Here is a 56231-nt window from a genome sequence, read left to right as displayed (position 1 = left end):
ACGCCTACCGTTATCTGTGCAATACCTCCAGCCGCACCGATCTTAACTATCTGCAGGGCGTTGACGGCGCCATCGGCCGCTGTTTCACGCTGATCGGCGAAAGCGGCGAGCGCACCTTCGCCATCAACCCCGGCCAGATGAACCAGCTGCGCCCGGAAAGCATCCCTGAAGAGGTGATCGCCGGCGCGTCGGCGCTGGTGCTGAGCTCTTATCTGGTGCGCTGCAAGGAAGGGGAGCCGATAAAGGAGGCTACCCTGCAGGCGATCGAATACGCCAAAAAGCACGATGTGCCGGTGGTGCTGACCCTGGGCACCAAGTACGTGATCGCCGACAACCCGCAGTGGTGGCGCGACTTCCTGAAGGAAAATGTGACCATTCTGGCGATGAACGAAGACGAAGCGCTGGAGCTGACCGGGCTGAGCGATCCGTTGACCGCCTCGGACATGGCGCTGGAGTGGGTGGATCTGGTGCTGTGCACCGCCGGGCCGAACGGCCTGTATATGGCGGGCTACACCGAAGAGGCCAACAAGCGTCAGACCCAGCACCCGCTGTTGCCGGGGCATATCGCCGAGTTCAACCGCTACGAGTTCAGCCGCGCCATGCGTCGCGAACACTGTGACCATCCGCTGCGCGTTTACTCGCACATCGCGCCGTATATGGGCGGGCCGGAGAAGATCATGAACACCAACGGCGCCGGCGACGGCGCGCTGTCGGCGTTGCTGCACGATATCGCCGCCAACGGTTATCACCGCCACAACGTGCCGAACTCGAGCAAGCACGTGCGCAGTTACCTGACATACTCTTCGTTGGCGCAGGTGTGCAAATACGCCAACCGCGTCAGCTACCAGGTGTTGAACCAGCATTCGCCGCGTCTCACTCGCGGCCTGCCGGAGCGCGAAGACAGCCTGGAAGAGTCCTATTGGGAGCGTTAATCCGCTGAAAAAGAAAAGGTCCGGCATGCCGGACCTTTTTTTGTGCGCGGTGCCTCAGATCGGGCAGCCCCCCATTTTTTCTTCTTCGCTCAGGGTATCCAACTGCAGGATGTTCAGCATGCTGTTAGCGATCTCCCGTTCGCCCATCACCACCTGATTGGCGCCGCGATCGGTGATGTAGGCCACCTCGTCGTCGTAGTGGGCGCGGGCGATGATCTCGATGTTCGGCCGCTTGGCGCGCGCCGAGGCGACGATCTCGCCGGCCTCATAGCCGTTGGGGATGGTCAGCAGCAGCCAGCGTGCGCAGTCGAGCCGCGCCAGATCCATCACTTCCGGATTGGCGGCGTTGCCCAGCACCGTCTTGATGCCCTGCTCGCGCAGCGCTTCCACCCGCGGGCGGGAGTTCTCGATCACCACCAGCGGGATGCCCGCTTCGGCCAGTTTGCCGCCCAGCAGGCTGCCGACGCGGCCATAGCCGACCACCAGCGCATGGTTGCACATGTCCACCGGGATCTGCTTCTCTTCTTCCACCGCCTCTTCGAGGATTTGCTCTTCGATGGTTTCGGTTTTGGCCAGATAGCGCTCCAGCAGGGTGAACAGCAGCGGGTTGAGCATGATGGACAGAATGGCGCCGGCCAGCACCAGATTGCGCCCGTGTTCCGACATCATGCCCAGCGCGATGCCGAGGCCCGCCAGAATAAAGGCGAACTCGCCGATCTGCGCCAGGCTGGCGGAGATGGTCAGCGCGGTGCGCTTGGAGTGGCCGAACATTTTCACCAGCAGGAACGCGGCGGCAGATTTGCCGAACACGATGATCGCCAGCGTCGCCAGCACCGCCAGCGGTTCGTTAATCACGATCATCGGATCGAACAGCATGCCAACCGAGACGAAGAACAGCACCGCGAACGCGTCGCGCAGCGGCAGGGTGTCGTGCGCCGCGCGGTGGCTCAGCTCGGACTCGTTCAGCACCATGCCGGCGAAGAAGGCGCCCAGCGCGAAGGAGACGTCGAACAGCTTCACCGCGCCGTAGGCGATGCCGAGCGCCAGCGCCAATACCGCCAGGGTGAACAGCTCGCGCGAGCCGGTGCTGGCGGTTTTCGACAGGATCCACGGCACCAGGCGGCGGCCGACCACGATCATCAACGCAATGAAGGCGATGACCTTACCGATGGTCAGCGCCAGCTCCATCAGCAGCTTGCCGCTGCTGGCGTTGTCGTTGCCCAGCATGTTGCCGAAGGCGGGCAGTAATACCAGCGTCAGCACCATCGCCAAATCTTCGACGATCAGCCAGCCGATGGCGATTTGCCCGCGCTGGCTGTCGATCAATTGCCTCTCCTCCAGCGCGCGCAACAGCACCACGGTGCTGGCGGTGGAGAGACAGAGGCCGAACACCAGGCCGGAGATCAGATCCCAGCCGAGCAGCTTGGACAGCCCCATACCGAGCAGGGTAGCGACGGCTATCTGCGCCACGGCGCCGGGTATGGCGATAGATTTTACTGCGAGGAGGTCTTTCAAAGAGAAGTGCAGGCCAACACCGAACATCAACAGGATAACGCCTATTTCCGCCAGTTCCGGCGCCAGTGAGGTGTCGGCGACGAAACCGGGGGTGAACGGGCCGGCGAGCACCCCTGCGGCCAGATATCCCACCAGGGGTGAGATGCGCAGGCGGTTCGCCAGCATGCCGAGGAGGAAGGCGAGTACTAACCCTCCGACGATGGTGGTGATGAGCGGTGTTGAATTATGCATCCATACTCCTTCTGGCTATGCATCGCGGCACGGGAGAAACGCAACAAAGTTACGAAAAGATACATTTAGTTTATTGCATTTGTTCGCGGCTTGCTTGGCTAATTTGGTCTTTTTTGTAAAAAAGCAGAGGATTTCGCTTAAGGCGCGTCAATGAGGGGATTTTGTGCCAGATAAACCAAATAACATTGATTTATCCGTAGGATAACCCGGATGAATAAATACTTTCATCCGGGCAGTTCGCGGGGTTATTGCGGTTTATGCTCCATATTGGGCAGTAGCGCGGTAATAATGCCGATCAGCGGCAGGAAAGCACAGATTTGGTAGACCAGCTCGATACTGGTCAAATCCGCGACATAGCCAAGAACTGCCGCGCCTAACCCGCCCATACCGAAAGCAAAACCGAAGAATAAACCGGAAACCATGCCGACTTTACCGGGGATCAGCTCCTGTGCGTAGACCAGGATGGCGGAGAACGCCGAGGCGAGAATAACCCCGATGATCACCGTCAAAATGCCGGTCCAGTACAGGGATGCATGGGGTAAAATAAGCGTAAATGGCGCCGCACCAAGGATTGAGCCCCAAATAACGTATTTTCTCCCTATCTTGTCGCCAAGAGGCCCGCCGATGATGGTTCCGGCGGCTACCGCGAACAGGAAGGCGAACAGGTGAATTTGCGCATTCTGCACCGAAACGCCGAACTTATGTATCAGATAAAAGGTGTAATAGCTGCTGATGCTGGCCAGATAGAAGTATTTAGAGAAAATCAGCACCAGCAGAATGCCCAGCGAGTAGGCGACGGTACGTTTTGGCAACGGTTTCAGCATTGCGGGGCTTTTCGGCTGCCCTTTCGCCGCCCGATGCTGATGTTGGTACCACTTGCTGACCTGCAGCAATACCACGATCGCCAGCAGCGCCGCCAGCGTGAACCAGGCGACGTTGCCTTTGCCGTAAGGCGCGATGATCAGCGCGGCCAGCAGCGGGCCGAGCGAGCTGCCGAAGTTGCCGCCGACCTGGAACAGCGACTGCGCCAGGCCGTGTCGTCCGCCGGAGGCCATGCGCGCCACGCGCGAGGATTCCGGGTGGAATACCGATGAGCCGGTGCCCACCAGCGCCGCTGCCAGCAGCACCAGCGGGAAGGTGTTCGCCACCGACAGCAGCAGCAGGCCGGACAGGGTAAAGCCCATGCCGATAGGCAGTGAGTAAGGCTGCGGGTGCTTATCGGTGTAATAGCCGATCAGCGGTTGCAGCAGGGAAGCCGTTAGCTGATAGGTCAGGGTGATCATACCGATCTGCACGAAGCTGAGGTGAAAATCGGCTTGCAGGATCGGGTAAATCGCCAGGATCAGCGACTGGATCATATCGTTGAGCAGGTGAGACACGCTGATGGCGCCGAGGATGGAGAAAGCGGTCCTCTTTACCGTACTGCCCTTGGCGGGCGGCATCGCGCTTTGGCTACTGTCGGTCATATTATTATTAGCCTGATAAGTTGTTGAGCACAGAGATGACATCTTAGGCAGGGCGTTCAATTTTTACCATATCTGAAATAATCAGACTCACATCGCAAAAAATTGAAATCAGCTGTCATTAATTCGCGCTACAATTTCGCCCTCATCATAAAAGCTATTTAATACACGGAGATCCGCCATGCGTTTTTCGCTGAAAACCACCGCATGCGCGTTGGCCGTATCCCTGACGCTGCTGTCGGGGGCCGCCAGTGCCTGGGAAAAGGATAAGACCTACGCCATCACCATTCTGCATACCAACGATCATCACGGTCACTTCTGGCAGAACGATCATGGCGAATACGGTCTGGGCGCGCAGAAAACCCTGGTGGACGGCATTCGCCGCGAAGTGGCGGCGCAGGGCGGCAGCGTGCTGTTGCTGTCCGGCGGCGATATCAACACCGGCGTGCCGGAATCGGATCTGCAGGACGCCGAGCCGGACTTCCGCGGCATGAACCTGGTGGGTTACGACGCGATGGCGATCGGCAACCACGAATTCGACAACCCGCTGAGCGTGCTGCGCCAGCAGGAGAAGTGGGCGACCTTCCCGCTCTTGTCCGCCAACATCTACCAGAAAAGCACAGGCCAGCGCCTGTTCAAGCCTTACGCCTTGTTCGACAAACAGGGCATCAAGATTGCCGTGATCGGCCTGACGACCGACGACACCGCCAAGATAGGCAATCCGGAGTACTTCACCGACATGGAGTTCCGCGTGCCGGCGCAGGAAGCGAAGCAGGTGGTGGAGCAACTGCGCAAGGACGAGAAGCCGGACGTGATCATCGCCGCCACCCATATGGGGCACTATGACAACGGCGAGCATGGCTCTAACGCGCCGGGCGACGTGGAGATGGCGCGCAGCCTGCCGGCGGGATATCTCGACATGATCGTCGGCGGCCACTCGCAGGATCCGGTGTGCATGGCCGGTGACAACCGCAAACAGGCGGATTATGTGCCGGGCACGCCATGCTCGCCGGATCGTCAGAACGGCACCTGGATTGTGCAGGCGCACGAGTGGGGCAAATACGTCGGGCGCGCCGATTTCGAATTCCGCAACGGCGAGCTGAAGCTGGTGCATTATCAGCTGATCCCGGTGAACCTGAAGAAGAAGGTGGAGAAAGCCGACGGCACCAGCGAGCGCGTGTACTACACCCAGCAGATTGCGGAAGATCCGACCATGATGAAGCTGCTGACGCCGTTCCAGGATAAGGGCAAGGCGCAGCTGGGCGTGAAGATCGGCAGCGTCAACGGCAAGCTTGAAGGCGATCGCAGCAAGGTGCGCTTCGTGCAGACCAACCTGGCGCGGGTGATGCTGGCGGCGCAGAGGGAGCGCGCCGACGCCGACTTCGCCGTGATGAGCGGTGGCGGAGTGCGCGATTCGATTGAAAGCGGCGATATCACCTACAAGAACGTGCTCAAGGTGCAGCCGTTCGGCAACACGTTGGTGCATGTCGATATGAAAGGCCGCGAGGTTGAACAGTATCTGGCGGTGGTGGCCAACATGAAGCCGGATTCCGGCGCCTATGCTCAGTTCGCCAACGTCAGCCTGGTGGCGGACGGCAAGGGCGTCAGCGAGGTGAAGATCAACGGCCAGCCGCTGCAGGCGGATAAAACTTACCGCATGGCGACGCTGAACTTCAACGCGCTGGGCGGCGACGGCTATCCGAAGCTGGACGGGCTGCCGAGCTACGTCAACACCGGCTTTATCGATGCTGAAGTGCTGAAGCAGTACATCGAGAAACACTCGCCGCTGGATGCGGCGGCGTACGAGCCGAAGGGCGAAATCGTCTATCGCTAGAGGCGTCGCGGAACGGCGTTCTCGCTTGTCGCGGGGGCGCCGTTCCCCCCTCGCTTTTCTCCTCTGCATCAACGCCTTTTGTCAGCGTTACCGTTTTAAACGGCGTCTTACTTTCTTCTCTCCATATACGCCCTCGGCGGGCAGCCCGCCATATTCTTGAAAAAAGTGGCGAAGGCGCTGTCGCTGGAAAACGCCAGCCGACCGGCGACGTCGGATTGGCTCAGCCCTGCGGCCAGCATCTCTATCGCTTTGATCAGGCGCCATTGCTGACGCCATTGTTGATAACCGAGCCCGGTTTCACGGCGGAAAATCCGGCTGATGGTTTTCTCGGAAGCGCCGCTATAGCGCGATAGCTCGTGCAGCGGCGGAAGCATGTCCAGATTGGCCAGATGGCGCAGGCGGCGGTCGCTGGGCAGCGGCAGCAGCGTCAGTTCGCGCGGCGCGGCGGCGATCTCGTCCAGGCAGACCGCCAGAATATTGGCGTAAGGCCCATACTGCCAGTCGGTGTCGAAGGCGGCGAACGCGATGCGTTCCAACACCTCGCGCAGCAGCGGCGAGGCTGTCAGTACGGCAAGCTGCGCAGGCAGACAGGCATAGCGATCGGCGTCGAGATAAAGCGAACGGTAACCGACGACGCCGTTGACCTGAACGCGGTGAGCCACCTGCGGCGGGATCCAGGCGACTCTGCCCGGCGGCAGCATACAGATGCTTTGGTTGAGCGTGATGCGCATGCTGCCTTGCTGACAGAACAGCAACTGCCCCCTGTCATGCCAATGCGTGCCCGAGTCGTGCTGCGCCAGTTCGGCGGCGATCCCGAGTACCCCGTTGTCGAGCGTATCCGGATTAAAACTGTCCTGCGCCTGAAGCCACGCCATAGTCTGTCCGATTTTGTAAATTTATTGTCTTTTATATTGTAATCGGCGCCGGGGAGCAGATGCTACCTTGTGCAGCCTATTCTTGGCTACAGGATCTGTTATGCAACGTAAACTGACGCTGACGTTGGCGACCTCGATGATGATGTTTCCCCAGGTGGTGGAGACCATCTACAGCCCGGCATTGACGCATATTGCGCACGGTTTCCGGGTCAGTGCGGAAATGGCGGCGCAAACGCTCTCTTGTTACTTTTTCGCCTTTGCGCTCGGCGTGGTGGTATGGGGACGGATGTGCGACGTCATCGGACGCCGTCCCACCATTTTGGCCGGGCTGACGCTCTATCTGCTGGCTTCTCTCGTTGCGCTGTTCAGCGGCAGCTTCAGCGTACTGCTGGCGGCGCGGGTGCTGGCCGCCTTTGGCGCGGCGGTCGGTTCGGTCGGGACGCAAACGGCGATTCGCGATCGCTTCGACGGTTATGAATTGGCGCGGGTGTTCTCGGTGATGGGGATCGCCATGGCGATCAGCCCGGCGGTTGGCGTGTTGAGCGGCGCAGTGCTGACTCACTATTGGGGCTATCAGGGGGTGTTCGGCGGTTTGGCGCTGTTGGCGGCGCTGTTGCTGGGCTATGCCGGTTGGCAACTGCCGGAGACGCGTCCGCAGCAGGTGGTGAAGAATTCATTTTTCGGCACGCTGGGACGGATGGTCAAGGACGGGGATATTTGGCTCAGCGCGCTGTTGGTGGCGTTGTTCAATATTTGCATGTTCAGCTATTACCAGCTGGCGCCATTCCACTTCTCGGCGTTGGCGCTGCCGGCACAGTGGTTCGGTTATACCGGTTTGGTGTTGGCGGCCGGGGTGGGCATCGGCGCGGCGATCAACAAGTTTTTGATCGGCAAGCACTGGCTGTTCCCTGCACTGTTGATGCTGGCCTGCGGATTATCGCTGACCGGCGGCCTGCTGGTACTGCTGCTGGAAGGGACCTTGTGGTTCGTTCTGCCGATGATGCTGGTGGTGATGGCGTACGGCATCGCCATTCCCAATATTCTGGCGCGCGCGCTGCGCCATTATAAAGACTGCATGGGCACCGCCGGCGCCATCCTTGGCCTGATGTATTACCTGATGCTCGGCGGTGGCTTGGTGTTGGCGGGGCTGTCGCAGCACCTGGGCGCCGTGCTGTCGCTCTGCAGCCTCTGCGTGCTGCTGTTGGCGTGGCGGGTGGTGCGCAACGAGCGTCGTTTGGCGATGCCTGAGCGTATCTGAATGATAAGCGGGCCGGACATTCTCGCCACCGCCGCCTTCCAATGATAGCCTGAGCGACAATTTGGTTTTGATAACGCAAACAGGAAGATGACATGTTGAAAACCGCAGGCTGGCTGCTGCCCGCCATCGTGGCGCTGGCGGGGTGTTCGTCATCCGGCGAACGTCATGGACAAACTCTCAGCCAGGCGCTGGCGGCCCTCGGCCAGGACAAGGCGTTGGTCGGGGCGTCGAACGGCGTGATGGTGCGCGATGCCGACAGCGGCAAGGTGCTGTATCAGGCGCACGCGGAGCAGCGTTTGGCGCCGGCTTCCAACATGAAGATCTTCACTTCTCTGGCGGCGTTCGGCGTGCTGGGGGCGGATTACCGGTTTGAAACCCGGCTGCTGACCGCCGGCGAGCAGCGCGGCGACACGTTGCGGGGAGATCTCTATCTGCAGGGCAGCGGCGATCCGACGCTGCATCCGGACGATCTCGACACCTTCGCCGCGGCGCTGGCGCAGCGCGGCATCCGTCATATACAGGGGCGGTTGTTGCTGGACGCCGGCGCCTTCGATCAAACGCCATTCGGCGCCGGCTGGAGCTGGGACGATGAACCCTTCGCCTTCGCTGCGCCGATCTCGGCGCTGAACTACGCCTTTACCCCCGGCGGCGATATCAACGTGGTGCAGGTGGATGTGCGGCCGGGCGCTCGCGCCGGCGCGCCGGGACGGGCGAGCTTCTATCCCGCCAATGACGCGGTGACGCTGGTCAATCGCACCACCACCGGCAGTGACACCGCGCTGACGTACGAGCGCCAGCCGGGCAGCAACCGGATCGTGGTCAGCGGCACCATCGCCGCGCAGGCGGAGGCCAGCTCACGATTGATTACCGTCGATCAACCGGCCCTCGTCGTCGGCGCTTTATTGCAACATGCTCTGCGCGCGCGCGGCATCACCCTGCGCGGCAACGCTGAAGAGGGCGTGACGCCGGCCGGCGCACAGCTGCTGGCGCAAAAAACCTCGCCGCCGCTCTCCCACCTGGTCGTCACCTTCCTGAAAGTGTCCAATAACGGCTACGGCGAGATATTGACCAAAGCGATGGGCCGCAAGACGCAAGGCAAAGGGGATTGGGCCGCCGGTCTTCAGGCGATAAACGGGTTTGTGCAAAGCCAGGGCATCGCGGCCGACGCGTATCGCCAGGTGGACGGTTCAGGGCTGTCGCGCATGAACCAGATCACGCCGCAACAGCTGACGACGCTGCTGCTGGCGGCCAGAAAACAGCCGTGGTTCGCCGACTGGTATCGCGCCTTGCCCGTCGCGGGCGAGCCGGGGTTGCTGGTGGGCGGCACGCTGCGTAACCGCATGGTGAAAAGCGCGGCGGCGGGGCGCACTCACGCCAAGAGCGGTTCCATGACCGGCGTATCGTCGCTCAGCGGCTATGTTGATTCGGCGACCGGGCGGCCGCTGGCGTTCGCCATCATCAGCAATAACTATCTGGTGCCCGGCGCGCAGGTGAAGGCGCTGGAGGACCGCCTGGTGGAAACGCTGGCGGCCTGTGACGCCACGGTGGTGTGCCGCTGAGTACGCGGCGTCAGTCGCGTTTGGCGATGTCGGCGAAGCTGCCGGCCAGCAGGCGGCACAGATCGGCGGCGGCCAGCTCAATATCCAGCCCGCGTTTGCCGCCGGAAACGTAAATGGTGGCGAACGCTTGCGCCGGGCTGTCGATCACCGTCGGCAGCCGTTTTTTCTGCCCCAGCGGGCTGATGCCGCCCACCAGATACCCGGTGACGCGCTGCGCCAGCTGCGGATCGGCCATCTCGGCCTTTTTGGCGCCGAGGGCGCGGGCAACCTTTTTCAGATCCAACTGGGTTGCGACCGGCGTGACCGCCACCGCCAGGTGTTTGGCGTCGCCGTTCAGCGCCACCAGCAAGGTTTTGTAAACCCGATCGGCATCCAGCCCCAGCTTTCTCACCGCCTCATCGCCGAAGTTGGTTTCGTCGCTGTCGTGGTGATAAGGATGGAGGGTGAAGGCGACCTTTTGTTTCTCAAGCAGAACGACTGCGGGCGTCATGATGTGTTGTCCAAAATGTCCCCGGCGGGGAAAGGGTGATAACCAGCCTTAAAAATACAAAAATCCAACCAGCCCGGCAACCTGAGCGGCTGTTACATAAAGCGGGTTGCCAAGATATTCACCGGGTTGCTACCCTGTTTACTGTAACCGTTAACACGGTTGCTATGCGTATAACTAGAATACAAGAAATTCCTCTTTGACTGGCCAATAGCGATATTGGCCACTTTTTTACCCCTGCGGCTGCAGCATCGCCGGCAGGTTATCCTCGCCATACAGGTGCAATGCGCCAACCGCCACCACATAGTCTCCGGCCGGCAGCGCCTCCAGCTGACGCCGCCAGTCGCGATTGCGTTGATGCATCAGCACGTCGTAAAGCCCGGCGCTGAAGGTGGCCGGCAGCGTGTCCAGCGTGCCGCGCGGTTTGGCGTCCAGCCACCAGCTCACCATGGTTTGCAGCAGCCGCGCGTTGGTATGCCAGTGCTCCAGCGTATCGCGCAGCAGCGCGATGCCGCCTTCCGGCAGCTGTTCCAGCAGCGCCAACTGCTGCTGCGCCCCCTCGAGTTCGATCACCGGTTTGTCCTGCGCTCTGGCGGCCTGCAGCAGCTGATAATCTACGCCGTACTCTGCGCGCAGCCCCAGACGCTGAGCCTGCCGCGCCTGCATCATCAGCGCCACCTGCCAGCCGGGCAGGGTGGCGAAGGCGTGCGGATCGGCGCCCAGTTCGTGGCACAGCGCCAGCAGCTGTTGATATTCTTCGGCGGACAGGCGCTGTTCCAGCTCCGGCTGTTGCTCTGCGTGGTCGAAAGGGGAGGCGGCACTGGTGATATCGGCTTCGACGATCAGCGCGTCGGCCTGTTGCAGCCGGGCGGCCAGCCGGGGCGGCAGCGGCGACATATCGACGGTGCCCATATGGATGCTGCCCACCAGATGGAGCCGACGCTCGCCCGGCAGAGTGATGTCCAGCGCCGGATAAGCGTAACTTTTGGGCGAGATCAGGCCGAGAAAGGTGGCGAGGCGGCGTAACAGTTGACCCATACGGCGTGGCTCCTGAATAACGGGTGCGCGTTTTCGCGTGCAAGGCGAGGGAAAATCGTCATTCATGCTAAACGCTATCTGCCGCGCAGGGAAGCCCGGAAAACAGCGGGGCGCCTTGACGGCGCCCCGGAGCTTACTTCCTGGGTTTAAAACGCAGCAGCCGGTTGGCGTTGCTGACTACGGTAATCGACGACAGCGCCATCGCGGCACCCGCCACCACCGGGCTGAGCAGTGTGCCGGTCAGCGGGTAGAGCACGCCGGCGGCGATTGGAATGCCCAGCGTATTATAGATAAAGGCGCCGAACAGGTTCTGCTTCATGTTGCGCAGCGTGGCCTTCGACAGCTCCACCGCATCCGCTACGCCATTCAGGCTGTGGCGCATCAGGGTGATGGCGGCGGTCTCGATGGCGATGTCGCTGCCGCCGCCCATCGCGATGCCCACGTCGGCCTGCGCCAGCGCCGGGGCGTCGTTGATGCCGTCGCCGACCATCGCCACGCGTTGGCCCTGCGCCTGCAGCTGTTTGATCGCCGCCGCTTTGCCGTCCGGCAGCACGCCGGCAATCACCCGATCGATACCGGCCTCTTTGGCGATGGCGTTGGCGGTCACCGGGTTGTCGCCGGTCAGCATCACCAGCTGATATCCCTGCTGGTGCAGGCGCTGCAGCGCCGCGACGCTGTCCTCGCGTAGCGGATCGCGAATGGCGAACAGCGCAGCCGGTTTACCGTCAACGGCCAGCAGCACCGGCGTCACGCCGCGTTCGGCCTGGGCGCGCATCGGTGCCTCCAGTTCGTCGGCCGCGACCTGATGTTGTTTCAGCAGCGCGGCGTTGCCCAGCAGCACCTGCACGCCGTCGATCTCCCCGCTGACGCCGGCGCCGCGCAGGGTGCGGAACTGCGCCACCTGCGGCAGCGTTTGCCCGGCGGCGCGTTCCATGATGGCGCGCGCCAGCGGGTGATTGGAGCCTTGTTCCAGCGCGGCGGCCCAGCCGAGCGCCTGCTGTTCGCTGACCTGATTGAAGGTCAGGATCTCCACCACCTGCGGTTTCCCTTCCGTCAGGGTGCCGGTTTTATCGAACACCAGGGTGTCCAACTGGCTGGCCTGCTGCAGGGCGTCGGCGTCGCGCACCAGCACGCCGAATTCCGCCGCGCGGCCCACGCCGGAGATGATCGACATCGGCGTCGCCAATCCTAACGCACATGGGCAGGCGATGATCAGCACCGTGGTGGCGATCACCAGCGTATAGACCAGCTGCGGCTGCGGGCCGAAGAAGTACCACATCGCCGCGCTGAACAGCGCGATCGCTACCACCGCCGGCACGAACACCGCCGAGACGCGGTCGGCCAACTGGCCAATCGCCGGCTTACTGCTCTGCGCCTGACGCACCAGTTTGATGATGCGCGCCAGCGTGGTTTGGCTGCCGATGGCGGCGGCGCGGAACAGCACGCTGCCGTCGTCGACTACCGTCCCGGCATGCACCGTGTCGCCGGGGCCTTTCTGCTGCGGCACCGCTTCGCCGGTCAGCATCGCTTCATCGAGCCAGACTTCGCCCTGCACGATTTCACCGTCGACCGGCACGCGATCGCCGGTGGTCAGCCGCAGCGTCATGCCGAGCTGCACCTCCGCCAGCGGAATATCGCGCTCGCCGTCGTCAGTCACCAGCCGCGCGGTGGGCGGCGTCAGATCGAGCAGCCGCTCCAGCGCCTGCGAAGAACGCTGGCGGGCGCGCTGTTCCAGCGCATGGCCGAGGTTGATCAAACCGATGATCATCGCGCTGGCCTCGTAATAGAGGTGACGCGCCTCCATCGGGAAGAAATCGGGCCAAATGTTGACGGCGATCGAATAGAGCCAGGCGGCGCCGGTGCCGAGCGCCACCAAGGTATCCATGGTAGCGCTGCCGTTCATCAATGCGCGCCAGGCGTTGCGGTAGAAGTGCCCGCCGGCGAACACCATCACCGCCAGGGTAATGACGCCGACCAGCAGCCAAGGGCGCTGGGTTTCCGGCGTCAGCGTCATGCTGCCGCCGAACAGCCCCCAGGCCATCAGCGGAATACCCAACGCCAGCCCCAGCGCCGCCTGCCAGCTAAAGCGCTTCATGTTGGCGCGTGCGGTCTGTTGCTGACGTTCGCGGCGTTCGGTTTCGTCCTGAATCATCTCGGCGCCGTAGCCGGCTTTTTCCACCGCCGCCACCAGCGCCTGCGCATCGGCGGCGCCGGTCACCAGCGCGCTGCGCTCCGCCAGGTTGACGCGCGCGTGCTCCACGCCGGGAACGCTTTGCAGCGCCTGCTGCACCTTATTGACGCAGCTGGCGCAGGTCATGCCGCTGAGCAGCAGCTGTACGCTGTCGTCCGCGCTGTCGGTTGCCGGAAGAGAAGGCTGCGCCGCTGGCTGAACGTCCGGCAACGAAGGTGTTGCGTCAGTCAACGGCTCAGTTTTTGGGACGACGGCGCCCGCCACGCTGGCGTGATAACCGGCATGTTCCACCGCGGCGATCAGCGCCTGCGGATCGGCATCGCCGTACACTTTCGCGTTGTCGATCTCGACGTCGGCGGCGAACACGCCTGGCACCGCTTCCAGCGCCTTGCGGGTGCTGCCGACGCAGTGCATGCAGCTCAGCCCGCTCAGCTGCAGTTCGGTGTCGGCGCGCGGCGCGACTTCTGCCTGATAGCCGGCGGCGATCACGCTGTCGATCAATGCGCTGTCCGGCGCTTCGCCGGTCACTTTGGCGTAATGGACGTTAACCTCCGCCTGTTCGACATCGCTGCGGCTTTCCAGGGCTTTTTTCACCCGCTGCGCGCAGTTCATGCAGGACAACCCCTGCAATGCCAGCATAGTGGTGTGTGACATGATTGAACTCCTTGCGTAGAGGCGGTGTTTAAAGGTTGACCGCCTGACCTGTTTTCACTAAGAATGGAGCTTAAACCTTCCAGCAAGGGTAAGGTCAAGGAGGGAAAATGAATATTAGCGACGTCGCGAAAAAAACCGGTTTAACCAGCAAGACGATTCGTTTTTACGAAGAGAAAGCGTTGATTACCGCCCCGATTCGCAGCGACAACGGTTACCGCCACTATTCCGCCAAGCATGTCGAAGAGCTGACGCTGCTGCGCCAGGCGCGGCAGGTGGGCTTCAACCTGGACGAGTGCCGCGAACTGGTAGCGTTGTTCAACGATCCGGCCCGCCACAGCGCCGACGTGAAGGCGCGCACGCTGCAGAAGGTGGCGGAGATCGAAAAGCACATCAGCGAGCTGGGGAATATGCGCCAGCGCCTGTTGACGTTGGCGGAACAATGCCCGGGCGACGAGGGGGCGGAGTGCCCCATCATCAATAACCTGGCGGGGTGTTGTCGTTCTAATTAACGGCTGATGGCGCGGATCACCAGCGTGACCCCTTCCACCGCCACCACTTCCACTTCGGTGCCGGCGGGCAGATCTTCCGCCGCCTGCGCGCGCCAGCTGCTGTCACCGATATTAATGCGCCCCATGCCGTTGTGCATCGGCTCCGTCAGCGTGGCGCGGGTGCCGATCAGCTGACGGTTGCGCTGGTTGAGCACCGGCGAACCGCCGGATGCGGCCGCCGGGCGGCGACGCAGCCAGTACCACCACAGATAGGCGACGACGACGGTCAGGACGGCGAAGATCACGCCTTGCCATTCCCAGGAAAGCGGTGGCAGCAGCCAGATCAAGGCGCCGACCAACAGCGCCGCCACGCCGCTCCACAGCAGGTAGCCGCCGGCGCCGAGCATTTCCGCCGCCAGCAACACGCCCCCGAGAGAGAGCCAGAACCACAGCGGATTCGCCGCGATCAGTTCGAGCATGATTATTTGCCTTTGCTTTCTTTCAGCAATTCGGTAATGCCGCCGATCGAGCCGAGCAGGCTGCTGGCGTCCAGCGGCATCATCACCACCTTGCTGTTGTTGGAGGAACCGATCTTCTGCAGCGCATCGGTGTATTTCTGCGCCACGAAGTAGTTCACCGCCTGAATGTTGCCGCTGGCGATGGCGTCGGACACCAGCTGGGTGGCGCGCGCCTCGGCCTCGGCGGCGCGTTCACGCGCTTCCGCCTGCAGGAACGCCGACTGACGTTCGCCCTCGGCCTTCAGGATCTGCGATTGCTTCTCCCCTTCGGCGCGCAGAATGGCCGCCTGACGCACCCCCTCCGCCTCCAGGATGTCGGCGCGCTTGGTGCGCTCGGCCTTCATCTGGGCGTTCATCGAGGCGATCAGTTCTGCCGGCGGCCGCACGTCGCGGATCTCGATACGGGTGATTTTCACCCCCCAAGGGTTGGTCGCTTCATCGACGATGTGCAACAGGCGGCTGTTGATGCTGTCGCGCTGCGACAGCATTTCGTCCAGCTCCATCGAGCCGAGCACGGTGCGGAAGTTGGTCATGGTCAGGTTGACGATCGCCTGTTCGAGGTTGCTGACCTCGTAGGCGGCGCGCGCCGGATCGACCACCTGGATAAAGCACACCGCGTCGATGGCGACGTTGGCGTTATCGCGGGAAATCACCTCTTGGGAAGGGATGTCCAGCACCTGCTCCATCATGTTGATTTTGCGGCCGATGCGGTCCATGAACGGCACCACCAGGTTCAGGCCCGGCATCAGCGTCTTGGTATAGCGGCCGAAGCGTTCTACCGTCCATTGGAACCCCTGCGGCACAATTTTGACGCCGGCGAACACCACAATCAGCGCGACGACGATCACGATGGGAATAAAAGTAAGCATGCAAACCTCCTGTCAGACATATGTAAACAGATATTACGACAGCGCCGGAAAAATGCCTACTGATACCGCGACTTAATCCAGGGCGCTGACGCAACCCGCGAGCGGTGGATCCCGCGTCTGGAACAGAGTGTTGTCACGACAAGTGTGGCACAGCTGAAAAATAAGTATGCCTAAATGGCATGATTTCAATAATTTTTATTCATTTCATGATGTTGCTCGCCTTGGCTAGAGTAAAAACACCCCCGTGTTTACCGTCAAAAATTTGTCATTTTCATTTGCGACTATGCTTTTTGAAATGACATTTCGGCCAAGGATTGTTATGGATTCGCTCAGTGTTGATGAACTCGCCCAGAAGAACGATCGCTGGTATCGCATTGTGGAGGAGATGTTGGCGGAAGCCGGCGTCGCCATCAACGGCCCGCGCGCCTGGGATATCCGGGTGCATAACCCGGCGCTGTTCAAACGCATTTTGCAGGAAGGCTCGCTCGGCTTCGGCGAAAGCTATATGGACGGCTGGTGGGAGTGCGAACGGCTGGACATGCTGTTCACCCGCATTCTGCAGGCCGGCGTCGATGAACGGCTGCCGAAAAGCCTGAGCGACATCGCGCGCATCGCCTATGCCCGGCTGTTCAATCGCCAATCGCGCAAGCGCGCCTGGCAGGTGGGCAAAGAGCACTACGACATCGGCAACGACCTGTTCCGGGCGATGCTCGATCCTTATATGCAATACTCCTGCGGCTACTGGAAAGAGGCGCAGACGCTGGAGCAGGCGCAGCAGGCCAAGCTCAGGATGATCTGCGAAAAACTGCAGTTGAAACCGGGCATGACGCTGCTGGATATCGGCTGCGGCTGGGGTGGATTGGCGCAGTTTGCGGCGCAAAACTACGGCGTCTCGGTGCACGGCGTGACCATTTCGGCCGAGCAGCAGAAGCTGGCGCAGGAACGCTGCGCCGGGCTGGACGTCGAGATCTTGCTACAGGATTACCGCGATCTGGATCGTCAGTTTGATCGCATCGTGTCGGTCGGCATGTTCGAGCACGTCGGGCCGAAAAACTACGAGACCTACTTCAGCGTCGCGGCGCGCAACCTGAAGCCCGACGGTCTGTTCCTGCTGCACACTATCGGTTCCAATCAAACCGATCTCAACGTCGACGCCTGGATAGACAAATACATCTTCCCCAACGGCTGCCTGCCTTCGGTGCGGCATATCGCCGAGGCCAGCGAAGGGCGTTTCGTGATGGAGGATTGGCACAACTTTGGCGCCGATTACGATCGCACGCTGATGGCCTGGCTGGAGAATTTCAAACGGGCGTGGCCGGATCTGATGGGCGGTTATTCCGAGCGCTTCGAACGCATGTTCACCTATTACCTGAACGCCTGCGCCGGCGCGTTCCGTTCGCGCAACATTCAGCTGTGGCAGGTGTTGTTCAGCCCGGCGGGCGTGGAGGGCGGGGTGCGGGTCTATCGCTAATCCCCGTCATATTTCAAGCTGGCTGCACGTTCGAGCCCTGGTCACTTAGTTATCTAAGCGCCCAGGGCTTTTCACATTTGCCGCCTGGATGCAGCTTCAGGTATGACGGATATCAGTACAGCAGGGAGTACAGCTGGCGGCGATATTTAGCGGCCAGCGCGTCGCCGGTGCCGAGCGCGGCCAGAATGTCCATCAGGGTTTTGCGCGCGCTGCCGTTGGCGGCGGCCAGATCTTTCTTCAGATGCCCCATCAGCAGTTCCAGCGCTTCTTCGTTACGCCCGACCTGATGCAGTTGCAGCGCCAGCTGCACCGCCAGTTCGACGTTGTCCGGCTGCTGCTGCACCTGCTGTTGCAGCTGTTGGATTTCCGGCGTGTCCGCCGCCTGCTTCAACAATTCAATCTGCGCCACCAGACCTTGATAGCGGGTATCGCGATCCTGCAGCGGGATGGTCGCCAGCACCGCTTCAGCGTCTTCGCTGCGGCTGAGCGCGATCTGAGTTTCGGCCAGCGTCAGGCCGATGTCGCTGCGCTGTTGGCTGCTCTGCCAGGCGTCTTTCAGCAGCGGCAGTGCTTCGGCGGCGTTGCCGGCGGCCAGCAGCTCCTGCGCCTGCGCCAGTTTCAGATCTTCTTCCTTCGGCAGGAAACGCTGCAGCAAATCGCGGATCGCTTCTTCCGGCTGCGGGCCCTGGAAGCCGTCGACCGGCTGACCGTCTTTGAACAGGTAGACCGTCGGAATGGAACGCAGCCCGAATTGCGAGGCGATCATCTGTTCGGCGTCGCAGTCCACCTTGGCCAGAATGAACTGACCGGCGTATTCCGCCGCCAGCTTGTCCAGCACCGGCGTGAGCTGCAGGCAGTGTTGGCTGCGCTCGGACCAGAAGTAGAACAGCACCGGTGTGGACATCGATTGTTCCAGCGTCTGGTGCAGGTTAGTTTCGTTAATATCAACAACAGCTTGAGCTAGCATCTTTTTTCTCTCTGATCGTGCGGAGCCATGGGGTGTAGATGGGGGCGCGCCGCCATTCTTCAACCCCGTCGGGCGAATTAAGCGTTGCTGCGCAGCAGCCAATCCAGACAGCGGCCCGGCAAAATGCGGCGCAGCACGCTCATCGCGTGCGCCAGCAGGGTGACCGGATAGCGCAGTTTGGCGCGCGGGCTTTCCAGCGCGTGGCGCAGTTTGGGCAGAATGGCCTCCGGCGGCAGCGTCAGGCGCTTGGCGATGCCGGGATTGTGCACCGGTTTGTCGCTCTGCGCCTGGTTGACGTTCTGGCTAAAGTGGGTGGAGATCGGCCCCGGTTCGATCAGGCTGACCTGAATGCCGCTGCCGTGCAGCTCCATGCGCAGCGCGTCCGACCAGGCTTCCAGCGCGAACTTGCTGGCGGCGTAGGCGCCGCGCCCGGCGCTGGAGACCAGGCCCATCACCGAACTGGTCTGAATGATCCGCCCTTCGCCGTGCGGCAACATCGCCGGCAACAGCAGTTGGGTCAGTTGGTGGGTGCCGAACAGGTTGGTGGCGAACTGCCGTTCCAGCTGGCTGCGCGAAATGCGGCTGAGCGGGCCGTAAACGCCGAAACCGCCGTTATTGAACAGACCGTACAGTCGGCCGTCGGTCAGCGCGATCACCTCGGCGGCGGCGCGCTCGACGCTGGCGCTGTCGTCCAGATCCAGCTCGATGCCTTCCAGCCCGAGCTGGCGCATGTTTTCCACGTCCTGCGGCTTGCGGCAGGCGGCCAGCACCCGGTAGCCGCGGTTGCGCAGATCCTGCGCCGCAATCAAGCCAATCCCGCTGGAACAGCCGGTTATCAATACCGCTTTTTGCATAACTTTACCTAGTGTACGACCCTAATTTAGTGAGACTCATGCTTTACTAGAGGCTCCAGGCGCTCCGCCATCCAGGTGGCGATAAACGGCTGGGCGTCCCCATTGGGGTGCAATCCGTCATCCTGCATCCATTCCGGCTTCACCACCACCTGTTCCATATAGAACGGCAGCAGCGGAATGTTGAACTGCTTGGCCAGCGCCGGGTAGACGGCGCCGAACGCTTCAGTATAGCGGCGGCCGTAGTTCGGCGGGATGCGGATCTGCATCAGCAGCGGCTGCGCGCCGGCCTGCTGCACCAACGTGATGATTTGGCCGAGATCGCGCTGTACGTCCTGCGCCGGGAAGCCGCGCAGGCCGTCGTTGGCGCCCAGCTCGATCAGCACCCAGCGCGGCTGATGCTGTTTCAGCAGCGCGGGCAGACGCGCCAGCCCCTGCGCGGCGGTGTCGCCGCTGATGCTGGCGTTGACCAGCTGCGGCGCGCCCGGTTTTTTCTGCCACTGTTCGGCCAACAGCGTCGGCCAGGCCCGATCGATCGGCAGGCGGTAGCCGGCGCTTAAACTGTCGCCCAAAATCAACAAGGTATCGGCGGCGGCAGCGCGTAAACTGAATAATCCCAACAGCAAAAGGAAGGGAAGATGCCAGCGGAAAACGTTCTTGAAGTTCATCATCTTAGTAAACACGTTGGTCTGGGTGAGCATCAGCTCACCATCCTTACCGGAGTCGAGCTGCTTGTCAAACCCGCGCAGACGATCGCCCTGATCGGCGAATCCGGATCGGGGAAATCGACCTTGCTGGGCATTTTGGCCGGGCTGGATGACGGCAGCGAAGGCGAGGTGCGCTTGCTCGGCGAGTCGCTGACCGCGCTGGACGAAGAGGGGCGCGCCGCGCTGCGCGCCAGGAATGTCGGCTTCGTGTTTCAGTCGTTCATGCTGGTGCCGACGCTGAACGCGCTGGAGAACGTGCAGCTGCCGGCACTGTTGCGCGGCGAGAGCGACAGACAGAGCCGCGAGCAGGCAGTGCAGCTGCTCGAGCAGTTGGGGCTGGGGAAACGGCTCGATCACCTGCCGGCGCAGCTGTCCGGCGGCGAGCAGCAGCGCGTGGCGCTGGCGCGCGCCTTCAGCGGCCGACCGCGGGTGCTGTTCGCCGATGAACCGACCGGCAACCTCGATCGTCAGACCGGCGATCGCATCGCCGATTTGCTGTTTTCCCTCAACCGCGATTTTGACACCACCCTGATCCTGGTGACCCATGACGAAACCCTGGCGGCGCGCTGCCAGCGGCGGCTGCGGCTGCGCGAAGGCAAGCTGTGGGAGGAAGCATGATCTGGCGCTGGTTCTGGCGCGAATGGCGCTCGCCGTCGCTGCTGATCGTGTGGCTGGCGCTGACGCTCTCCGTCGCCTGCGTGCTGGCGCTGGGCAGCATCAGCGATCGCATGGACAAAGGGCTCAGCCAGCAGAGCCGCGATTTTATCGCCGGCGATCGGGTGCTGCGCAGCGCGCATCCGGTGCCGGAAGGCTGGCTGCTGGACGCGCAGCAACAGGGGCTGAAGGTGAGCCGTCAGCTGTCGTTCACCACCATGACCTATGCCGGCGATCGGCCGCAGCTGGCGGACGTGAAAGCCACCGATTTGGCCTATCCGCTGTACGGCAAGCTGGAAACGCGCCCGGCCAACATCCAGCCCGAACCGGGCAGCGTGCTGGTGGCGCCGCGTTTGCTGGCGCTGCTGAACGTGAAAGTGGGCGATTCGCTGGAGGTGGGCGACACCACGCTGCGCATCGCCGGTGAAATCATTCAGGAGCCGGACGCCGGTTTCAATCCATTCCAGACCGCGCCGCGCATCATGATCAACCTGGCGGACGTCGATAAGACCGGCGCGGTGCAGCCGGGCAGCCGCCTGACCTACCGCTACATGTTCGCCGGCGCCGAGCCGGATATTCAGCGTTACGAAGAACGGCTGACGCCGCAGTTGACGCCGGATCAGCGCTGGTTCGGGCTGCAGGAGTCCGGCAGCGCGCTCGGCAAGTCGCTGCAGCGCTCCCAACAGTTCCTGCTGTTGTCGGCCCTGCTGACGCTGCTGTTGTCGATCGCCGCCGTGGCGGTGGCGATGAGCCACTATTGCCGCAGCCGCTACGATCTGATCGCGGTGCTGAAAACCCTTGGTGCCGGGCGCGGTGCGCTGCGCAAATTGATCGTCGGCCAGTGGCTGGCGGTGATGGCGCTGGCGGCGGTGTGCGGCGGGGCGATCGGGCTGGCGTTCGAGGCGCTGTTGATTCGCCTGCTGAAGCCGGTGTTGCCGGCCGCGTTGCCCGCCGCCGGCGTCTGGCCGTGGCTGTGGGCGCTCGGCGCGCTGGTGCTGATTTCGCTGCTGGTCGGGTTGCGGCCGTATCGCCAGTTGCTGGCCACCCAGCCGCTGCGGGTGCTGCGCCGCGATGTGGCGGCCAACGTCTGGCCGCTGCGCTACTTCCTGCCGGTGACGGCGGCGATCGTGGTCGCGTTGTTGGTGTTGCTGATGGGAGTCAGCACGTTGCTGTGGGCGATCCTGGCGGGCATGGCGGTGCTGGCGCTGCTGCTGGGCGGTATAGGGTGGGGCAGCCTGCTGCTGCTGCGCCGCATCACGCTCAAGAGCCTGGCGCTGCGGCTGGCGGTCAACCGCCTGCTGCATCAGCCGTGGGTGACCATCAGCCAGTTGGCGGCGTTCTCGCTGTCGTTCATGCTGCTGGCGCTGCTGTTGGTGCTGCGCGGCGATCTGCTCGAACGTTGGCAGCAACAGCTGCCGCCGGACAGCCCGAACTATTTCCTGCTCAACATGACCGAGGCGCAGGTGCCGCAGGTGAAAACCTTCCTGCAGCAACACCAGATCAAACCGGAAACCTATTACCCGATCGTCCGGGTGCGCCTGACCGAGATAAACCAGCAGGTGGCGACCGAACGGGTGCATGAAGACGATCCGGGCGGCGAGGCGGTGAACCGTGAGCTGAACCTGACCTGGCTGGCCGAACTGCCGGATCACAATCCGTTGGTGGCGGGCAATTGGCCGCCGAAAAGCGGCGAGGTTTCAATGGATGAAGGCATCGCCGGGCGGCTGAAGATCAAGCTGGGCGACACGTTGACCTTCAGCGGCGATACCCAGGCGTTCAGCGCCAAAGTCACCAGCCTGCGTCAGGTGGATTGGGAAAGCCTGAAGCCGAACTTTTACTTTATCTTCCCGCCGGGCGCGCTGGACGGCCAGCCGCAGACCTGGCTCACCAGCTTCCGCTACGACGGCGACGGCCGGATGTTGACCCAGCTCAACCGCCAGTTCCCAACGCTCAGCCTGCTGGACATCGGCGCGATCCTGAAACAGGTCGGCGGCGTGCTGCAACAGGTCAGCCGCGCGCTGGAGGTGATGGTGGTGCTGGTGGTGCTGTGCGGCGGCCTGCTGCTGCTGGCGCAGGTGCAGGTCGGCATGCGTCAGCGGCGGCAGGAGCTGGTGGTCTATCGCACGCTGGGCGCCGGTAAACGGCTGCTGCGCCGCACGCTGTGGTGCGAGTTTGCCCTGCTGGGGCTGGTGGCGGGCATCGCGGCGGCGGTGGGGGCCGAAGCGGCGCTGTGGCTGCTGCAAAGCCGGGTGTTCGACTTCCCGTGGACGCCGACGCCGGTGCTGTGGTGGGCGCTGCCGCTGGCCAGCGCGCTGCTGCTGTCGCTGTGCGGCGGCTGGCTGGGCGTGCGCTTGCTGCGCGGCCGGGCGCTGTTCCGCAGTTATGATGGCTGATCTGGCGATCGCAGGCCCGTTGCCGCCAAGCGTGGCCGGGCCTGCCGATTTTCTTTCGCGCGTCACTGGCGCAATTCCTCTTCATGCCCATTCATTGTGAAATCGATTACATTTATGTCATATCGATACGTTTGCCATTGGTCATCGGTGTAGCGGATAGTTGGCCGACTTCGCCTATTTTACGCATTGATTTAGAGGGTTACGCATGGATTAAGTGAATTCATCCGCCATAAAAAGCGACCTAAAAAGATTTAATGGAATGTAACCGTTTTCACTAATGTGATCGCACTCACTTATCTCCGACGCATTGCCTCCTATCATGTCGCACACTGATGACCGTTTTCTCCTGGAGGCTGTATGAGCGATACCGTCAAAGTGACACCGGCGGAGAAAAGCCCGACTCATGTCGGCATGACTTTTTTCGTCTGTTTTTTAGCCGCCTTGGCCGGCCTGCTGTTCGGTCTTGATATCGGCGTGATCGCCGGCGCCCTGCCGTTTATTACCGACACTTTTCAGATCACCAGCTCTCAGCAGGAGTGGGTGGTCAGCTCAATGATGTTTGGCGCCGCCGTCGGCGCCATCGGCAGCGGCTGGATGAACTTCCGGCTGGGGCGCAAATACAGTTTGATGATCGGCGCAATCCTCTTCGTGGCGGGATCGCTGTGTTCTGCGTTCGCTCCCAACGTGGAGGTGTTGATCGTTTCACGTATTCTGCTGGGATTGGCGGTGGGGATCGCTTCTTATACCGCGCCGATTTATCTTTCTGAAATCGCGCCGGAGAAAATCCGCGGCAGTATGATCTCGATGTATCAATTGATGATCACCATCGGCATTCTGGCCGCTTACCTGTCTGATACGGCATTCAGCTATACCGGCGCCTGGCGCTGGATGTTGGGTGTCATCACCATCCCGGCCGGGCTGTTGTTGGTCGGCGTGTTCTTTTTGCCTGACAGCCCGCGGTGGTTGGCCTCGCGTAATCGCCATGAGCAAGCGCGTCAGGTGTTGGAGAAGCTGCGCGACAGCAGTGCCCAGGCGCAGTATGAGCTGAATGAAATTCGTGAAAGCCTCAAACTGAAGCAAAGCGGTTGGACGTTGTTCAAAGGCAATAAAAATTTCCGCCGCGCGGTTTTCCTTGGCATTCTTCTCCAGGTGATGCAGCAGTTCACCGGGATGAACGTCACCATGTATTACGCGCCGAAGATTTTCGGTCTGGCGGGCTTCGCCAGTACGGAACAGCAGATGTGGGGCACGGTGATCGTCGGTCTGGTCAACGTGCTGGCCACCTTTATCGCTATTGGGCTGGTTGACCGCTGGGGCCGCAAGCCCACTTTGATCCTTGGGTTTATCGTGATGGCCGTTGGCATGGGGGCGCTGGGCACCATGATGAATATCGGCATGAACTCGGCGGCGGAGCAATATTTCGCCATCGTCATGCTGCTGATGTTTATCGTCGGTTTTGCCATGAGCGCCGGCCCGCTGATTTGGGTGCTGTGCTCAGAGATCCAGCCATTGAAAGGCCGCGATTTCGGCATCACCTGTTCCACCGCCACTAACTGGATAGCCAATATGATCGTGGGGGCGACGTTCCTGACCATGCTGAATTCGTTGGGCAGCGCTCACACCTTTTGGGTTTACGCGGGGCTTAACGTGCTGTTTGTTTTCATCACGCTGGCGCTGATCCCGGAAACCAAAAATATTTCACTGGAACATATTGAGCGCAATCTGATGGCCGGCAAACCGTTGCGTAATATCGGCTCGCGTTGATCTTTGCGGCAATAAAAAGGTTCAGCCTGGGCTGAACCTTCTTCTTTTCGGCGGTGTAAACCGTTAAGCCAGCTTCTGCTGTGCCCAGGCCAGCCCGCTTTGGTATTCGCCCGGCAGCAGCGGCGCCAGCGCCTGCAGCGCTTGACGCAGATCGGCGGCGCTCGGGTCGTTCAGATTGAGGTGGCCGACCTTGCGGCCCGGGCGCACCTCTTTCTCATACCAGTGCAGATGCACCAGCGGCAGCGACAGCCACTGTTCGTTGACGGCGGTGCCGATCAGGTTGACCATCACCGACGGCGTGCTCACCACCGGCTGCGGCAGCGGCAGGCCGAGGATGGCGCGCAGGTGCAGCTCGAACTGGCTGATGGATGCGCCGTTTTGCGTCCAGTGGCCGCTGTTGTGCACGCGCGGCGCCAGTTCGTTGATCAACAGTCGATCGCCGACGATAAAGCATTCCATCGCCATCACGCCGACGTAGTTCAGCTCGTTCAGGATCGCCGCCAGCATCTGCTCGGCCTGTTGCTGCAGCGCCGGATTGGGCTGCGGCAGCGCCACGCTGGCGCGCAGGATGCCGTCTTCATGCAGGTTGTGGGTCAGCGGGTAGAAGACCGAACGGCCGTCGTGGCCGCGCGCGCCCACCAGCGACACTTCGCCGGAGAAATTGATGCCTTGCTCGACGATGCACTCGCCATAGGCATCGGCCGGCAGTTCGGCTTCCTGCCCCGGACGCAGGCGCCACTGGCCGCGGCCGTCATAGCCGCCGACCCGGCGTTTGACGATCGCCAACTCGCCCAGCGCAGCGAACACCTGCGGCCATTCGGCGGCGCTCGCCAGCAGCTGCCACGGCGCGGTCGCCAGGCCGAGCTGATCGAGCAGCTGCTTTTGCGTCAGGCGATCCGCCAAACGCGGGAAGATGTCGCGGTTGACGAAGGCGCTGTGAGTCGCCAGTTCGCGCGTCAGCGCGGTTTCCGGCCAGCGTTCAATCTCGGCGGTAATGACGCTGTTCTGATACGGCACCGCCTCAGGTTCGGCATCGATGCCGACAGGGTAGACGGCGATGCCCAGCGGTTCGCCGGCCTGGCGCAGCATGCGCCCCAGCTGACCGTTGCCCAATACGCAAACCGGCTTCATGCGTCCTCCCGTGGATCGGGGTGGTTCAAAACGTCTTCAGTCTGCGCCTGACGCCAGTCCGCCAAACGCTGCGCCAGGGCGGCGTCGTGCAGTGCCAGGATCTGCATCGCCAGCAGCCCGGCGTTGGCGGCGCCGGCTTTGCCGATCGCCAGCGTCCCCACCGGAATGCCGCGCGGCATCTGCACGATGGAGTAGAGGCTGTCCACGCCGCTCAGCGCGGCGCTTTGCACCGGAACACCCAGCACCGGCACCAGCGTTTTCGCCGCCAGCATGCCCGGCAGATGCGCGGCACCGCCGGCGCCGGCGATGATCACGTCAAAGCCGTTGGCGGCAGCCTGCTCGGCGAAGCTGAATAGCTTGTCCGGCGTGCGGTGAGCGGAAACGACTTCGACATGGAAGGGGACATCGAGCTGGGTCAGGACTTCGGCGGCGAACTGCATGGTGGCCCAGTCACTTTTCGATCCCATTACAATTGCGATTTTAGCCCCGGCATTGGCGGCTGAAGCGGCGTTGGCTCCCATGGGTGTAAGGCTCCTGTGATTTGTCTGGCGTCGGCTGAGGGCCGAATGAGGGCGTAGAGCATACCATGAGCGCACGGCGAGGAAAACGGTTGCGTCGCCGGTTTTCACCGGCGAAAGCGCGAATTTTCACCCGCGCGCCAGTGCGGAACTCAGAATGGGAATTGGATCAGCTCGACGGCGTCGGCGCTGACTTTGATCATCGATCCTTCGACGTGCCAGGCACCCAGCACCGCGCGATGGGCTTCGCCGTTGCTCAACGCCAGCCGATGCACCGCCGGGCGATGGGTATGGCCGTGGATCATCCAGTGCACGTCGTGGCGCAGCATCGTTTGCTCGACCGCCTGCGGGTTGACGTCCATGATGGCTTCCGACTTGTACTGGTTGGATTGCTGGCTGCGGGCGCGCATCTTGGCGGCGATCTTCAGTCGCCAGCGCAGCGGCAGCGCGAGGAACAGTTTTTGAATCAGCGGGTTGTGCACTTTACGGCGGAATTGCTGATAGGCTTGATCGTCGGTGCACAGGGTGTCGCCGTGCAGGATCAGGATCCTGCGGCCGTACAGCTCCAGCACTTTTTCTTCCGGCAGCAGCTGCATGCCGCTGGCGCGGGCGAAGCGCTTGCCGAGCAGAAAATCGCGGTTGCCGTGGATGAAATAGCAGGGCACGCCGGCCTGTTGCAGCGCTTTCAGCGCCGCGGCGATCTCCGCGTGCAGCGGCTCGGGATCGTCGTCGCCGATCCAGGCTTCAAACAGGTCGCCGAGGATGTACAGCGCGTCGGCGTGCACCGCTTCGCGCCGTAAAAAACGCAGAAAACCGGCAGTGATTGCCGGTTCCTGTGCGCACAAGTGCAGATCTGCGATGAACAGCGTACTCATGCAGCCGCGATTACTCGCTGACGGTCACGCTGTTGATCACCACGTCTTCTACCGGTACGTCCTGGTGCATGCCGCTGCGGCCGGTTTTCACGCCTTTGATCTTGTTGACCACGTCCATGCCTTCAACCACTTCAGCAAACACGCAGTAACCCCAGCCCTGCACGTTTTCGCCGCGGAAGTTCAGGAAGTCGTTGTCAGCCACGTTGATGAAGAACTGTGCGGTGGCGGAGTGCGGATCGTTGGTGCGCGCCATTGCCAGGGTGCCGATGGTGTTTTTCAAACCGTTGTTGGCTTCGTTCTTGATGGCTGCGTTGGTCGCTTTCTGGTTCATGCCCGGCTCGAAACCGCCGCCCTGGATCATGAAGCCGTTGATCACACGGTGGAAGATGGTGTTGTCGTAGAAACCGGCGCGGCAGTAGTTCAGGAAGTTTTCAACGGTAACCGGCGCTTTGTCAGCAAAGGTCTTGATAACGATATCGCCGTGATTGGTGTGGAAAGTAACCATAGTTTTAATCCTAACAAGGTGAAGTGAGACGTCACGTAAAGCGAGTGAACATTCAGACCGCCCTTATAACATATCCGCCCCAGCGAGTCAGCAGCGGCTCAACCGCGCACTGTCTGTGGTAATTGTATTTGTGTTATATTATAACAATTGCGCCGGCCGGCGAATTTTGCGCTTTTTCTTCGCGTGAAGTCAGCAAAGCATGGCCTTAACCTTGCAATAGATCAGGCTTCAGGTTTCAATACGCTACCGGGCGTTAAACCTGAAGCCCGGTTATCTTTTTTGTTATCACGCACACCACGGAATCTCCCGATGCTAAAGATTTTTAATACCCTGAGTCGTCAAAAAGAGGAATTCAAACCCATTCATGCCGGGAAAGTGGGCATGTACGTGTGCGGGGTAACCATCTATGACCTGTGTCACATCGGCCACGGTCGTACCTTTGTCGCTTTCGACGTGGTGGCGCGTTACCTGCGCTATCTCGGCTATTCGCTGAACTACGTGCGCAACGTCACCGACGTGGACGACAAAATCATCCGCCGCGCGGCGGAAAATCATGAGACCTGCGACCAACTGACCGAACGCATGCTGGCGGAAATGCATGCCGACTTCGACGCGTTGCTGATCGATCGCCCGGACAGCGAACCGCGCGCGACCCAACACATCGCCGAGATCATCGAGATCACCCAGCGCCTGATCGATCGCGATCACGCCTATGTGGCCAGCAACGGCGACGTGATGTTCTCCATCGACAGCGATCCGCAGTACGGGCTGCTGTCGCGCCAGGATCTGGAGCAGCTGCAGGCCGGCGCGCGCGTAGAGATCGACGACGTTAAGCGCAACCCGATGGACTTCGTGCTGTGGAAAATGTCCAAGCCGGGCGAGCCGAGCTGGCAGTCGCCGTGGGGGCCGGGCCGTCCGGGCTGGCACATCGAATGCTCCGCCATGAACTGCAAACAGCTGGGTACCCACTTCGACATCCACGGCGGCGGTTCCGATCTGATGTTCCCGCACCACGAGAACGAGATCGCGCAGTCGAGCTGCGCCCACGACGGCCCGTACGTCAATTATTGGATGCACTCCGGCATGGTGATGATCGACAAAGAGAAGATGTCCAAATCGCTGGATAACTTCTTCACCATTCGCGACGTGCTCGGCCATTACGATGCGGAGACGGTGCGTTACTTCCTGATGTCCGGCCACTATCGCAGCCAGCTGAACTACAGTGAAGAGAATCTCAAGCAGGCGCGCACCGCGCTGGAGCGCCTCTATACCGCGCTGCGCGGCACCGACGCCAATGCCGCGCCGGCCGGCGGCGAAGCGTTCGAAGCCCGCTTCCGCGAAGCGATGGACGACGACTTCAACACCCCGGAAGCCTACTCGGCGCTGTTCGATCTGGCGCGCGAGGTTAACCGCCTGAAGGGGGAAGACATGGCGGCGGCCAGCGGCATGGCGGCGGAACTGCGCAAGCTGGCGAACGTGCTTGGCCTGCTGCAGCAGGAGCCGGAGCAGTTCCTGCAAGGGGGCGCACAGGTTGACGACGGTGAAGTGGCGGAGATCGAAGCGCTGATCAAACAGCGTAACGAAGCGCGCGCCGCCAAGGACTGGGCGCTGGCGGATGCCGCGCGTGATCGCTTGAACGAGATGAACATCGTGCTGGAAGACGGCCCGCAGGGCACCACCTGGCGCCGTAAGTAATCCGGCAGAAGGAAACAAAAAAGGCGCTGAATTCAGCGCCTTTTCTATGGCTGCGGGTTAGGGTTTACCATGACCTTGCCGCCGCCGAACTCCACCACCTGATCGGCGACGATCTTGCAGCGCTTGCGGGTTTCGACCTTACCGTCGACTTTCACCTGCCCTTCGGCGATGACTTCTTTGGCGGCGCCGCCGCTTTCACACCAGCCCTGGAACTTCAGCAGATCGCACAGTTCGACATGGGGATGATTGTCCAGATTGAAAATTTCCATACTGCCTTACTTATTTAGGTTGAACGTCGTGATATTCCTCGCAGGCTTGCAAGGTATTTTGGATCAGTGTAGCCACGGTCATCGGGCCAACGCCACCCGGCACCGGGGTGATGTAGGCGGCGCGCTCGCTGGCGGCGTCGAAATCGACATCGCCCACCACTTTACCGCTTTCCAGGCGGTTGATGCCGACGTCAACCACGATGGCGCCCGGTTTGATCCAGTCGCCCGGGATGAAGCCCGGTTTGCCGACCGCCACCACCAGCAGATCGGCGTTCTCGACGTGGTGGCGCAGGTTTTTGGTGAAGCGGTGGGTGACGGTGGTGGTGCAGCCGGCCAGCAGTAGCTCCATGCTCATCGGGCGGCCGACGATGTTGGACGCGCCGACCACCACGGCGTTCAGACCGTAGGTATCGATGTTATAACGCTCCAGCAGGGTGACGATGCCGCGCGGCGTGCATGGGCGCAGCTTGGGCGCGCGCTGGCACAGGCGGCCGACGTTGTACGGGTGGAAGCCGTCGACGTCTTTGTCCGGATGGATGCGTTCCAGCACCTTGACGTTATCGATGCCGGCCGGCAACGGCAGCTGCACCAGAATGCCGTCGATTTCCTCATCGGCGTTCAGCTGGTCGATCAACGCCAGCAGCTCGGCTTCACTGGTGGCAGCGGGCAGGTCGTAGGAGCGGGAGAGGAAGCCGACTTCATCGCAGGCGCGGCGCTTGCTGGCGACGTAAATTTGCGAAGCCGGATTCTCGCCGACCAGCACAACCGCCAGCCCTGGCGCGCGCTTGCCGGCCGCCAGACGTTGTTTCACTTGCTCAGCCACTTCGTTTCTAACCTGCTGCGCAATCGTTTTACCATCAATAATCTTTGCTGACATCAGTGTGGAAATCCATCAATTAAGAAAAGCGGGGATGCCGCTATTCTGTCAGAAGCTGAGCGCGCTGTCAGGCGCAGAATCACCCTCGCCGCCGTCGGCGAGGCCGATTTACGCTTTTTTTATGCCGGCTTCAGGAACCTCTACGCCATTTTTACCGGCATTTGCATACGCTGGGGCCATACACAGGGCGAAAGAGGGCAGGATCATGAGAGCGATAACCCGGCTTTATCCGTTGCATCATCAGCCTGATCGGCAACCGGCGCAGCCTAAGCACGTTGGCGAGACGGTGTTCGATTCTTCGCTGCATCCGGCGGACAGTGAGCAACTCACCGCGCTGCATCAGCTTTGTCAGCACCAGGCGACGCCGTCGTGGCGGGCGCGCCTGAGCGCCCTGTGGCGGAAGCTGTGCGCATGAACGGCAGCGCATGGGTAGGGTGCGCGCTATTGCTGGCTTGGGCGCCGTGGAGCCAGGCTTCTTTAAACAGCGCACGCCCTGACTCCGCTCTGGGGAAAAGAGGGGAGGCGACCTGCAACATGCAGGTGGTTGAGCATGCCGATTGGGGCGACATTACGGCGGTCGTTAAGTCCGTGCGCCTTTGCCTGCGGCGGGGTGATGGGCGGCAAGGGGCCGAACGCACGCCAGGCGATACCGCTGTCGGCCTGGCGCAACGCAGCATAGCGCGGGCCGCCGCACGGGCGCTGGCGGAAAAAACGCCATAAAGCACCGTCGTCGCCGTAACGTCATGAAAAGGCATTGACTCGCTAACCTCTGACCGTATAATCGCAACCCGCAACCACAGGTTGCCGCATCTCAATGCGCCCTTAGCTCAGTTGGATAGAGCAACGGCCTTCTAAGCCGTAGGTCATAGGTTCGAATCCTATAGGGCGTGCCATTAAGTATCAATGAGTTACGCCTTTCATCCCGTCTTTCCAATTTCATCATGGGACAGATTTGGGACTAAACCTCCGAAAATCGCATCAATTTGCCTCGCATGCTCAGTGAGATGGTTCGGTGTAAGGTGAGCGTATCGCTGTACCATTTCTATGCTCACCCAGCCGGTCTATTCTCCAAAGCTCAGCTTTTCGACGGTCGTGCAATTTCTGCGCTTGGCGAGTGATTAGGTATCCGGCCGCGGCGCCGCTGTTCCACCGGTGAAAACTCCTATTTCTCCCTCCCACGTTTATTCGCTAACGATGGTTCACTTCCCGCACCGGGCTCTCCGGTCGGGGAGTGAGTTCAGCACGCGCCGCACGGTGCAGCAATAAAAGACATGAATAACCTCAATAGGTTAGGAATTTTCTCGGTAACCCTGCAATCTGTAAAGGATTGATCGTTTTCAACGATCGGTAAGATCTTATTGATCTGCACAACCAATTATCTTTGCTGCACGGTCGCCGTTAAGATCGGGCAGGATATTATTCGGCGGTAACTCTTTATTCATCCGGTGAATACCACGTAGCGCTCGACAATTTATCAGGATAAAACCCCCGTACTCAGCCATGACGAGAACGTCTGCTAATTGCCCGCTTTCCCGCGATAACGAGATTGACGGTTCAGGGAGCACGGCAGAGAGAACGGCGTTTTCTCCCTGCAGCCTTCTCGGGTTATCGAACCGTGGCGCAGCGCTATTTTTATCCTCACGGACTCTTTCGGCCCTGCAGCGGCCTTTTGTATTTTTCTGAGGCGACGAACCATGAATGCCCATCGCACCACCGGCAAACGCCCCGTATCCCCGCTGGCCACACTTCCCGATCGCCGGGTGCCCAATGCGCTTTTGCACCGGGATAGCGTGCAACGCATTCTCGTCATCAAGCTGCGCCACTTTGGCGACGTCCTGCTGATGACGCCGGTGCTCAGCACATTGCGCGTCAACTACCCCAATGCGTTGATCGATGTGCTGGTCTATGACGGCACCGAGGCGATGCTGGCCGGCAATCAGGATGTTTATCTGGCCTTTACCGTGGATCGAGAGCTCAAGCGCCAAGGGCTGAAAGCGCAATACCGCGGCGAATATGCGTTATGGAACAGCCTGCGGACCGGCCATTATGATCTGGTGATCAACCTCTCCGATCAGTGGCGGGCGGCGTTGTATTGCCGTTTTCTCAAACCGACCTTCAGTCTGGGGTTTCGCTACCCCAAACGCGACAATCGACTCTGGCGGGCCTGCCATTCGCTACTGGTCGACGTTGCCGGCCCGGCGCAGCACACCGTGCTGAATAATCTCAGCATTCTGGCGCCACTGGCCTTGCCCACGACAATCACGCAGGTGACGCAGGCCTGGCGGCAATCTGATGTGGATGACGTTGACCGGCTCAGTCGACGCCATCACCTGACCGATTTTGTGCTGATACAGCCGACCGCACGCTGGGCTTTCAAGACCTGGACGGTGGACGGATTCAGCGCCGTGATTAACCACCTGACCGCCCAGGGCAGAACGGTGGTGCTCACCGGCGGACGCACGCAAGATGAAGCCACCATGATAAGCGCCATCATGGCCCGCTGCCTGTTACCGCGGCGGGTGATTAATCTGGCCGGGCGTCTGGAGCTGCCGGAGCTCGCGGTGTTGATTGACCGGGCGCGGCTGTTTATCGGGGTCGATTCGGTGCCGATGCACATGGCCGCCGCGCTGAATACGCCCTCGGTGGTGCTGTTCGGGCCCAGCGACCTCGCGCGATGGTCCCCGTGGCAGGCGCCCCACACGTTGCTGTGGGCCGGAGACTATCGTCCGCTGCCCGCCCCGGACGCCGTTGACACCAACACCCGCGAGCGTTACCTCGCGGCCATCCCGGCCGGCGATGTGATACAGGCGGTTAACAGGCAACTGGCATCCCTCGTCGGGTCTGCGCAGCGTTAACCCTGCGCGGCCTTCCACCGTGTTTTTCTCTTATCAATGAGTACGCCACGATGCTATTCAACTCAGCAGTTTCCTCGTCGATACAGACGCCCCTTCAGCAACGGTTGTTTGCGTTTACCGCCTTTTTGCTGGGAGCCTCCCTCCCGACCTCCAATCCCCTGATGAATATCTCACTGGGGCTGGTTGTCGTCTGTCTGCTCTGGCTGCGCGATATCCGGCAGTGGGCTGCACTGGCTTGTCATCCCCTGGTCTGGTTGCCGGCCCTGATGTTTGCGCTGCTGGCGTTGTCATTGCTGACGCATGCTCACGCCTACGGCCCCAAAATGGTCGGCAAATACCAAAAATTGCTGTATGTCCTGCCGCTGGCGCTGTTCTTTCTGGCCGACTCGCGGCTGATGACGCAATTTGTCCGCGGCTTTTTGTGGGCCAATGCCGCGATATTGGCCATCAGCTTCATGAGCGGGCTTGGCCATGTCATATTGGGCGGGCTGAACCCCGACAACCCTACGGTGTTTAAGCTGCAAATCACCCAAAACGTGTTTATGGCGCTGGCGGCGCTGGTCTGGTTGTCGCGTGCTTTTGCCTGTAGCGGAAAACGGCGCTGGGGGTATGCGGGACTGGTGTTGTTGGCGACGGTTAATGTTCTGCTGATGGTGCAGGGGCGTACCGGGTATGTGGCATTGGCCGTTGGCATGGGTATCTGGTTATTGCTTACCCTCCGGCGCAAGCAGCAAGTGGCCGTGCTCGCCTGCGGCATACTGGCTGTCGTGATGCTGGTCATGACCCCTAATCGCGCCATGGAGCGCCTGACGCTGGGCGTCCAGCAAATTCAGGGGTGCGTTTTCGCCCCGGCCCAAACGGCTTATGCGGCCTGCGACAACTCCATGGGGCAACGCACCGCCTTTGCCCGCGAAGCCCTGCGACTGATAAAGCAATCCCCGCTGCTGGGCAACGGCGCCGGCAGCTTTTGGTACGGCAATCCATCCACCGGCTATGGCGTGCATAATCCGCACAATGAATACCTGTTGGAAACGGTGCAGAGCGGTTTGCTGGGATTGATGGTGTTCCTCACCTGGATGTGGAGTTGCTACCGCGTCGCCTGGCGCTTGCCGCCGGCGCGCCGAAATCTGTTCGTTGCGGTGCTCAGCAGCTACATGGCCTGCCATCTGTTCAATTCATTCCTGCTGGACTCGTCCGAAGGGCACCTGTTTGTCATTATCGCCGCCTTGCTGGCCGGGCTTTCCCTCACCACTCCGCCGTCTCTTCATGCAGACTTGCCTCAACCCCAGATGCGATAGGGGGTTGAAGTGCTTCGAAAATACGCGCTTGAACGCGGCGCTCAGCGCTCCTCCGCGCATCGGTGAAAAGCCAGCGGCCGACTGGTTCGCTCACAACGGCCGCCCCGGCGTTAACGCCGAGGCGGCACGGTTGCGGATGGCTTTTTTCCCTTCCGACGCAGTTTGCTGTGGGCGGAATTACTCTTTTTGCGCCATCACCTTCGCCCGGAACGCCGGACCTGCCACGGCGGTGCGCTCATCGCGGGCCAGCCAGCGGTAGGCGGTCGCGCCGAGGAAGACGCCGATAAACCAGCTGAAGTTGGCCACTTGGTGCAGAGCCGGAATAAAGCTGATGATCAGGCCAATGGCCACCGACGGCAGCAGCGCGGCAATGGCTTTCGGGTTAAAACCGTTGCGGTACCAGTATTTGCCTTTCGGGGTGTCATCAAACAGATCGTCCACGGATACCTGGCCGCGTTTGATCAGATAAAAATCGGCGATCAGGATGCCGAACAATGGGCCAATAAAGGCGCCCAGCACGTCGAGGGTGTAGTGGATAAGCTCCGGCGAATTAAACAAATTCCACGGCGTCAGCAGAATCGACCCAACGGCGGCAATCATCCCGCCGGTGCGGAAGCTGATTTTCTGCGGCGAACAGTTCGAAAAGTCAAAGGCCGGCGAGACGAAGTTGGCTACGATATTGATGCCAATGGTGGCGGTGATCATCGTCAGCAGGCCAATGGCGACCGCCAGATCGTTTCCAATGCGGCTGACGGTTTCAATCGGGTCGGTGATCATGTGGCCAAACAGCGATTGTGTGCCGGAAACAATCACTACGGTGACGATGGAGAACAGCAGGAAGTTGAACGGCAGGCCCCAGCGGTTGCCGCGGCGGATCTCGCCCATGTTTTTGCCGTAGCGGGAGAAATCGCCGAAGTTGAGCAGCGGCCCGGAGAAGTAGGAGACCACCAGCGCGGTGGCGGTGATCATTTGCCAGGTCTGCTCCCCGGCGGTCAGCGATTTGCTGGCCAGGGTAAAGGAAATCCCGTCAAAACCGGTCTTGTATACAATCCAGCCCGCCAGCGCCAGCATCACCACATAGACTGCCGGCCCGGCGATATCGATGAAGCGCTTAATGGCGTTCATGCCGTGCCAAAAGACCATCGCCTGCAGCAGCCACATGGTGGCGAAGCATAGCCAGCCCAGGAGCGACAGGCCGAGGAAGCCGCTTCCGGTGAGCGTGGACAGCGACGGCCAGAACTTGAGCAGCACCAGCATCAGGGCGTTGGCCGCAAGGTAGGTCTGGATCCCATACCAGGCGAAAGCGATAAGCCCGCGGATCACCGCCGGGATATTGGCGCCAAAGACGCCAAACGCCTGGCGGCAGATGACCGCATAGGGCACGCCGGCCATTTGGCTTGGCTTCGCCACCAGGTTGGCGCACAGCTGTACGATGCAAATGCCGATCAGCAGGCAGAGCAGCACTTGCCAACTGGCCAACCCGAGCGTGAAAAAGCTCGCCGCGACCACATAGCCCCCCATGCTGTGCACGTCCGACATCCAGAATGAAAAAATGTTGTACCAGCTCCAGTTTTGGTCGCGCGTCGGCGCGAGATCTTCATTACACAGTCGCGGGCTGTAGCCGGCGGTCGCGTCTTTGGCCGAAACCTGATGCATGTGTGTTGAATGTGGCATGAAACCTGCTCCTCTTGTTATGTGGATTGCTGAGGCTATTGCAGGATCCAGGCCACAATGGCTGATTTTGCATACAGAAACCGAGCGTTATGTATACGATTTTGCTATCGATAGGTGAAACCGGAGTGGGTGAATGAATACTGAACATTGTCTCCAGGCCGCGCCAGCGCTGCAGGACAAAGATGAAACCATTTATCAGGCGTTGATGACGGCGATTGTCGAGCATCAGCTGCCGCCGGGCAGCAAATTGCCGGAGGAGGCGTTGTCCGACGTGTTTGCCGTGAGCCGCACCGGCATCCGTAAGGTGCTGCAACGACTCGCCGCTGTGCAAATGGTTAGCCTGAAGCCCAAACGTGGTGCATATGTCGCCAGCCCGACGGTGGAAGAGGCGCAGGCTATCTTCCGCACGCGCGCGCTGCTGGAGGTCGCCAACCTTCCCGATATTATCGCCCGCTGTCGAGCGCCCCATCTGGCGGCACTGGAGCGCATTATTCAGCTGGAACAGCAGGTGCATGAGGCTTACGACGGCCCGGCGGCGATTCGCTATTCCGCCGATTTTCATATTCAGCTACAGGCGATCTCGGGCAATTCGGTTATCACCGACATGGTGACGCGTCTTTGCCAGCGTTCTTCCCTGGTCATCGCCACCTGGGACGCGCCGTGGCGGCAGGGGTGCCGTTGCGACGATCATCAGCAGTTGGTCGGTTTGTTGCGGGATAAAGCGCTGCAGCCTCTGAGCGACGCCCTGATGCGCCATTTTGATCATATTGTCGCCAGCCTGCGCTTTGAGCGCGATGGCGTCAGCCTGCCCGATTTTTCCCGGCTGTTCGCCGGTTACAAGGAGCCGTGATGTCTTCTGTTTGCATACAGGTTATCAACCCCAACACCAGTCAGGCGATGACCGACACCATCGCCGCCGCCGCGCGCACCGCCGCCGCGCCGGGCACCGAGATCCTGGCTGTGTGCCCGCGCGACGGGGTGCCGTCCATTGAAGGGCACTTTGACGAAGCCATCGCGGCGATCGGAGTGCTGGAACAGGTGAGGGCGGGGCGACGGCAGGGCGTTGACGGTCATGTGATCGCCTGTTTCGGCGATCCGGGATTGCTGGCCGCGCGCGAGCTGGCGCAGGGGCCGGTGATCGGCATTGCGGAAGCGGCGATGCATATGGCGTCGATGGTGGCGACCCGTTTTTCGATCGTCACCACGTTACCGCGCACGCTGATTATCGCCCGCCACCTGCTGCATCAGTACGGTTTTCATCAGCATTGCGCGGCGCTGCACGCCATTGACTTGCCGGTGCTGGCGCTGGAAGACGGCAGCGGGCTGGCGCAGGAGAAAGTGCGCGAGCGCTGCATCCGCGCTCTGAAAGAGGATGGCTGCGGGGCGATTGTGCTCGGCTGCGGCGGAATGGCGACGCTGGCGCAGGAACTGACCCGCGAGCTGCGGGCGCCGGTGATTGATGGCGTCAGCGCGGCGGTAAAAATGGTGGAGTCGCTGGTGGCGTTGGGGTTATCGACCAGCAAACAAGGGGACTTGGCCTATCCCGAAACCAAAGCGTTAAGCGGTCAATTTCAGTCGTTAAATCTATTTTAAAGGGATGAAGAATGGTCATTGTCGATGAGAATTACCCCCGTGACCTGCGAGGCTACGCCGGAGATCCGCCGCATGCGCGTTGGCCGGGCAACGCGCGAATTGCCGTGCAGTTTGTGCTCAATTACGAGGAGGGTGCGGAGAATCATGTGCTGCATGGCGATGCGGGATCGGAACAGTTTCTCTCCGATATTATCGGCGCCGCCAGCTATCCGGCGCGCCATATGTCGATGGATTCGCTGTACGAATACGGTAGCCGGGCGGGCTTTTGGCGGATCCACCGCGAGTTCAGCCGGCGTGGCCTGCCGTTGACGGTCTTCGGCGTGGCGATGGCGCTGGCGCGCCAGCCGGAGATTGTCGCGGCGATCAAAGCGGCGAAATACGATGTGGTCAGCCATGGTTGGCGCTGGATCCATTATCAACATATGGATATCGCTGAGGAGCGTGAGCATATGCAAAAAGCGGTGCAAGTGCTGGCCGACCTGTTCGGCAAAGCGCCTACCGGCTGGTATACCGGGCGCGATAGCCCCAACACTCGGCAACTGGTCGTGGAGCAGGGCGGTTTTGATTATGACAGCGATTATTACGGCGATGATTTGCCGTTCTGGAGCGAAGTGGCGTGCGGCGACGGCAGCCGTCGGCCGCACCTGATCGTTCCTTACACGCTGGACGCCAACGACATGCGTTTTGCCACCGCTCAGGGGTTTAATACCGCCGAGCAATTTTACACCTATCTGAAAGACAGCTTCGACGTGCTGTACGCTGAGGGCGAGGAGGCGCCGAAGATGATGTCGGTGGGGATGCACTGTCGTCTGCTGGGCAGGCCGGGGCGTTTTCGCGCGCTGCAGCGTTTTCTCGACTATATCCAGCAACACGAACGGGTGTGGGTCTGTACGCGGCAGCAGGTAGCGGACCACTGGCGCGAGACCCATCCGTACCCGGGAACATGACGCATGCCGGGTGGCGTTGTGTCGGCTCCACTGCGAAAACTCCGCCTGCACGTCACGTTTTCCAATACATGATACGTATGAAAGGCCGCCCTCTCTGCGCCGCTGATGTGACGGGCACGGCGTGATACCGCGCGCCTGTCGGGAGTGCTCGCGGCCATTTGAAACTGTAGGGGAGGATTTCAACAGGGGGCAGGGGATTAAAAAACCTCGCCGAAGCGAGGGTTTTGTGTACTATGTAACGCTAAGCCATTAAATTAAAAAAAGATAAGTAAGATAGACGATAACAGCAAAAGCCAATGCACTGTATCGCAGGACATCGTATCGCAAGCGGCGCTTGTTTATTCTCACGCCTCCTCCATTCAGTCAGTCTGCCAAGGGTTCGATGAACCACTATGAAATATAGATGTGAAACTCATGACGGATTTTATTTTTTTTGTATTTTGACACCCGTCGCAATGTGACGGACCTGGCATTGATGTCCAGAATGTGAAGAGGTGAGAAACACGGTTAACTAGATATGATGCTCATGGTTAGCATGAGAGTGATAACAGAGGGGCGTTGTCGGCATGGGGAGATGTCATCGCCGTTAGAACGGCGCTTATATGAGCCGGGGTTAATATCGGCTCATATAAGCGATGGGATGTTATTTAGATATAGGTGCGTTCACCCAGGTGTTAAGAGATTCGCCTGGGGATTTTCTTTTGGCGTAATATTTTTCGGTCAGAATGTAATAATAAATAGCGATAACAAAACCATCTATTGTAAAAAGTGAGACGGTAGAGGTGAAAATGATCAAAAGAATCAGATCGAAACTTTTGAAGTTCATTACCTGCAGTCCGATGGCCGCCGTGATGAAGCCGAGCACGCCCAGGTTAATAAATATGCCGTTCAGGCCAACATTAGGCGTGAAGCCTGCCCCGCCGCCACGAGAGATCAAATAATTGACCATACCCATCTTGGAGTTGTCAAAGCAGTTGTAATCATCGGCGCAGCCTAAAAAGAGACTCTTTACATCCATATACTGAATCATATAAGAGGCTGACAGTCTGTGTGCGATTGACTCATTAGGAATGTAAAAATTGGGATCGCCGATGTTTAAATAAGTGGCAAACGATACCAGCGATAAGAAAAATACGGCATAGGTGATCGTTACCGGGATCTTGTTTATTATCCGTTTTAGAGGGTAAAGTATGCCAATGATCAACAGTGAGAATGAAACTTTTGACAGGCTGCATAGAAAACCTGCAGCGAAAAGAGCATATTCTTTTTTCTTCACATTGCCTTCGCGCAGCCTTATCAAGAAAACGACGGCAAGCAGAGAGGCAAAGAACCCCGCTTCCCTGGATAAGCCAGACATGCGAGGGAAAAGAATGATAGCAAATTGGTTGCTCGACGTTTTGGTTGCGAACTGCCCCCAGATTAATTGGGAGAGGTTTTTAGGCCCCATTGCCAATGCCAGCGATTTGTCGACGAAAAATGCCGCAAACTGCATTAGGCACCATACTAGGGAAATTAAAAAGCAAAAATAGACTTTTCGAGATATTTCATTTCGCATTGTGACAAAATAGAAAATCCCTAATGCTAAGACTGCAGATTTAATTGCGATGGTAGGGTTTATTGTGATTAAGCAAACTGCCATCCAAATGAACAAGAACGCAATTGTCTTGCGACTGACTTTTTGCATTCTACTCAGGAATGTTGTGTCGGCGAAAATTAATATTATCCATAAATAAAAGGTCATTCCTGATATATATGGATTAAATGGCACTGCAATGAAAAATATTGCAATCATCCAGCGCAGTGTTTCATCATAAAAACGCTTCATGAAAAAATTCCCTTTCATAACAAGCATGCAAAAGATTTTCTGGCTAATTCTTTGAATTTATCAAACTCTATTTTACCTAGAATGGTATTGCATTGTCTGATTTGTTTTTGTTTGATGATCTATTTGGTGTTAATCACTAATAATTTATTTTATTATGGTTTTTTATTCTAAATTTAATTTGTTTTTATGTCTGATTCGGTTTTATAATCTGGTTGTTTCGCTTAAAAATTGACCGAAAAAAGCTGGCGTCAATAAGGTTAATCTGTAAGTTTGGCAATGAGCAGGGCGTTGCTGGTCATGTATGTTGTTATTTATCATGTGATTATGTTCTGGTGTTGATTGTTGTGACATATGGAAACATATTTTCTGTTTTGTGTGTGAGCATTTTCTTGCTGTGCGTGTACGGCATTTTAAAAACGCTTAAAGAAAAGTGCAGTGTTATCGCTTTTCAACATGATGCTCATTTTTTTGCTCACGAGGAGGAAGTGGCACCCGGAATGCCTACGGTGCCTGGGGGCAGGTGGAATGAGGGATATCTGCGGCGGGCTTGCTGCGTTTTCTGTATACACAATGGGGCTGACAATGGGATTTCCGGGCTTTGTGCTGGATAACGACAGAATGGATAAGCGGTTTTCTGTTCCCTTCCGCTGGCCTCGTCACTTATTGCTCTGCTATCGATGTATTTATCTGTATGCCGAAACGATGCTGTCTTGTCCGCCACGAGGCTGTTTACCCACCGCCAATTGAACCTTCGTTTATTTTGCCGCGTTACAATAGGTGAAAATTTCCCCATGGAGCCTATCGTGCGCAAATCCAGATTCTTTCTCGTGACCTTGCTGTGCCTGTGCGGCGCCGCCGTGCTGTACGTCATGGCTTACCGGGCGTTGGGGCATTACCTCAGCGACGGGGAGAAGGCCTACCCGGACATCACCGTTGAAATCCGCTGAGGGCCGTGCGCCGCCGCGGTGATTGCGCCGTTTTTTTCGCACTGATTTACCCGCCATTTACCCGCCGTCGGCAATGATGACGCTGCGTCTCCACACTGTGTGGTTCTCTTGGGCGGAATGCGGTTATGTCACTGCAACAGGTATCGAATGTTTCTTTGAGCAATAACGGCTTAAAAGGCATCGGTTACAAACATTACGCGTTGGCGATCGTGGCGTTTTCGGCGATCGTGCGGTTTATTTCCTTAACGGATCGGTATTTTTGGTGCGACGAGGCCTCCAGCGTGCTGACCAGCCGCTATGATGTGGGCGCTTTGCTGTACCATGCTTCCTTCGATGTTCACCCGCCGCTTTATTACCTGCTGCTGCATGGCTGGATGGTGCTGTTTGGCGACGGCATTATGGCGGCCCGCGCGCTGAGCCTGGTGTTCGGCGTGATGACGGTGGCGCTGGCGATGCGTTTTACCCGTTGGTTGGCCAACGAGCGGGCGGCGCTGACCGCGGGATGGCTGATGGCGATCATGCCGATGGCGGTGCGTTACAGCCAGGAGGCGCGCATGTACGCGCTGATGGGGCTGCTGGCGATCGCCGCCGCCATGGCGCTGGCGAAGTGGCTGAAAACGCCGGATAACCGCCGCTATCTGGCGCTGTATGCGCTGTTGATGACGCTGAGCTTTTATACTCACTACTTCACGATTTTCACGCTGATCGCGCACTGGCTGGTGGTGTTGGCGCTGTCGTGCCGCCGCGAAGGCGAGTGTTACATCAGGCTGCCGGCGTGGTGGGGGGCCAATGCGGCGATTGGAGTGGCCTATATTCCCTGGCTGCTGGTGCTGCTCAATCTGCTGGCGCATATTGCCGAACTGCGGGTCGGCGGCGACGTCGGTTGGATCCCTCAGGTTGCCTGGGGCGATCTGCCGGCGATGTATTGGCGTTTTCTCACCGGGCATGATGGCAGCAACTATCCCACGATCATTCTCTGGCTGCTGCCGGCGATGTTTGTCGCCTTATGTTCACTGCTGCTGTGGCGGCGCCAGATGCCGAGAAAATATGCGCTGCTGCTGCTCGGCGGCATGCTGATCCCGGTGACGTTGGTATTCGCCATTTCCTGGCGTTCGCCGCTGTTTGTCGATCGCTACCTTTATTCCGCCGCGCTCGGCATTCCGCTGGTATTGGGCGTGCTGATCGCCGGTACGAAAAGCCGGGTGCGCGGGATCTCTTTGCTGCTGTTCTTCAGCCTGCTGTTCGGCTGCGGTGTGCGCAACGACTATCCGGTCGAGAAAGATGAGTTCAAGGTGATGGTGCACTACATCAACAGTAACTATCAGCCCAACGATGCGGTGGTGGTCAGCAACATGTTCAACTACCTGAGCTATGTGTATTACAACAAGAAGGGCTATCGCGCCTTGCTGTATACCCCCGCCAGGCCCAACGGCATTTCGGGCAAGCCCAATGCCTATGGTTTCGGCACCTTTTTCCACGATCGGGCGGCGCAGACCTACGTCGATAACCTCAGCGCGTTAGCGAAAGGCCATCGCCGGGTCTGGCTGGTCAGCGGCGGGGATTTCAATCAGGACTTCGGCCGTTCGCCGCCGGGGTGGGTCAATACCGGCACCTTCAAAAGCGGCGGTTTCGAGTCGAGGCTGTTCGTGGTGCCTTGAGCGGAATGTCATATTTCCCATTCGGCGTTACATCTGGCCGAGCAAACTTACGCGGGGATGACAGTTCTATACATTGGGATTGGTACTGTAGCTCTACCCGATGATGTTGTGTGTTATCCATTCCCTGTAGTGTATTACCCCATCCCTGTTAAGTTTATCCCGCCTTGTGCGGGATTTTTTTTATCTGCGCATACCCGGCGGCGCGTAGCGCGATTTTTTTGAATAACACCGTCAGTTTTATTCAGTATTCAGCCGTTGCGCGCTTGATTAGATTGAACGCGAGATGGGCGTCGTCGGCGCCTCTGTGCAATGAGTGGAGAATTTCTATGGCGAAGACAGTAGTGGTGTTTCATTCCGGCTACGGCCATACCGAGCGTTTGGCGAAAGTGGTGGCGGAAGGCGCAGGGGCCGAACTGATCGCCATCGATCAGGAAGGCGATATCAGCGATGAAGCGTGGCAGAAGCTGGATGAGGCGGACGCCATCATCTTTGGCTCACCGACCTATATGGGCGGCCCGTCCTGGCAGTTCAAGAAATTCGCCGACGCCAGTTCCAAAGCCTGGTTCGGCCGCAAGTGGCAGGACAAAGTGTTCGGCGGCTTTACCAACAGCGCCAGCCTGAACGGCGACAAGCAGGTTACGCTGATTGCGCTGCAAACGCTGGCTTCGCAACATGGCGGCCTGTGGGTCAGTCTGGGGCTGTTGCCGGCCAACACCAAATCGGCGCAGCGTACCGATGTCAACAACCTGGGCGGTTCGGTGGGGCTGTTGGTGCAGACGCCGTCGGATGCCGGCGTGGACGAGATGCTGTCGGGCGATCTGGCGACCGCCAAGCTCTATGGCCAGCGCGTGGCGGGCTTTGCCGCCAAACTGGCGTAAGGCCTTGCCGCGTGCAGCGTTCATTTTCTCTGCACATTTGGCGTGTAAGCTGCGAAATGTTATTAGCCTGCTTGGGCTAACGCTGCATTTCGTACAAATATTCCCGGTTCCTAGGCCGGGTTTTTTGTTGCTAAGGTCTGCTTAAGCTTTCGCCGCTACACTGCATGGCAGCACAGGCATGCAATGAATGACTGTGTCGTAACTGTCGATTTGCTGTTGTTCAAGCAAGCCCGCTTTAGGCGGGCTTTTTTTGGGTTGTTATTGCACGGGTGGCCCAGTTGCAGGAAAATAATCGCGTAGTTATTCAAATATCATTCAACGAGCAATAACCACAATATTATTAATGTAATTAACGTCGTCGGCGGCCGATTACGCTTTGCGCTATGCTGTCAGCAGAGCTGAGCATTATTTTCTGACGGTATGCGGGGGAGTCCACCGCCGCCACATTAGGTTAAGAAAAGTCTGTTAATTAATTGTTAATGCTTTTTATTATTGATTTGTCTGGCTTTTTTGGTTGAAATCCGGGTTGATTATCCCTCACTGGCCGGGCGAGAGAGTATGCACATTATTATTCTGGTTATTAGCAAAATATGGGCGAGGCGATGAACGCCAGAATAAACGCCAGGCATGGCCTGCCGCTTACGGTTCAGCTCATCAATCTTTTCATGCTGGCCTTTTTACTTTCCCTGGTGGGCATTCTTAGCCGGCCGATTGGCTCGCTTTCTTTATTTTGGCCGGTGAATGCGATTCTGCTCGGCCTGCTGCTGCGCAAACCCGCTTACGCCACGCCGCTCGGCTGGCTCACGACCTATCTGGGCATGGTTGCCGCCGATCTCAGCACCGGCGAGGGCTGGTCTTTGGCGCTGTGGCTGAACGCCTGCAACATGTCGCTGATCGTCGTCGGTTACGGCATCATGCTGATGCTGCCGCAATCTCAACGGCGCATGGGTAAACCCCAGGCGATACTCTATATGTTCAGCGCCAGCCTGGCCGGTGCGGCGGTGGCGTCGACGCTGTCCGTGCTGCGCAACGATAGCCTGTACAACAACACGGTGGTGGTCGCCTGGCTGGCCTGGTTCAGCGAACAGTTTTCGACGACCCTGCTGCTGTTGCCGGTGCTGATGGCGGCGCCGCGGTTGAAACAGCTGTTGCGCATGCAGGTGCGTTGGCGCTTGAAAGGCTGCCTGCCGCTGCTGGCGCTGCTGCTGTCACTGGCGTTCAGCGTCTATATCGGCGGGCCGGGCGCGATCGCCTTCCCGATCCCGGCGCTGCTGTGGTGCGCGGTGCGCTACCAGCTGTTCCCGGTGACGTTGCTGACGCTGTTGACCGGTATGTCCGAGATCAGCAGCATATCCGCCAACCTGGTGCTGTATGAAACGCCGAACAACCATAATGCCTTCCTCGACACGTTGATGTCCGCCCGATTGGGTATCGCCATGCTGGTGATGGGGCCGCTGATCCTCGCCAGTTCCATCGCGGCCAACCGTAAGCTTATGCGGCGTCTGGAGCACAGCGCCAACCACGATTTCCTGACCGGCGTGCTGGCGCGCAGCGCGATGACGCGCAAAGCGGGCAAGCTGTTGGAGCACAAGCACCGTTCCAAAGAAGCGGTGTCGTTACTGCTGATCGATATCGATCATTTCAAGCAGATCAACGATACGCATGGCCACAGCGCCGGCGATCAGGTGCTGGCGTCGTTCGCGCACATCGTGCGGCGCGAGCTGCGGCACGATCAGCTGTTCGGCCGCTTGGGCGGGGAAGAGTTCGCCATCATGCTGCCGCGCGCGTTGGCGGCGCAGGGCGTGGCGCTGGGGGAGCATCTGCGCCGGCTGGTGGAGCAGACGGAGCTGCAGGCGGAAGGCAAGCAGACGTTGAAAATCACCATCAGCGTCGGCGTCGCCAGTTTGGCGATGAACGAGGTGAAATCGCTGGAGCAGTTGATGAACATGGCGGATATCGCGCTGTATCGCGCCAAATCGCAGGGGCGTAATCGGGTGGAGTCGTTCAACGTGGTGAACGGCAACAGCGTCGAGCATATCCTGTTCCGCTAACCGTTTTCAGCCTTGCCTGGGCTCGAAACGGGTTTCGCAATTAGGGCAAATCAATATCACGTCTTGCAGCATTGCCGCGCATTTTTGCCGGGTAACATAGCCGCATTTAGGGCAGACGATTTGGGTGGAGCGGTTGATAAAACCTTTGACGCTGCTGGAATCGGACATATCAATAGCCTGTGTCAGGTGAAAACTCACGCTAACACAGGCGACGACAAATTTCGTTGGTTATTTTCTGTACGCGGAGGCTTACAGGCTTTTCAGCGCCTTGATGGTCTCATCCATGTCGATCTCGTGCTCGGAGAAGGTATGGGTGGTGTTCTGGAAGGTGGTGATGGTCAGCATGCGCAGCGTTTGCATGGCCTGCGCCTGGTCTTCGGACTGCGGGCGAATACGGTTCATCAGCAGGCCGACCGACAGCACGGTGTTCTCTTTATCCACGTCGGCTTTGACCGGCACTTCCTTGGTGAAGGTATTGAAAGACTTGATGCTGGTGATCTTGATTCTTTCATTGGCGATGATGATGTATTTGCTGGGCGCCAACACTTTGACCGCATAAGCCGACGGGCCTTTGGTGTTGTTGGTCGGTTCGAAGGTCACCGCCGCGTTTTTCTTAATCAGCTCCGGGTTTTGCACTTTAATCACGTGAAAATAACGATTTTCTCCGTTCTCGTCGGTAATAAAGCCGAAGCCTTTGTCTTCAAAAAAAGTCGTTATCTTGCCGTTCATCGCTATTCTCACAAAAAGGTTCAATACAGCGCTTATGATAGCGCGGAATGCCCAGCAGCGACAGATTGCGCGGGCGGCATTTAGTCATGCGATAACGGCATTTAGCGGCTTCCCAGCGACATGCTATGTTCATGCTGACTGTATTCAATGCGCAAAAAGGAATAGCGATGGGCATCAAACGTCTCAATCACGCCGTGCTGTACGTCAGCGACGTGCGGCAGAGCGCCGATTTTTATCATCAGGTATTGGGCTTCAAGCTGAAGCCGTCCGACAGCCCCGATCGGGCGGTATTTACCCAGGCCGCCGACTCGGACAACGATCACGATTTGGCGTTGTTCAGCAAGAACCTGGGCCAGCAGCGCGCCGGGGTGTTTCGCGCCAACGGCGAGCCGCCGGCGGAGCATGAGCCGCCGGCCGGGCTGTACCATCTGGCCTGGGAAGTGGACAGCCTGGAAGAGCTGGAGCGCATTCGCCATCAGCTGGCCGAACGCGGCATTCTCGGATTGGAAGAGGATCACGGCGTGCACAAAAGCATTTATGGTCACGATCCGGACGGGCTGCTGTTCGAGGTGACCTGGTTTATTCCCCCGGCGTTGCTGACCGAAGAGGACAAAAACCAGCAGGGGATCCGCCCGCTGGATTTCGCCGCCGAAAAGCGGCGTTTCGCCGGCCTCTAACCTGCTCCTGCGCGGGGCGCATCGGCGCCCCGACGCTTACAGCACTTTGTTGAGGAAGTTGACGGTGCGCGGGTGCTGCGGCTGAGCCAGCACCTGTCTGGCATCGCCCTGCTCGACGATCTGCCCGTCGACCATAAACACCACCCGATCCGCCGCTTCGCGCGCAAAGCCGATTTCATGTGTCACCACCACCAGCGTGACGCCCAGATCCGCCAACCCTTTAATCACGTCCAGCACTTCGCCGACCAGCTCGGGATCGAGTGCGGAGGTCGGCTCATCGAACAGGATCACCTTCGGGTTCAGCGCCAGCGCGCGCGCGATGGCGATGCGCTGCTGTTGGCCGCCGGAGAGGTGGCGCGGGTAGGCGTCCGCCTTGTGGCGCAGCCCGACCGTATCCAGCAGCTCATAGGCCACCGCTTTCGCCCGTTCGCGGGAGTGGATCTTGTGCACCACCGGCGCTTCGATGATGTTTTCCAGCACCGTCAGATGCGGGAACAGGTTGAAGTTTTGGAACACGTAGCCGACGTTGATGCGCTGCCGGAGGATGGCCTTTTCCTTCAGCTCGTACAGCCGGTTGCCCTTGCGGCGGTAGCCGACGTAGTCGCCGTCGATGCGGATAAAGCCCTCGTCGACGCGCTCCAGATGGTTGATCGCACGCAGCAGCGTCGATTTTCCGGAGCCGGAAGGCCCGAGGATCACGGTCACGGTGCCCGGCTGCAGCGTCAGGCTGACGTCGTCCAGCGCCTTGTGTTTGCCGAAGAACTTGCTGACGTTGCTGATTTCGATCAGGCCGCGCGCCGGCACCGGGGTGAGGTTGCGTGCCGGCTGTTCGGGCAAGGCGTAATAATCAATGGCTTCAGACATGCGGGTCTCCTAACGTTTTAGCCAGCCGGCCAGTTTCTGCCAGGGCGTCGGCGGCAGTTCGCGCACCGCGCCCCGGGCGAAATAGCGTTCGATGTAGTATTGGATCACCGACAGGGCGGTGGTGATGAACAGATACCAGACGGTGGCCACCATCAGCAGCGGTATCACCTGCTGGGTGCGGTTATAGATCACCTGGATGGTGTAAAACAGCTCCGGCAGCGCCAGCACATAAACGATTGAGGTGCCTTTCGCCAGACTGATGATCTCGTTGAATCCGGTCGGAATAATGGATCGCAGCGCCTGCGGCAGAATGATGCGGAAGGTGCGGCGATAGCCCGGCAGGCCCAGCGCCGCCGCCGCTTCGTGCTGGCCGTAATCCACGCCCAGGATGCCGCCGCGGATGATCTCGGCGGTATAGGCGGACTGCACCAGCGTCAGACCCAGCACCGCCACGGCGAACTGGCCGAGGATATCGATGGTCGGGTAGCTGGCGAACACCACCGAGGTAAAGGGAATGCCCAGCGAGATGGCGTCGTACAGATAGGAAAAGTTATACAGGATGATCAGCACCAGGATCAGCGGCAGCGAGCGAAACAGCCAGATATACCCCCAGGCCAGCGACGCCAGCAGGTAAGAGCGCGACAGCCGCGCCAGGGCCAGCAGGGTGCCGAACAGAATGCTGAACAGCGTGCCGAGCAGCGTCAGCAGCAGGGTCTGTCCCAGCCCCGCCAGCACCGCCGGGGCGAAGAACCACTCGGCGAACACGCCCCATTCCCAGCGCGCGTTGCCCGCCACCGATTGCACGATGGCGGCCAGAATAAACAGCGAAAACAGCGCGCCGATCAGCCGCAGCGGATAGCGGGCGGGCACCACTTTCAAGACTTCTTGTTGTTTGGACATGTCATGTCTCCTGATACAGATAAAGGGGCCTTAGGCGATTTTCCTTTCCGACGCGCAACAACAGGCGTCTTCTGCAATCAGGCTTTTGCGGAACGGCAGGCGGCCATCGTAGGGCGGGCGGCTGTAAACCTCGCTGTCGACGGTGGGATCGAACTGCGGCTGATAACCGTTGCTCAGGTACAGGCCCACCGCTTCGGGCTGGCGAAAGCCGGTGGTCAGATAGAGCCGGCGATAACCCTGCGCCAGCGCCAGCGTTTCCAACTGCTGCAACACCCGTTGCGCCAGGCCCTGGCGGCGCAGATCGCCCCGCGTCCAGATACGCTTCAGCTCGGCGGTTTGCCCGTCATAGCGCTTGAAGGCGCCCATGGCGATCGGCGCACCGGCGCGCAGCAGCACGATGAAGGCGCCCTGCGGCGGCGCGTACAGGTCCAGCGGTTCCGGTTCCTGGTCACCAAAATAGTCGCCGTAGCGCTGACGATATTCGCCGAACAGCCCCTCGATCACCGGGGCGATCAGCGGGTCGGTCGGCAGCGTCTGAATGAAAGTGTCTTGCGTCATCGCGCGCTCCTAATCGCCCAGACCGGGCGGGTTGATTTCCGACTGCGCAAGGCGTTCGACGCTCTCGCCCCAGCGGTTGAGCACCTGATCGTACTGTCCGCCGCGGATCGCGCCGTTCAGCGCTTCATTCACCGCCTGCACCAGCCCGTTGCCTTTACGGGTGGTGACGGCGATGTGCGCCGCCTTGGGCCAACCGCCTTCCACCGTGCCCGCCAGCCGGGTACGGCCATTCAGCGCCGCTTTATAGGCGCCCAGCACGTTGGGCCCGAAATAGGCGTCGGCCCGGCCGGACTGGATCGCCAGCGTGGCGGCCGCATCGTCGGTCACGTAGATCGGCTGGAAGGGTTTGAGCCCCTGCTGCCGATTCTGCTTGTCCCACGCCAGCAAAATGGCTTCCTGGTTGGTGCCGGAGCCGACGATGATCTTTAATCCGGCGATATCGGCAGGCTGTTTGATCGTCGCTATCTTGCCGCCGGTTTTGACATAAAAGCCGAGCGAGTCAATGCGATAGGTGGCGAAGTCGAAGCGGGTTTTGCGTTCTTTGGTCACGGTGACGTTGGTGATGGCCGCGTCATACTTGCCCGAAACCACCCCCAGCGGCCAGTCTTCCCACGAGGTTTGCACCACGTTCAGTTCCAGCCCCAGGCTGTCGGCCACCAACTGCGCGATATCCACTTCGCTGCCGATAAGCCGCCGGTTGTCGGCGGCGAACAGCGCCAGCGGCGGCGTGTTGAGCGCGGCGATCGCGACGGTGAACCGGCCCGGCTTCACGAAGCGGAAATCGGCCGGCAGCTTGGCGATCGCCTGCGGGTTTTTCGGCGCATGGATAGGGGTTTCATTGGCCTGCAAATCGATGCCGGTGCCCGCCTGCGCGGCGCCGGTCAAGCTCAGCAAGGCCGCCACGAGAGCGGCGGTAACGGTTTTCTGCATAGCGGGTATTCCTGAAAACGATCTTATTATTGGGTGAATCTGTTCAACGGACGCTTCAGGCCCAGGTGCTCGCGCAGCGTATCGCCGTGGTACGCCTGGCGGAACAGGCCGCGCCGTTGCAGGACGGGGACCACCCGATCGACGAAGTGCCCGAAGGCGTTGGGCGTACCGCCGCTGATGATGAAGCCGTCGGCGGCTTCGCCGTCGAACCAGCGTTGCAGGCCGTCCGCCACCGCTTCCGGCGTGCCGCTGAACACCGGGCGCGGCGAGGCGGCTTCCAGCGCCACCTGGCGCAGCGTGAGGTTACGCTCGCGGGCGTTGCGCTTGATGGCGTCGGTGGTGCTGCGGAAGCTGTTTTGCCCCAGATCGCCGATGTCCGGGAAGGGCGCGTCCAACGGATGGCGGGAAAAGTCGTAATGTTCGAAGTAGCGGCCAAGGTAGTTGAGGGCGTTCTCGATGCTGACCAGACGGGCCGTCTCTTGGTACTGGCGCTCGACGTCCGCATCGTCGTCGCCGACGATCACGCTGACGCCCTGGAAGATGCGCAGGTCGTCCGGTTCGCGCCCCTGTTCCACCAGCTGCCGCTTCACGTCCTGGTAGAAATCCTGCGCCTGCTCCAGCGTGTCGTGATGGGTGAAGATCGCATCGGCGTGCTTGGCCGCCAGCCGTTTGCCGTCTTCGGAGGCGCCGGCCTGGAACAGGATCGGGCGGCCCTGCGGCGTGCGGCCGATGTTCAACGGCCCCTGCACCGAGAAGAACTCCCCCTGATGATTGAGGGTGTGCAGTTTCCCGGCGCGGAAAAATTCGCCGCTGGCCTTATTGCGCACGAAGGCATCGTCTTCCCAGGAGTCCCACAGTCCTTTGGCGACGTCGAGAAACTCGCCGGCGATGCGGTAACGCAGGCTGTGCTCCGGGTGTTCGGCGCGCGAGAAGTTTTTGGCCGAACCTTCCAGCGGCGACGTCACCACGTTCCAGCCCGCGCGGCCGTTGCTCAGGTGATCGAGGCTGGCGAACTGGCGGGCGACGGTGAACGGATCGCTGTAGGACGTGGAGAGCGTGCCCACCAGGCCAATTTTGTCGGTGGCGGCGGACAGCGCGGCCAATAAGGTCAACGGCTCGAAACGGTTAAGAAAATGCGGAATGGACTTTTCGTTGATATATAAGCCATCGGCGACAAAGACGAAATCGAATTTCCCTTGTTCGGCTTTTTTCGCCGAGGCGATATTAAATTCGAGGTTGATGCTGGCGTCGGCGGTGGCGTCCGGGTGGCGCCAGGCGGACATATTTCCCGAGGCGCCGTGCAGAATGGCGCCCAGCCGTAATTGCCGTTGATTATTCGCGTTGTCGCTCATCGTGATTATCCTGTCATGCGCCGAAAGGCGCGCGGTGTCTGATGCGTTCACTATTGATGAGCGCTGTCGGGATGTAAAACAACAAAACAGCATATTCAAATGTTGAAAACTGCAAATATCACGGCGAGCGAAAATAATAATCCCCGGCGCGGCATCAGCGGCGTTGGGGAAATACTATTTCACGTTATTCAGGCGTTGCTGAGGGCTTTTTTCGCTGCGGGGGTTAATTGCTGCAGCGTGCGCTCCGCCAGCAGCGAAAAATAGCGGGCGGCAGGAAAGAGGGCGCGCTCATCGGGATTGAAACGCGGATGGTGCAGGCCGAATTCGCTGGCGGAGCCGATGCTGACGAACGCGCCCGGCACGTGATGCAGATACAGCGCGAAATCCTCGCCGCCCATCTGCAGCTCCGCCTCTTCGACCCGGTAGCCGGCCTCGGCGGCGACGGTTTTGCTGAACGCCGCCCAATGGGCGTCGTTGATCACCGCCGGCGGCCCCGGCTGCCAGTGGAGTTCCGCCTGCGCGCCGAGCGCGGCGGCAACGCCGTCGATCACCTGGCGAATTTTATCCGGCACCTGGCGGCGCACCGCATCGCTGTGGGTGCGCACCGTGCCTTCCAGCTCGACGGTTTGCGGCAGCACGTTCCAGGTATTGCCGCCTTCGATGCGCGTCACGCTCACCACCAGCGATTCCAGCGAGCTGAAGCTGCGGCTGGGCAGCGTTTGCAGCGCGCCGACGATCTGGCTGGCGGTGACGATGGTATCGACACCCTGTTCCGGTTTGGCGGCGTGGGCGCCTTTGCCGGTGATGCGGATCTGGAAACGATCGACGTTGGCGTAGAACGGCCCGGCGCGGGTGGCGAAGGTGCCGGTGGGCAGCTCCGGCGCATTGTGCAGGCCAAATATCGCCGCGACGTTATCCAGCGCGCCGGCGTCGATCAGGTGTCGGGCGCCGTTGAAGGTCTCTTCCGCCGGCTGGAAGAAGATGCGCACCGTACCCGCCAGTTCGGCTTCACGCGCTTTGAGCAGGTGTGCGGCGCCGAGCATCACCGAGGTGTGAAAGTCGTGCCCGCAGGCGTGCATCACGCCGCTGTTTTGCGAACTGAAGGGCACGTCGGCGATTTCGTCGATCGGCAGGGCGTCGATGTCGCCGCGCAGCGCGATGATCGGCCCTTGGCCGCTGCCGATCTCCGCCACGACGCCGGTTTTCAGCGCCAACGGCAGAAGGCGAATGCCCGCCTCTTGCAGCCAGCGGGTCAGGCGGGCGGTGGTGGCGAATTCATGATTGGAAAGCTCCGGGTTTTGGTGCAGTTCACGCCGATAGGCGATGATCTTGTCTGCCAACTGGCTGGTCATAGGCTTGGCTCACAGTGGGAAATAAACCCTAACCCTAGTGCAGGGGCCGCCGAAGCAAAAAGACCATCTGGTTATATTTCATAGCGATTGTGTCTGCACGGCGCGTCAACGATGGGGGGAAGGGGCTGGTTTAGGCGTTTGCGCGTTGTTCGCCGGCGCAGGGAGAGGATTGACCTGGAACGGTAACTTACTGCAACCGGTGTCATTCATTTACACCGGACAACACGGATTTTTTCACTCTTTATCGGATTTCTGTGATCGCGGTGGTGGACAAAATCCTGCCTGCTTGCTGTACTGTAATCGACACAGGTTTTGTGTCTTTCATTCACGTTAAAGGTAAGTTTGATGTCTAAGATTAAAGGTAGCGTTAAGTGGTTTAATGAATCCAAGGGCTTCGGTTTCATTACTCCGGAAGATGGTAGCAAGGACGTTTTCGTTCACTTCTCTGCCATCGTTAGCAACGGTTTCAAAACGCTTGCTGAAGGCCAGCGTGTAGAATTTGAAATCACGAACGGTGCCAAAGGCCCATCTGCCGCTAACGTTACTGCTATCTAAGCTGCGTAGCTGAATTTCTTAAAACCCGCTCATTGAGCGGGTTTTTTATTGGGCGCGTTATGCGTCGCTGCGGCGGGCCAACAGGCTGAACAGCAGGATGGCGATGGCGTAGCAGCCAACGATGGTCAGCGCCATCGACAGGGCCGAGGTGCCGCCCAGCCCGGTGAGCGGCACGGCGCAGGCGCCGAGCGCGAACATGCACACGCCGATCAAGGCCGACGCGCTGCCGGCTTTGTCCCCCTGGCTTTGCATCGCCAGCGACGAGGCGGTCGGGCCAACGATGCCGATCACCGCCACCGAGAAGAACAGCGGCACCAGCAACACGACCAGCGGTGCATGCAGCGCGGCGGCCAACAGCAGCAACAGCGATGCGACGGCCGCCAGCGTTAACCCGCCCCTCAACACCCGGCGTTCCCCCCAACGTGAACTGAGACGGCTGGCCAGCTGCGCCGCAATGATCAGCCCGACGCCGTTAATGGCGAAGCACAGGCTGAACATCTGCGGGCTGAGGCCGTAGATCTGCTGCAAGACGAAAGGCGAAGCGCCGATATAGGCGAACATGCCGGCCATTACGAAGCCCTGCGTCAGGCACAGACCCATGAAATAGCGCTGGGTCAGCAACCCGCCGAGCGACATCAGCATCGCCAGAATGCCGCCCTGGCTGCGGCGCTCGACCGGCAGGGATTCGCGCAGCTTCAGCGCCGACAGGCTGAACAGCAGCACGGCGATGGCCGCCAGCACGCCGAAGATGCCGCGCCAGTTCATCACTTGCAGCATGACGCCGCCCAGCACCGGCGCGACGATCGGCGCCAGGCCGTTAACCAGCATCAGCAGGGCGAAGAAGCGGGTCAGCTCGTGGCCGGCGTACAGATCGCGGGCAATGGCGCGGGAAATCACCGCGCCGCCGGCGCCGGCGATGCCCTGGAGCAGGCGGGCGATCAGCAGTTGGTCAATGGTGGGCGCCAGCGCGCACCACAGCGAAGCGCCCAGCAGCAGGATCAGCGACAGCAGCAGCGGGCGCATACGGCCCAGTTTGTCGCTGTAAGGGCCAAAAATCAGCTGGCCGACGCCCAGGCCGAGCAGCCCGGCGGTCAGGCTGAGCTGCGCGGCGGCGGTGGAGGTATTCAGCTCGCCCGCCATTTCCGGCAGGGCGGGCAGATAGAGATCGGTGCACAGCGGCCCCAGCGCGGCCAACAGGCCAAGCACGACGGCGTACACCAGACGTTGTCTGGCTAAGTGTTTGGTCATGGGAGATTAAGATTTCCTGAACAGGTGAGAAATGGCCTGCTGATACAGATCGCGCAGCAGGGACGCATCGGCTTTTTGCGTGGTAAGGATACGGTAACCGGTGCCTTCGCTCATGACGGCGATAAACTCCACCCGCGCGGCGATCTCTTCCGCGCTGAAATCGGGATACAGCCGCTGCAGGTTGTGGCACACGTGGCGAAACAGCCGCGCCTCCGCATCGCTGAGCAGTTTGGCCACCACCGGGTTGCGCGTGGCCTCGGCGGTCACTTCCAGCATCAGCATGTGATCGGTTTCGCTCTCGCCCGGTTGCTGAAACAGCGTGCGCGCCGCCAGCGTGCCGGCGATCAGGTTGATGTGATCGCCAAGGTTTTCCAGGCGCTGCATCTTGCTGGTGATGATGCGATTGACGATCTCTTCGATAATCGCGTCTTTATTGGCGAAATAGCGATAGATTTGCCCGACGCTGAGCTGCGAGCCCTGGGCAATCTCCGCCATGCTGGCGGCATGGAAGCCGTGGCGGCGGAAGCTGGTTTTCGCCGCTTCGACGATCTGATCGCGGCGCGCCTGCACTTTGGCCTGTTTACTGTCGTTGGGGGAGAGCATCTGCCCGATCCTTTGCTGCGCGTGAGCCGGGTTCACAATTTTGGGTGTGAACGTTCATTCTCAATTGTAGTGTAACGGATGGGGAGGACGCAAGATGAACGCGCGTTGCGGGGAAAAGGTGTTTAGGCGAACAGGTAGGCGTTGATAA

General features: G+C 60.1%; 50 protein-coding genes, 1 tRNA gene and 3 pseudogenes (1 of these 54 only partly in view). 24 read left to right on the top strand and 30 right to left on the bottom strand.

The annotated features are described in order from the left end of the window. Positions 1–932, top strand: the 3' portion of a protein-coding gene (locus tag ACSBQV_RS09775; RefSeq protein ID WP_099783768.1) for an inosine/guanosine kinase. Its footprint begins 373 nt before the window's first position; only the last 932 of its 1305 coding nucleotides appear in the window; its start codon lies off the left edge, out of view; its stop codon occupies positions 930–932. A gap of 54 nt (positions 933–986) precedes the next feature. Here the strand turns inward: ACSBQV_RS09775 and ybaL are convergent, their stop codons facing one another. After that, a complete protein-coding gene (gene ybaL / locus ACSBQV_RS09770) occupies positions 987–2678 on the bottom strand; it encodes a YbaL family putative K(+) efflux transporter (RefSeq protein WP_099783766.1) in 1692 nt (563 codons plus the stop codon). A 245-nt stretch (positions 2679–2923) separates the two neighbouring features. Next, complete coding sequence (locus ACSBQV_RS09765; protein ID WP_033651115.1) at positions 2924–4144, bottom strand: MFS transporter; 1221 nt, start codon at positions 4142–4144, stop codon at positions 2924–2926. A 178-nt stretch (positions 4145–4322) separates the two neighbouring features. Between ACSBQV_RS09765 and ushA the strand changes: the two genes are divergently transcribed. Then, a complete protein-coding gene (gene ushA, locus ACSBQV_RS09760) occupies positions 4323–5975 on the top strand; it encodes a bifunctional UDP-sugar hydrolase/5'-nucleotidase UshA (RefSeq protein WP_033651116.1) in 1653 nt (550 codons plus the stop codon). Positions 5976–6082: 107 nt separating this feature from the next. Here the strand turns inward: ushA and ACSBQV_RS09755 are convergent, their stop codons facing one another. Beyond that, positions 6083–6850: an AraC family transcriptional regulator gene (locus tag ACSBQV_RS09755; RefSeq protein WP_099783761.1), complete on the bottom strand. Its 768-nt coding sequence runs from the start codon at positions 6848–6850 to the stop codon at positions 6083–6085. A 100-nt stretch (positions 6851–6950) separates the two neighbouring features. Between ACSBQV_RS09755 and ACSBQV_RS09750 the strand changes: the two genes are divergently transcribed. Together ACSBQV_RS09750 and dacB are read left to right on the top strand one after the other, a co-directional pair. Next, positions 6951–8108: a multidrug effflux MFS transporter gene (locus ACSBQV_RS09750; protein ID WP_099783759.1), complete on the top strand. Its 1158-nt coding sequence runs from the start codon at positions 6951–6953 to the stop codon at positions 8106–8108. Positions 8109–8200: 92 nt separating this feature from the next. Continuing rightward, entirely contained in the window at positions 8201–9667 is a 1467-nt protein-coding gene (dacB, locus tag ACSBQV_RS09745; RefSeq protein ID WP_099783757.1) for a D-alanyl-D-alanine carboxypeptidase/D-alanyl-D-alanine endopeptidase, read from the top strand. Positions 9668–9677: 10 nt separating this feature from the next. On the opposite strand, the gene ybaK is transcribed toward dacB, so the two are convergent. The 3 genes from ybaK to copA all read right to left on the bottom strand — a co-directional run bounded on the left by ybaK (position 9678) and on the right by copA (position 14037). Next, entirely contained in the window at positions 9678–10157 is a 480-nt protein-coding gene (gene ybaK, locus ACSBQV_RS09740) for a Cys-tRNA(Pro)/Cys-tRNA(Cys) deacylase YbaK (RefSeq protein ID WP_004940240.1), read from the bottom strand. A 228-nt stretch (positions 10158–10385) separates the two neighbouring features. Beyond that, entirely contained in the window at positions 10386–11192 is an 807-nt protein-coding gene (locus ACSBQV_RS09735; protein WP_099783755.1) for a TraB/GumN family protein, read from the bottom strand. 133 nt (positions 11193–11325) lie between these two features. After that, a complete protein-coding gene (copA, locus tag ACSBQV_RS09730; protein WP_099783752.1) occupies positions 11326–14037 on the bottom strand; it encodes a copper-exporting P-type ATPase CopA in 2712 nt (903 codons plus the stop codon). Positions 14038–14144: 107 nt separating this feature from the next. Between copA and cueR the strand changes: the two genes are divergently transcribed. Beyond that, a complete protein-coding gene (cueR, locus tag ACSBQV_RS09725; RefSeq protein ID WP_025301807.1) occupies positions 14145–14546 on the top strand; it encodes a Cu(I)-responsive transcriptional regulator in 402 nt (133 codons plus the stop codon). Here cueR and ACSBQV_RS09720 read toward each other — a convergent pair. Together ACSBQV_RS09720 and ACSBQV_RS09715 are read right to left on the bottom strand one after the other, a co-directional pair. Further along, positions 14543–15004, bottom strand: a complete 462-nt coding sequence (locus ACSBQV_RS09720) for an NfeD family protein (RefSeq protein WP_033642133.1) — start codon at positions 15002–15004, stop codon at positions 14543–14545. The two genes, cueR and ACSBQV_RS09720, sit on opposite strands and share 4 nt — an antisense overlap. Positions 15005–15006: 2 nt before the next feature. Further along, positions 15007–15912 carry an SPFH domain-containing protein gene (locus tag ACSBQV_RS09715; RefSeq protein ID WP_004940203.1) on the bottom strand — a complete coding sequence of 302 codons (906 nt, stop codon included), beginning with the start codon at positions 15910–15912 and terminating at the stop codon, positions 15007–15009. 319 nt (positions 15913–16231) lie between these two features. Here ACSBQV_RS09715 and cfa point away from each other — a divergent pair, with 319 nt between their 5' ends. Further along, entirely contained in the window at positions 16232–17383 is a 1152-nt protein-coding gene (gene cfa, locus ACSBQV_RS09710) for a cyclopropane fatty acyl phospholipid synthase (RefSeq protein ID WP_033642134.1), read from the top strand. A 112-nt stretch (positions 17384–17495) separates the two neighbouring features. On the opposite strand, the gene ACSBQV_RS09705 is transcribed toward cfa, so the two are convergent. The 3 genes from ACSBQV_RS09705 to tesA all read right to left on the bottom strand — a co-directional run bounded on the left by ACSBQV_RS09705 (position 17496) and on the right by tesA (position 19869). Next, positions 17496–18350, bottom strand: coding sequence for a co-chaperone YbbN (locus tag ACSBQV_RS09705; protein ID WP_033642135.1), 855 nt, complete (start codon positions 18348–18350; stop codon positions 17496–17498). Between the two features lie 77 nt (positions 18351–18427). Further along, complete coding sequence (locus ACSBQV_RS09700) at positions 18428–19204, bottom strand: SDR family oxidoreductase (RefSeq protein WP_004940195.1); 777 nt, start codon at positions 19202–19204, stop codon at positions 18428–18430. A gap of 26 nt (positions 19205–19230) precedes the next feature. Continuing rightward, complete coding sequence (tesA, locus tag ACSBQV_RS09695; protein ID WP_168177231.1) at positions 19231–19869, bottom strand: multifunctional acyl-CoA thioesterase I/protease I/lysophospholipase L1; 639 nt, start codon at positions 19867–19869, stop codon at positions 19231–19233. Here tesA and ybbA point away from each other — a divergent pair. The 3 genes from ybbA to ACSBQV_RS09680 all read left to right on the top strand — a co-directional run bounded on the left by ybbA (position 19840) and on the right by ACSBQV_RS09680 (position 24719). Then, complete coding sequence (gene ybbA / locus ACSBQV_RS09690; RefSeq protein WP_099783887.1) at positions 19840–20526, top strand: putative ABC transporter ATP-binding protein YbbA; 687 nt, start codon at positions 19840–19842, stop codon at positions 20524–20526. The genes tesA and ybbA overlap by 30 nt on opposite strands. Continuing rightward, on the top strand, positions 20523–22955 hold the full coding sequence (gene ybbP, locus ACSBQV_RS09685; protein ID WP_099783750.1) for a putative ABC transporter permease subunit YbbP: 2433 nt from the start codon (positions 20523–20525) through the stop codon (positions 22953–22955). Before ybbA ends, ybbP begins: the two co-directional genes overlap by 4 nt. A gap of 357 nt (positions 22956–23312) precedes the next feature. Beyond that, positions 23313–24719, top strand: a complete 1407-nt coding sequence (locus tag ACSBQV_RS09680) for a sugar porter family MFS transporter (RefSeq protein ID WP_099783748.1) — start codon at positions 23313–23315, stop codon at positions 24717–24719. 63 nt (positions 24720–24782) lie between these two features. On the opposite strand, the gene purK is transcribed toward ACSBQV_RS09680, so the two are convergent. The 4 genes from purK to ppiB all read right to left on the bottom strand — a co-directional run bounded on the left by purK (position 24783) and on the right by ppiB (position 27748). Continuing rightward, positions 24783–25850, bottom strand: coding sequence for a 5-(carboxyamino)imidazole ribonucleotide synthase (gene purK / locus ACSBQV_RS09675; RefSeq protein ID WP_016928803.1), 1068 nt, complete (start codon positions 25848–25850; stop codon positions 24783–24785). Continuing rightward, entirely contained in the window at positions 25847–26371 is a 525-nt protein-coding gene (gene purE / locus ACSBQV_RS09670) for a 5-(carboxyamino)imidazole ribonucleotide mutase (protein ID WP_004940188.1), read from the bottom strand. The genes purK and purE overlap by 4 nt, the downstream gene beginning before the upstream one ends. A gap of 149 nt (positions 26372–26520) precedes the next feature. Further along, on the bottom strand, positions 26521–27243 hold the full coding sequence (locus tag ACSBQV_RS09665) for a UDP-2,3-diacylglucosamine diphosphatase (protein WP_004940186.1): 723 nt from the start codon (positions 27241–27243) through the stop codon (positions 26521–26523). A gap of 10 nt (positions 27244–27253) precedes the next feature. Continuing rightward, on the bottom strand, positions 27254–27748 hold the full coding sequence (gene ppiB, locus ACSBQV_RS09660; protein ID WP_016928800.1) for a peptidylprolyl isomerase B: 495 nt from the start codon (positions 27746–27748) through the stop codon (positions 27254–27256). Positions 27749–28057: 309 nt separating this feature from the next. Between ppiB and cysS the strand changes: the two genes are divergently transcribed. Continuing rightward, complete coding sequence (cysS, locus tag ACSBQV_RS09655; protein ID WP_033642140.1) at positions 28058–29443, top strand: cysteine--tRNA ligase; 1386 nt, start codon at positions 28058–28060, stop codon at positions 29441–29443. 44 nt (positions 29444–29487) lie between these two features. Here the strand turns inward: cysS and ybcJ are convergent, their stop codons facing one another. Both ybcJ and folD read right to left on the bottom strand, forming a co-directional pair. Beyond that, positions 29488–29712: a ribosome-associated protein YbcJ gene (ybcJ, locus tag ACSBQV_RS09650; RefSeq protein ID WP_434991436.1), complete on the bottom strand. Its 225-nt coding sequence runs from the start codon at positions 29710–29712 to the stop codon at positions 29488–29490. A gap of 10 nt (positions 29713–29722) precedes the next feature. After that, a complete protein-coding gene (gene folD / locus ACSBQV_RS09645) occupies positions 29723–30589 on the bottom strand; it encodes a bifunctional methylenetetrahydrofolate dehydrogenase/methenyltetrahydrofolate cyclohydrolase FolD (RefSeq protein ID WP_004940177.1) in 867 nt (288 codons plus the stop codon). Between the two features lie 205 nt (positions 30590–30794). Here folD and ACSBQV_RS09640 point away from each other — a divergent pair, with 205 nt between their 5' ends. From ACSBQV_RS09640 to ACSBQV_RS09630, 3 genes are all read left to right on the top strand, one after another. Further along, positions 30795–31004: a hypothetical protein gene (locus ACSBQV_RS09640; protein WP_047572399.1), complete on the top strand. Its 210-nt coding sequence runs from the start codon at positions 30795–30797 to the stop codon at positions 31002–31004. Beyond that, positions 31001–31309, top strand: a complete 309-nt coding sequence (locus ACSBQV_RS09635; RefSeq protein WP_099783744.1) for a hypothetical protein — start codon at positions 31001–31003, stop codon at positions 31307–31309. The genes ACSBQV_RS09640 and ACSBQV_RS09635 overlap by 4 nt, the downstream gene beginning before the upstream one ends. Positions 31310–31405: 96 nt before the next feature. Beyond that, positions 31406–31482: transfer RNA gene (locus ACSBQV_RS09630), tRNA-Arg, on the top strand. Between the two features lie 24 nt (positions 31483–31506). On the opposite strand, the pseudogene ACSBQV_RS09625 reads toward ACSBQV_RS09630, so the two are convergent. Continuing rightward, positions 31507–31647 (bottom strand): annotated as a pseudogene (locus ACSBQV_RS09625) (integrase); the annotation flags it as partial. A 636-nt stretch (positions 31648–32283) separates the two neighbouring features. Here ACSBQV_RS09625 and rfaQ point away from each other — a divergent pair. Together rfaQ and ACSBQV_RS09615 are read left to right on the top strand one after the other, a co-directional pair. Continuing rightward, positions 32284–33444 (top strand): putative lipopolysaccharide heptosyltransferase III, encoded by a 1161-nt coding sequence (rfaQ, locus tag ACSBQV_RS09620; RefSeq protein ID WP_099818232.1) that lies wholly within the window; start codon positions 32284–32286, stop codon positions 33442–33444. A gap of 50 nt (positions 33445–33494) precedes the next feature. After that, positions 33495–34742 carry an O-antigen ligase family protein gene (locus ACSBQV_RS09615; protein ID WP_099783740.1) on the top strand — a complete coding sequence of 416 codons (1248 nt, stop codon included), beginning with the start codon at positions 33495–33497 and terminating at the stop codon, positions 34740–34742. A gap of 177 nt (positions 34743–34919) precedes the next feature. Here the strand turns inward: ACSBQV_RS09615 and ACSBQV_RS09610 are convergent, their stop codons facing one another. Next, the gene (locus ACSBQV_RS09610) at positions 34920–36416 is read right to left on the bottom strand and encodes an NCS1 family nucleobase:cation symporter-1 (RefSeq protein ID WP_033642144.1); all 1497 of its coding nucleotides are present in this window, start codon (positions 36414–36416) and stop codon (positions 34920–34922) included. A gap of 133 nt (positions 36417–36549) precedes the next feature. Between ACSBQV_RS09610 and ACSBQV_RS09605 the strand changes: the two genes are divergently transcribed. The 3 genes and pseudogenes from ACSBQV_RS09605 to puuE all read left to right on the top strand — a co-directional run. Continuing rightward, positions 36550–37266, top strand: a complete 717-nt coding sequence (locus tag ACSBQV_RS09605; protein WP_099783738.1) for a GntR family transcriptional regulator — start codon at positions 36550–36552, stop codon at positions 37264–37266. After that, a pseudogene (locus tag ACSBQV_RS09600) lies at positions 37266–38133 on the top strand (aspartate/glutamate racemase family protein); the annotation flags it as partial. The gene ACSBQV_RS09605 and the pseudogene ACSBQV_RS09600, both read left to right, overlap by 1 nt. Beyond that, a pseudogene (gene puuE, locus ACSBQV_RS09595) lies at positions 38102–38956 on the top strand (allantoinase PuuE); the annotation flags it as partial. The pseudogenes ACSBQV_RS09600 and puuE, both read left to right, overlap by 32 nt. A 643-nt stretch (positions 38957–39599) precedes the next feature. On the opposite strand, the gene ACSBQV_RS09590 reads toward puuE, so the two are convergent. Further along, positions 39600–40781 carry a hypothetical protein gene (locus ACSBQV_RS09590; protein ID WP_143557049.1) on the bottom strand — a complete coding sequence of 394 codons (1182 nt, stop codon included), beginning with the start codon at positions 40779–40781 and terminating at the stop codon, positions 39600–39602. An 803-nt stretch (positions 40782–41584) separates the two neighbouring features. Here ACSBQV_RS09590 and ACSBQV_RS09585 point away from each other — a divergent pair. The 4 genes from ACSBQV_RS09585 to ACSBQV_RS09570 all read left to right on the top strand — a co-directional run bounded on the left by ACSBQV_RS09585 (position 41585) and on the right by ACSBQV_RS09570 (position 46315). Next, complete coding sequence (locus tag ACSBQV_RS09585) at positions 41585–41728, top strand: hypothetical protein (RefSeq protein ID WP_162837200.1); 144 nt, start codon at positions 41585–41587, stop codon at positions 41726–41728. A 125-nt stretch (positions 41729–41853) separates the two neighbouring features. Continuing rightward, positions 41854–43386 carry a glycosyltransferase family 39 protein gene (locus ACSBQV_RS09580; protein ID WP_069100253.1) on the top strand — a complete coding sequence of 511 codons (1533 nt, stop codon included), beginning with the start codon at positions 41854–41856 and terminating at the stop codon, positions 43384–43386. Positions 43387–43712: 326 nt separating this feature from the next. Continuing rightward, positions 43713–44264 (top strand): flavodoxin family protein, encoded by a 552-nt coding sequence (locus ACSBQV_RS09575; RefSeq protein ID WP_033642149.1) that lies wholly within the window; start codon positions 43713–43715, stop codon positions 44262–44264. Positions 44265–44866: 602 nt separating this feature from the next. Further along, positions 44867–46315 carry a GGDEF domain-containing protein gene (locus ACSBQV_RS09570; protein ID WP_099783885.1) on the top strand — a complete coding sequence of 483 codons (1449 nt, stop codon included), beginning with the start codon at positions 44867–44869 and terminating at the stop codon, positions 46313–46315. A 6-nt stretch (positions 46316–46321) separates the two neighbouring features. Here ACSBQV_RS09570 and ACSBQV_RS09565 read toward each other — a convergent pair whose 3' ends face one another. Together ACSBQV_RS09565 and ACSBQV_RS09560 are read right to left on the bottom strand one after the other, a co-directional pair. Next, on the bottom strand, positions 46322–46483 hold the full coding sequence (locus tag ACSBQV_RS09565; protein WP_015376921.1) for a YnfU family zinc-binding protein: 162 nt from the start codon (positions 46481–46483) through the stop codon (positions 46322–46324). 81 nt (positions 46484–46564) lie between these two features. Next, complete coding sequence (locus tag ACSBQV_RS09560) at positions 46565–47044, bottom strand: cold-shock protein (protein WP_004940042.1); 480 nt, start codon at positions 47042–47044, stop codon at positions 46565–46567. Positions 47045–47211: 167 nt separating this feature from the next. Between ACSBQV_RS09560 and ACSBQV_RS09555 the strand changes: the two genes are divergently transcribed. Further along, positions 47212–47721 (top strand): VOC family protein, encoded by a 510-nt coding sequence (locus ACSBQV_RS09555; RefSeq protein WP_015376923.1) that lies wholly within the window; start codon positions 47212–47214, stop codon positions 47719–47721. A 36-nt stretch (positions 47722–47757) separates the two neighbouring features. On the opposite strand, the gene ACSBQV_RS09550 is transcribed toward ACSBQV_RS09555, so the two are convergent. From ACSBQV_RS09550 to ACSBQV_RS09525, 6 genes are all read right to left on the bottom strand, one after another. Further along, positions 47758–48585, bottom strand: a complete 828-nt coding sequence (locus ACSBQV_RS09550) for an amino acid ABC transporter ATP-binding protein (RefSeq protein WP_015376924.1) — start codon at positions 48583–48585, stop codon at positions 47758–47760. A gap of 9 nt (positions 48586–48594) precedes the next feature. After that, the gene (locus ACSBQV_RS09545; RefSeq protein WP_099783730.1) at positions 48595–49485 is read right to left on the bottom strand and encodes an amino acid ABC transporter permease; all 891 of its coding nucleotides are present in this window, start codon (positions 49483–49485) and stop codon (positions 48595–48597) included. A 30-nt stretch (positions 49486–49515) separates the two neighbouring features. Further along, positions 49516–50043 (bottom strand): GNAT family N-acetyltransferase, encoded by a 528-nt coding sequence (locus ACSBQV_RS09540; protein ID WP_016928789.1) that lies wholly within the window; start codon positions 50041–50043, stop codon positions 49516–49518. A 9-nt stretch (positions 50044–50052) separates the two neighbouring features. After that, complete coding sequence (locus tag ACSBQV_RS09535; RefSeq protein WP_033642151.1) at positions 50053–50973, bottom strand: ABC transporter substrate-binding protein; 921 nt, start codon at positions 50971–50973, stop codon at positions 50053–50055. A 26-nt stretch (positions 50974–50999) separates the two neighbouring features. Next, positions 51000–52325 carry an LLM class flavin-dependent oxidoreductase gene (locus ACSBQV_RS09530; protein ID WP_042783837.1) on the bottom strand — a complete coding sequence of 442 codons (1326 nt, stop codon included), beginning with the start codon at positions 52323–52325 and terminating at the stop codon, positions 51000–51002. Positions 52326–52513: 188 nt separating this feature from the next. Beyond that, positions 52514–53677, bottom strand: coding sequence for a M20 peptidase aminoacylase family protein (locus tag ACSBQV_RS09525; RefSeq protein ID WP_099783728.1), 1164 nt, complete (start codon positions 53675–53677; stop codon positions 52514–52516). Between the two features lie 345 nt (positions 53678–54022). Between ACSBQV_RS09525 and cspE the strand changes: the two genes are divergently transcribed. Then, a complete protein-coding gene (gene cspE, locus ACSBQV_RS09520) occupies positions 54023–54232 on the top strand; it encodes a transcription antiterminator/RNA stability regulator CspE (protein ID WP_004940030.1) in 210 nt (69 codons plus the stop codon). A gap of 57 nt (positions 54233–54289) precedes the next feature. Here cspE and ACSBQV_RS09515 read toward each other — a convergent pair whose 3' ends face one another. Then, positions 54290–55480, bottom strand: coding sequence for a multidrug effflux MFS transporter (locus tag ACSBQV_RS09515; protein WP_089194379.1), 1191 nt, complete (start codon positions 55478–55480; stop codon positions 54290–54292). Between the two features lie 6 nt (positions 55481–55486). Continuing rightward, positions 55487–56083 (bottom strand): TetR/AcrR family transcriptional regulator, encoded by a 597-nt coding sequence (locus ACSBQV_RS09510; protein ID WP_033642155.1) that lies wholly within the window; start codon positions 56081–56083, stop codon positions 55487–55489. Positions 56084–56231: the final 148 nt, after the last annotated feature.

The organism is Serratia sp. B501 (assembly GCF_051172315.1).
Taxonomy (GTDB): Bacteria; Pseudomonadota; Gammaproteobacteria; order Enterobacterales; family Enterobacteriaceae; genus Serratia; species Serratia ureilytica.
Note: the sequence above shows the minus strand (reverse complement) of the source record. Positions and strands in the feature narration are given on the sequence as shown.

Bases quoted from the DNA above. Each gene is read 5' to 3' on its own strand.
- ACSBQV_RS09510 (WP_033642155.1), bottom strand. From the start codon at position 56,083: ATGCTCTCCCCCAACGACAGTAAACAGGCCAAAGTGCAGGCGCGCCGC.
- copA (WP_099783752.1), bottom strand. From the start codon at position 14,037: ATGTCACACACCACTATGCTGGCATTGCAGGGGTTGTCCTGCATGAAC.
- ACSBQV_RS09665 (WP_004940186.1), bottom strand. From the start codon at position 27,243: ATGAGTACGCTGTTCATCGCAGATCTGCACTTGTGCGCACAGGAACCG.
- rfaQ (WP_099818232.1), top strand. From the start codon at position 32,284: ATGAATGCCCATCGCACCACCGGCAAACGCCCCGTATCCCCGCTGGCC.
- ACSBQV_RS09515 (WP_089194379.1), bottom strand. From the start codon at position 55,480: ATGACCAAACACTTAGCCAGACAACGTCTGGTGTACGCCGTCGTGCTT.
- ACSBQV_RS09750 (WP_099783759.1), top strand. From the start codon at position 6,951: ATGCAACGTAAACTGACGCTGACGTTGGCGACCTCGATGATGATGTTT.
- cfa (WP_033642134.1), top strand. From the start codon at position 16,232: ATGGATTCGCTCAGTGTTGATGAACTCGCCCAGAAGAACGATCGCTGG.
- ACSBQV_RS09735 (WP_099783755.1), bottom strand. From the start codon at position 11,192: ATGGGTCAACTGTTACGCCGCCTCGCCACCTTTCTCGGCCTGATCTCG.
- ACSBQV_RS09765 (WP_033651115.1), bottom strand. From the start codon at position 4,144: ATGACCGACAGTAGCCAAAGCGCGATGCCGCCCGCCAAGGGCAGTACG.
- purE (WP_004940188.1), bottom strand. From the start codon at position 26,371: ATGGGAGCCAACGCCGCTTCAGCCGCCAATGCCGGGGCTAAAATCGCA.
- ACSBQV_RS09580 (WP_069100253.1), top strand. From the start codon at position 41,854: ATGTCACTGCAACAGGTATCGAATGTTTCTTTGAGCAATAACGGCTTA.
- ACSBQV_RS09530 (WP_042783837.1), bottom strand. From the start codon at position 52,325: ATGAGCGACAACGCGAATAATCAACGGCAATTACGGCTGGGCGCCATT.
- ybbP (WP_099783750.1), top strand. From the start codon at position 20,523: ATGATCTGGCGCTGGTTCTGGCGCGAATGGCGCTCGCCGTCGCTGCTG.
- cysS (WP_033642140.1), top strand. From the start codon at position 28,058: ATGCTAAAGATTTTTAATACCCTGAGTCGTCAAAAAGAGGAATTCAAA.
- ACSBQV_RS09545 (WP_099783730.1), bottom strand. From the start codon at position 49,485: ATGTCCAAACAACAAGAAGTCTTGAAAGTGGTGCCCGCCCGCTATCCG.
- ybcJ (WP_434991436.1), bottom strand. From the start codon at position 29,712: ATGGAAATTTTCAATCTGGACAATCATCCCCATGTCGAACTGTGCGAT.
- cueR (WP_025301807.1), top strand. From the start codon at position 14,145: ATGAATATTAGCGACGTCGCGAAAAAAACCGGTTTAACCAGCAAGACG.
- ACSBQV_RS09755 (WP_099783761.1), bottom strand. From the start codon at position 6,850: ATGGCGTGGCTTCAGGCGCAGGACAGTTTTAATCCGGATACGCTCGAC.
- ybbA (WP_099783887.1), top strand. From the start codon at position 19,840: ATGCCAGCGGAAAACGTTCTTGAAGTTCATCATCTTAGTAAACACGTT.
- ACSBQV_RS09680 (WP_099783748.1), top strand. From the start codon at position 23,313: ATGAGCGATACCGTCAAAGTGACACCGGCGGAGAAAAGCCCGACTCAT.
- cspE (WP_004940030.1), top strand. From the start codon at position 54,023: ATGTCTAAGATTAAAGGTAGCGTTAAGTGGTTTAATGAATCCAAGGGC.
- ACSBQV_RS09590 (WP_143557049.1), bottom strand. From the start codon at position 40,781: ATGAAGCGTTTTTATGATGAAACACTGCGCTGGATGATTGCAATATTT.
- ACSBQV_RS09610 (WP_033642144.1), bottom strand. From the start codon at position 36,416: ATGCCACATTCAACACACATGCATCAGGTTTCGGCCAAAGACGCGACC.
- ACSBQV_RS09720 (WP_033642133.1), bottom strand. From the start codon at position 15,004: ATGCTCGAACTGATCGCGGCGAATCCGCTGTGGTTCTGGCTCTCTCTC.
- ACSBQV_RS09575 (WP_033642149.1), top strand. From the start codon at position 43,713: ATGGCGAAGACAGTAGTGGTGTTTCATTCCGGCTACGGCCATACCGAG.
- tesA (WP_168177231.1), bottom strand. From the start codon at position 19,869: ATGAACTTCAAGAACGTTTTCCGCTGGCATCTTCCCTTCCTTTTGCTG.
- ybaL (WP_099783766.1), bottom strand. From the start codon at position 2,678: ATGCATAATTCAACACCGCTCATCACCACCATCGTCGGAGGGTTAGTA.
- ACSBQV_RS09525 (WP_099783728.1), bottom strand. From the start codon at position 53,677: ATGACCAGCCAGTTGGCAGACAAGATCATCGCCTATCGGCGTGAACTG.
- ppiB (WP_016928800.1), bottom strand. From the start codon at position 27,748: ATGGTTACTTTCCACACCAATCACGGCGATATCGTTATCAAGACCTTT.
- ushA (WP_033651116.1), top strand. From the start codon at position 4,323: ATGCGTTTTTCGCTGAAAACCACCGCATGCGCGTTGGCCGTATCCCTG.
- ACSBQV_RS09565 (WP_015376921.1), bottom strand. From the start codon at position 46,483: ATGTCCGATTCCAGCAGCGTCAAAGGTTTTATCAACCGCTCCACCCAA.
- ACSBQV_RS09555 (WP_015376923.1), top strand. From the start codon at position 47,212: ATGGGCATCAAACGTCTCAATCACGCCGTGCTGTACGTCAGCGACGTG.
- dacB (WP_099783757.1), top strand. From the start codon at position 8,201: ATGTTGAAAACCGCAGGCTGGCTGCTGCCCGCCATCGTGGCGCTGGCG.
- ACSBQV_RS09540 (WP_016928789.1), bottom strand. From the start codon at position 50,043: ATGACGCAAGACACTTTCATTCAGACGCTGCCGACCGACCCGCTGATC.
- ACSBQV_RS09560 (WP_004940042.1), bottom strand. From the start codon at position 47,044: ATGAACGGCAAGATAACGACTTTTTTTGAAGACAAAGGCTTCGGCTTT.
- purK (WP_016928803.1), bottom strand. From the start codon at position 25,850: ATGAAGCCGGTTTGCGTATTGGGCAACGGTCAGCTGGGGCGCATGCTG.
- ACSBQV_RS09640 (WP_047572399.1), top strand. From the start codon at position 30,795: ATGAGAGCGATAACCCGGCTTTATCCGTTGCATCATCAGCCTGATCGG.
- folD (WP_004940177.1), bottom strand. From the start codon at position 30,589: ATGTCAGCAAAGATTATTGATGGTAAAACGATTGCGCAGCAGGTTAGA.
- ACSBQV_RS09535 (WP_033642151.1), bottom strand. From the start codon at position 50,973: ATGCAGAAAACCGTTACCGCCGCTCTCGTGGCGGCCTTGCTGAGCTTG.
- ACSBQV_RS09715 (WP_004940203.1), bottom strand. From the start codon at position 15,912: ATGCTTACTTTTATTCCCATCGTGATCGTCGTCGCGCTGATTGTGGTG.
- ACSBQV_RS09605 (WP_099783738.1), top strand. From the start codon at position 36,550: ATGAATACTGAACATTGTCTCCAGGCCGCGCCAGCGCTGCAGGACAAA.
- ACSBQV_RS09705 (WP_033642135.1), bottom strand. From the start codon at position 18,350: ATGCTAGCTCAAGCTGTTGTTGATATTAACGAAACTAACCTGCACCAG.
- ACSBQV_RS09570 (WP_099783885.1), top strand. From the start codon at position 44,867: ATGAACGCCAGAATAAACGCCAGGCATGGCCTGCCGCTTACGGTTCAG.
- ACSBQV_RS09700 (WP_004940195.1), bottom strand. From the start codon at position 19,204: ATGCAAAAAGCGGTATTGATAACCGGCTGTTCCAGCGGGATTGGCTTG.
- ACSBQV_RS09635 (WP_099783744.1), top strand. From the start codon at position 31,001: ATGAACGGCAGCGCATGGGTAGGGTGCGCGCTATTGCTGGCTTGGGCG.
- ybaK (WP_004940240.1), bottom strand. From the start codon at position 10,157: ATGACGCCCGCAGTCGTTCTGCTTGAGAAACAAAAGGTCGCCTTCACC.
- ACSBQV_RS09550 (WP_015376924.1), bottom strand. From the start codon at position 48,585: ATGTCTGAAGCCATTGATTATTACGCCTTGCCCGAACAGCCGGCACGC.
- ACSBQV_RS09615 (WP_099783740.1), top strand. From the start codon at position 33,495: ATGCTATTCAACTCAGCAGTTTCCTCGTCGATACAGACGCCCCTTCAG.